Genomic DNA, 41,763 nt, shown 5'->3' on the forward strand with positions numbered 1-41,763 from the left:
GACCAGGTCGCCGAGCACCGGCGGCACCGTCGCCCTGGTCCGCAGGACGGCCGGGTCGATCTCGACCAGCACCTGCGCCGGTCGGTCGGCCGCCACCGCGGCATCGAACAGGGCGAGCGCCTTGTCCGCGGCCAGCGGCGGTAGACCCTGGCGACGCATCCGCTGCCGGTCGGCCTCGCCGAGCCACTGCGCCATGCCCGTATCGATGCCCCACAGACCGTAGGCGAGCGAGGTGGCGGGCAGCCCGGCGCCGTGCCGGTGCGCGGCGAGCGCGTCGAGGAACAAATTGGCCGCCGCGTAGCCGCCCTGGCCCGCGGGCAGGATCGACCCGGCCACCGACGAGATCAGCACGAAGGCCGACAGCGCGGTATCGCGGGTGAGCTCGTGCAGGTGCCACGCGGCGTCGGCCTTGGCGCCGAGGGAGACGTCGATCTGCTCCGGTGTCAGGGTGTCGACGAGGCCGTTGTAGGCCGTGCCCGCCGCGTGGACGATCGCGCCGAGCGGATGGGCGGCGGGGATCGAGGCGAGCAGCTCGGCCACGGCGTCCCGGTCGGCGACATCGCAGGCGGCGATGCGGGCCTGGGCACCGAGCGCCGCCAGCTCGTCGACGAGCCCCGGCGCGGCGTCCGGACCGCGCCTGCCGACCAGCAGCAGGTGCCGCACCCCGTGTTCCACCACCAGGTGCTCGGCGAGCAGACGGCCGATCCCGCCGGTGCCACCGGTGATCAGGACGGTGCGGTCGGGATCCCACGGCGTCGCGCGGTCGGTGGTCGCGACCGCGCGGACGAGCCGCGGTACCCAGGTCCCATCCGCCCGCACAGCCACTTCGGGTTCGCCGGTCAGCGCGGCGGCGACCAGCTGGTCCGTCGGCTGATCCGCGGCGGCCTCGAGCAGCACGATCCGGCCGGGGTTCTCGGCTTGCGCCGCTCGCACCAGCCCCCAGACCGCCGCGGCGGCCGGGTCGTTCGCGCTGTCGGTGACCATCGCCAACGTGCTCGCCGCGTAACGCTGTTCCTCCAGGAAGTCCTGGAGGACGCCGAGCGTCCCGTGCAGCGCGGCCCGCAGCCGGTCGGGCGTCTCGGCACCGTCGACCGCTACCCGGTGGACGACGACCGAGGCCGCCGCCTGCGCGTCCCACTCGACCCAGGACGCCGCGGCCGGGGTGAGCGCCGGCCCGGGCCGCCAGCTCATCTCGTAGCGCGCGTCCCGCGCGGACCGGGCAGGCGCGGACAGCAGTTCGGCCGACATCGGTCGCAGCGCCAGCGACCCGACCGACAGCAGCGGTGCGCCGGCGGCGTCGGCCATCGTCAGAGTGACGGTGCCCTGGTTGAGCCAGCTCAACCGAACCCGCACCCGCCGAGCGCCTTCGGCGTGCACCCGCACCGACGACCACGCGAAGGGCACGAGCGTTGGCCGCTCGGCGGTCTCGTCGACGCCGTCCGGCAGCCCGAAGGACAGCGCGTGCATGGCCGCGTCGAGCAGTGCCGGGTGCACGCCGTAGCCCTGTGCCGAGGTCTGTTCGGGCAGGGCGACCTCGGCGAAGAGGTCCTCGCCGCGCCGCCACAGCGACCGCAGTCCCTGGAAGGCGGGGCCGTAGTTGTACCCGTGGTCGGCGAGTTCGGCGTAGGCGCCGTCCAGCCGCACCTCGGCGGCGTCGGCGGGCGGCCAGTGCGCGAAGTCGGCCCAGGCCGTGGCGTCGGACGCCGCGGCGGGGCGCACGGTGCCCTCCGCATGGTGGGTCCACGGGATCGACGGATCGTCGTCGTCGCCGCGCGAGTAGATGTCGAGCCTGCGATGACCGTTGTCGTCGCCGTCGCCCACGATGACCTGCAGGTGCGCGCCCGCGTGCCCATCGAAGACGAGCGGCGCCAGCAGCGTGAGTTCCGCCAGCTCCGGGCAGTCGACGAGTTCCGCCGCGTAGGTGGCCAATTCGACGAATCCGGTGCCGGGCAGCAGCACTACACCGAGCACGTCGTGGTCGGCCAGCCACGGATGGGTCGCCGTGGACAGGCGGCCGGTGAGCCGCACTCCGCCGCTCTCGGGCTGCGCCACCAGCGCACCCACCATGGGGTGTTCGGTGGCGCGCAGGCCGAGGGTGTTGGCCTCGCCGGTGCCCAGCGGGCTGGTGGCCCAGAACCGGCGGTGCTGGAAGTCGTAGGTGGGCAGCTCCGTTCGGGTGGCCCCGGTTCCGTCGAGATAGCGCACCCAGTCGACGGTCCCGCCCGCGACGTGGAGCCGGGCCAGGCCCGTCACCAGGGTCGTGGGGTCGGTCTTGTCGCGCCGGGTCAGCGGGAGGACGGTGGCGGTGTCCAGGGTCTGCGCCACCATCGGCGTCAGGACGGCGTCGGGTCCGGCCTCGGCGAACCGGGTCACCCCCAGCTCCGCCATCGCGGTGACGGCATCGGCGAAGCGCACCGTGGCCGCGACCTGGCGCACCCAGTACGCCGGATCGGACATCTCGTGCTCGACGCGAGTTCCGGTGACCGTCGACACCAGCGGGAGGCCGGGCCGCTGGAAGGTCAAACCTTCGACCACCGAGGCGAAGTCGGCCAGCATCGGCTCCATCAGTGCCGAATGGAAGGCATGCGACACCCGCAGCCGGTGTGTCCGCCAGCCGTTCTCCGCACACACCGCGACCACGGCCAGGACCGCGTCCTCGACACCGGAGAGCACCACCGAGGACGGACCGTTGACCGCCGCGATCGACACCCCGGCGGTCAACAACGGCAGCACATCGGCTTCCGGTGCACCCACCGCGACCATCGCCCCACCCGCGGGCAACGCCTGCATCAACCGGCCACGCGCGGCGACGAGCACACACGCGTCGGCGAGCGAGAGCACACCCGCCACCTGCGCGGCCGCGATCTCACCGATCGAATGACCGGCCACCACATCGGCGTGCACGCCCCAGGATTCGAGCAGCCGGAACAACGCCACCTCGAACGCGAACAACCCCGCCTGCGCGAACACCGTGTCATCGACCAGTGCGTCGTCGGCCAGGGCCTCGCCCAGCGAAACCGACTGTTCGAGTAGCGGTTCCAAGCGATCGACAATGCCGTCGAAATGCTCGGCGAACACCGGATACACCCGGAGTCCGGCGGCCATGCCCGCCCACTGCGCACCCTGCCCGGAGAACACCAGACCGGTCGATCCCGCGACCACCCGGCCGCTCACCACACCGGGAGCACCCTCGGCTACCGCCCGTGCCCCCGCGAGCAGACCGTCGCGTCCGTCGGCGAGGACCACCGCGCGATGCTCGAACGCTCCGCGCGTGGCGACCAGCGAGAACGCGACGTCGAGCGGATCCTGACCGTGCTCGGCCACATGGTCGGCCAGGCGGGCAGCCTGACCGGCGAGCGCCGCCCGACCGCGGGCGGAGACCACCCACGGTACGACGCCACCGGCCGGAGCGGCCTTCACCGCCGGAGCCGAATCCGCCACCGGCGGGGCCTGTTCCACGATGACATGCGCGTTCGTACCACTGATTCCGAAGGACGACACCCCCGCGCGCCGCGGCCGATCCGCGTCCGGCCAGTCGACGGCCTCGGTCAGCAACCGCACGTTCCCCTGCGACCAATCCACCTTGGTGCTGGGCTGATCCGCGTGCAGGCTGCGCGGCAGCACCCCGTGCCGCATCGCCATGATCATCTTGATCACACCACCCACACCAGCCGCCGCCTGCGCGTGACCGATATTGGATTTCAGCGAGCCCAGCCACAACGGACGATCCTCGGCCCGATCCTGACCGTAGGTCGCCAGCAACGCCTGCGCCTCGATCGGATCACCCAACGTCGTTCCGGTGCCATGGGCTTCGACGACGTCGACCTCGGCCGGCGACACCCCCGCGTTGGCGAGCGCCTGCCGGATCACCCGGCGCTGCGAGGGACCGTTCGGCGCGGTGAACCCGTTGGACGCACCGTCCTGATTCACCGCCGAACCCGCGAGCACCGCCAGCACCTGATGACCCCGGCGACGCGCATCGGAGAGCCGCTCCAGCACGAGCACACCCGCGCCCTCGGACCAGCCGACACCATCGGCGCTGTCCGCGAACGATTTACACCGCCCGTCCGGCGACAATCCACGCTGACGGCTGAACTCCACGAATGTCTCCGGCGTCGCCATGACGGCCACACCACCGGCCAGCGCCAGATCACACTCCCCCGACCGCAGCGACTGGGCCGCGAGGTGCATGGCCACCAGCGACGACGAGCACGCCGTATCCACCGACACCGCGGGGCCTTCCAACCCGAGCGTGTAGGAGATCCGGCCCGAGACCAGGCTGCCGGTGGCATTGCCGCCGTTGCCCTGCGCGTAGTCGTGGTACATGACGCCGGTGAACACGCCGGTCGAACTCCCGCGCAGCACAGCGGGATCGACACCGGCCCGTTCGAGGGCCTCCCAGGTCGTCTCCAGGAGCTGGCGCTGCTGCGGGTCCATCATCGTCGCTTCGTTGGGGCCGATTCCGAAGAAGTCGGCGTCGAAGTCGGCGGCGGTGTGCAGGAAGCCGCCCTCGCGGGTGTAGGACTTGCCCGCCCGACCGGGTTCCGGATCGTAGAGGCCCGCGATGTCCCAGCCACGGTCGGTGGGCAGCGGCGTGATCGCGTCCCCACCGCGACGGACCAGGTCCCAGAGATCCTCGGGCGAGGCGACGCCACCGGGGTAGCGGCACGCCATGCCGACGACGGCGATCGGGTCACCGTCGGCGGACCTACTCGCGGTGACCGCGACATCCTGACCGGTCCCGGCGAACTCGGCGGCCAGGTAGTCGGCCAGTGCCTGCGGGGTCGGGTAGTCGAACACCAGAGTGGCAGGCAGCGGCAGACCTGTCACCGCCTTGAGCGAGTTGCGGAACTCGATCGCGGTGATCGAGTCGAAACCCAGTTCGCTGAACGCCTTGTCGGCCGCGACCGCGTTCAGGTCCTGATGCCCCAGCACCGTCGCGACCTGGCCGCGCACGATCTCCACGAGCACACCCGGACGTTCACCTTCGGGCGTGCCCGCCAACCGGGTGCGCAGCGCGGTCGCGGCGCCGGAGGCCGCCTTGCGGCGGTGCGGAATCAGGCCGGTGAACAGGGCGGGCGTGGCGAATCCGGCACCGCGCAGGGCATCGAGATCCATCCGCGCGAGCACCAGTGTGGCCGTGTCGATCCGGGTGGCGGCGTCGAAGAGGGCCAAGCCCTGTTCCGGTGACAGCGGCAGCAGGCCCGAGCGGGCGATCCGCTGTCGGTCGACGTCACCGAGCTCGCCCGCCATACCGGCGTCCCACATGCCCCACGCCAGCGATGTCGCGGCCAGACCGACGGCGCGGCGGCGCGCGGCCAGCGCGTCGAGCGTGGCATTGGCGGCGGCGTAGTTGCCCTGGCCGGGGTTGCCAAAGGCACCCGCGACCGAACTGAACAGCACGAACGCCTTGAGGGCGAGATCGGTGGTCAGCTCGTGCAGATACACGGCCGCGTCGACCTTCGGCCGCAGGACGGTCGACAGCCGGTCCGGGGTCAGCGAGCCGATGGCACCGTCGTCGAGGACACCCGCGAGGTGGTACACGCCGGACAGTGGCCGCGCCGCGGGGATATCGGCGAGCACGGCCGCCAGCGCCGCGCGATCGGACACGTCACAGGCGGCGAACACGACCTCGGCACCCGAATCCAGCAGCGCCGCATGCAATTCGGCAGCCTCCGGACCGGTCTCGCCCCGCCTGCTCACCAGCAGCAGACGACGGACGCCGTGCGCGGCGACCAGGTGCCGGGCGAACAGACCACCCAGCGCCCCACTCGCACCGGTGACGAGCACGGTCTCGTCCGGACCGAACAGCGTCTCCTCGGCGGACGCGCCCGCCGGAGCGGAGGTGCGGACCAGGCGCGCGGCGTACACGGCACCGTCGCGCACCGCCACCTGCGGTTCACCGGCGACCAGCAGTCCGCCGATCACGGTGTCCAGCAGTGCATCCGGGGCGGCGTCGACCAGAATGATCCGGCCCGGGTTCTCCGCCTGCGCGGATCGCACCAGACCGCCGATCGCGGCACCGGCCAGGTTCGAGAGGGGCTCGCCCGCCACCGAGACCGCGCCGCTGGTCCGGACGATCAGGACCGATTCCGCGTAGGCGGGCTCGGTGATCCAGGACTGGAGCACGCCGAGGACGTCGCGGGTCGCGGCGTGAACGGCGGCCGGGTCATCACCCGCCGGACAGTCCAGGATCACCGCCGGCGGTACCTGCGCACCCAGATCCGGCCACGCGACCGTGGCGATCTCGTTGTCCGGCAGCGAGATCGGTGTCCAGTCGATCCCGAACAGCGCCGAGGCGGTGATGTCGGTCCCGGTGGTGAGCTGCGCGGGGTCGATCGGCCGGGAGGCCAGGTGTCGCACGGTCGCGACCGGCGCGCCGGTCGCGTCGGCGAGGTCGATGGCGACCCCGCTCGCGCCGACCCGGACGAGCCGAACACGCAGGGCGTCGGCCCCGGTCGCGTGGACGGTGACGCCCGACCATTCGAACGGCAGCGCGATGCCCGCGCCGTCGGAAGGCAGATCACCGGCGACCCGCAGCGCGTGCAGGGCGGCGTCGAGCAAGGCCGGGTGCAGGCCGAACCGCTGCGCGTCCACGCGGGCCTGATCGGGCAGCGCGAGCTCGGCGTAGACGGCATCGCTGTCGCGCCAGACCGCGCTCAGCCCACGGAAGACCGGTCCGTAGTGGTAGCCCTGCCCGTCGAGGGTGTCGTAGACGCCGTCGAGGTCGACCACGGTGGCACCAGCGGGCGGCCACTGGGTGAGATCCACCGGCACGGTGTCGCTGTCCGCCGCGAGCACGCCTTCGGCGTTGACGGTCCACGTGGCCGTCGCGCCGTCGGGACGCGAGAAGATCCGCACGGTGCGTCGGCCCGGCTCGTCCTCGGCACCGACGACGACGCGCACCGCGACACCCGCGGCGTCCGGCAGCGCCAGCGGAGCCCGCAGGATCAGCTCCGCCAGGGCCGGGCAGCCGACCTCGGCGCCGGCCTGCAAGGCGAGCTCGACGAACCCGGTGCCGGGGAACAGCACCGTGTCCAGCACGGCGTGGTCGCCCAGCCAGGGCTGAGTCCGCGTCGACAGCCGTCCGCTCAACGCGACGGCGTCGGTCTCCGGCTGCGCGACCACCGCCGATACCAGCGGATGAGCACTGGCGACGAAGCCGAGCGCGCGGGCATCACCACCGGGCGAACTGTCGGTCAGCCAGTAGCGTTGACGCTGGAAGGCATAGGTGGGCAGGTCGACGCGGCGCGCGCCGGTCCCGGCGAACATCGCCGCCCAGTCGACCTCGGCACCGGACACGTACAGCCCGGCCAGTCCGGCCGACAGGGTGACCGCGTCGGCGTGGTCGCGGCGGGCCAGGGCCACCATCGTGGTGGTCTCCGTGGATGTCTCGACGATCTGGCCGATCATCGGCACGAGCACGGCGTCCGGCCCGACCTCGGCGAACCGGGTGACCCCCGCGTCGATCATCGTGGCGACCGCGTCGGCGAAGCGCACCGTGTCACGGACCTGGCCGACCCAGTACGCCGGATCGGACATCTCCTCGCCGACCTGATCGCCGGTCACGGTCGACACCAGCGGCAGGCTCGGGCTCGCGAAAGTCAAACCCTCGACGACCGAGGCGAATTCGGCCAGCATCGGCTCCATCAGCGCCGAATGAAACGCGTGCGAGACTCGCAGACGGTGTGTGCGCCAACCGTTCTCACCGCATGCCTCGACCACCGCGCGCACCGCAGTGTCGAGACCGGAGAGCACAACGGACGACGGGCCGTTCACCGCGGCGATCGACACCCCGTCGATCAGCAACGGCACCACGGCGGCTTCCGGCGCACCCACCGCGACCATCGCCCCACCCGCGGGCAACGCCTGCATCAACCGGCCACGCGCCGCCACCAACGCACACGCGTCAGCGAGCGACAGCACCCCGGCCACCTGCGCGGCCGCGATCTCACCGATCGAATGACCGGCCACCACGTCCGGGCGAACGCCCCAGGATTCGAGCAGCCGGAACAGCGCCACCTCGAACGCGAACAACCCCGCCTGCGCGAACACCGTGTCGTCGACCCGATCGGGATCGGCGAGTGCGTCCGAGAGCGAAACCGGCTGCGCCAGTAGCGGGTCCAGCTGCGCGACGATTCCATCGAATTGCTCGGCGAAGACCGGGTAGACGCGCAATCCGGCGGCCATGCCCGCCCACTGCGCACCCTGGCCGGAGAACACCACACCCGTCGAACCGGACACCACGCGACCGGTCACCACACCCGCGAACGCTTCGCCACGGCCCAGCGCGGCCGCACCGGCCAGCAGACCTTCCCGCTCGGCGGCCAGCAGCACGGCGCGATGGTCGAATCCGACGCGCGAGGTCACCAGCGAGAACCCGATATCCACCGCCGCCGCGTCCCGCCCGGTCACCTGCGATGCCAGGCGGCTCGCCTGCTCCGCGAGCGCCGCGTCGCTGCGCGCCGACAGCACCCACGGCAGCACACCGCCGACGGGCGCGACCGGTTCCGCGGGCACGGGCGCCCCCGGCGCGGCCTCGACGATGACGTGGGCATTGGTCCCGCTGATCCCGAACGACGACACACCCGCGCGCCGCGGCCGATCCACCTGCGGCCACGCGACCGACTCGGTCAGCAACCGCACCTCGCCCTCGGACCAATCCACCTTCGTGGAGGGCTGATCCACGTGCAGGGTCCGGGGCAGCACGCCGTGGCGCATCGCCATGATCATCTTGATCACGCCACCCACACCGGCGGCGGCCTGGGCATGGCCGATGTTCGACTTCAACGAGCCCAGCCACAGCGGACGATCCTCGGCCCGATCCTGGCCGTAGGTCGCCAGTAGCGCCTGGGCCTCGATCGGGTCACCCAACGTCGTTCCGGTGCCATGGGCTTCGACCGCGTCGACCTCGGCCGGGGAGACGCCCGCATTGGCCAGCGCCTGCCGGATCACCCGGCGCTGCGACGGGCCGTTCGGGGCCATCAAGCCGTTGGACGCGCCGTCCTGGTTCACCGCCGAACCCGCGAGCACCGCCAGCACCTGGTGCCCGTTGCGGCGGGCGTCGGACAGCCGCTCCAGCACCAGCACGCCCGCGCCCTCGGACCAGGCCACACCGTCGGCCGCCTCGGCGAACGACTTGCAGCGTCCGTCCGGGGACAACCCGCGCTGACGGCTGAACTCGATCAGCGTCTCCGGCGTCGCCATCACCGCGACACCACCGGCCAGCGCCAGGTCACACTCCCCCGACCGCAGCGACTGCGCCGCCAGATGCATCGCCACCAGCGACGACGAGCACGCCGTATCCACCGACACCGCAGGGCCTTCCAGCCCCAGGGTGTAGGCGATCCGGCCCGACACCAGCGAGCCGGTGACATTGCCGCCGTTGCCCTGCGCGTAGTCGTGGTACATCACGCCGGTGAACACACCGGTCGAACTCCCGCGCAGCTCCGGCGGATTCACCCCGGCGCGTTCCAGCGCCTCCCACGACACCTCCAGCAGCAGACGCTGCTGCGGGTCCATGGCGATGGCCTCGTTCGGACTGATCCCGAAGAACTCGGCGTCGAACTCGGCCGCCGAGTACAGGAACCCGCCGCGGCGGGCGTAGGTCTTGCCGGGCGTGCCGGGAACGGGGTCGTAGATGCCGTCGATGTCCCAGCCACGATCGTCGGGCAGGTCACCGCTGGTGTCGGTACCCGAGGTGACCAGGTCCCACAGGTCCTCGGGCGAGGCGACGCCGCCCGGGTAGCGGCAGCTCATCGCGACCACGGCGATCGGGTCGTCACCGGCCGACCGGCTGGCGGTGACCACGACGTCCCGGCCGGTTCCGGTGAACTCCTCGGCCAGGTACTGGGCGAGGGCCTGCGGGGTCGGGTAGTCGAAGACGAGGGTGGCGGGCAGCGGCAGCCCGGTCACGGCCTTGAGGCCGTTGCGGAACTCGATCGCGGTGATCGAGTCGAAACCGAGTTCGCTGAAAGCCTTGTCGGCCGCGACCGCGTTCATGTTCTGGTGCCCGAGGATCGCGGCGACCTGGCCGCGCACGATCTCGACCAGCACGCCCAGCCGTTCGCTGTCGGGCGTGCTCGCCAACCGGGTACGCAGCGCGGTCGCCGTGCCGGTGACGGCCTTGCGACGCTGCGCGATCAGACCGGAGAACAGCGCGGGCAGGGCGAGACCGTGACCGCGCAGCACCTCCAGATCGAGGCGGGCGACCAGCGGCGCGGCGACCTCGGTACCGGCCACCGCGTCGAACAGGGCCAGACCCTGCTCGTCCGACATCGCCAGCATGCCCGAGCGAGCCATCCGCTGTCGCTCGACCGCACCGAGCTCGGCCGCCATGCCGCCGTCCCACATGCCCCACGCCACCGAGGTACCGGGCAGACCGGTGGCCCGGCGATGGGTGGCGAGCGCGTCCAGGAAGGCGTTCGCGGCGCCGTAGTTGCCCTGACCGGCATTGCCGAACGCACCGGCCACCGAGCTGAACAGGACGAACGCCTTGAGCGGGAGGCCGGCGGTGAGCTCGTGCAGGTGCGCGGCGGCGTCGACCTTGGGGCGCAGGACGGTGTCCATGCGGTCCGGGGTCAGCGCGGCGATCGCACCGTCGTCGAGGACACCGGCGAGATGGAAGACGCCGGACAAGGGCTGTGCCGCGGGGATATCGGCGAGCACGGCGGCCAGTGCCGCGCGGTCGGCGACATCGCAGGCGACGAACTCGACCTCGGCACCCGAATTCTCGAGCGCCGCGCGCAATTCGGCGGCACCCGGGCCGGACTCGCCCCGCCTGCTGAGCAACAGCAGGCGCCGGACACCGTGCCGGGCCACCAGGTGCCGGGCGAACAACCCGCCCAGCGCACCGCCGGCACCGGTGAGCAGCACGGTCTCCTCGGCCCCGAAGAGCTCGGCGTCCGCCGAAGTGTGTGCCGCGGTGGCGATTCGAGTGAGCCGGGCGACGTGGACCACACCCTCACGCAGCGCGACCTGCGGCTCGGCCGTGTCCAGAATCCCGCCCAGGGACGCGTCGGTGTCGGCCGAATCGGCGTCGAGCAGGACGATCCGGCCCGGGTTCTCGGCCTGGGCTGCGCGCACCAGGCCACCGACCGCGGCGCCGGCGAGGTTCGTGATGTCCTCGCCCGCCACCGACACCGCGCCCACGGTCCGGACCACCAGGACCGCGTCGGCGAAGCGCGCCTCGGCGCCCCAGTCCCGCAGCACCGCGAGCACCTGATGCGTGGCGGCGCGCACAGCGGCGGGATCATTGCCGCTCGGGCTGTCGAGCACGACCGCGGCAGGCACCTGCTCGCCGAGGTCGGCCCACGACACCGCACCGATCTCGGCGTCGGACACCGTGATCGGGGACCACACGACCTGGAACAGCGCGGAGGAGACAACGGACGCACCCGTGGTGAGCTGCGCCGGATCGATCGGCCGTGCTGCCAGGTGCCGCACGGTCGCGACGGGCGCGCCGGTCGGGTCGGTCAGATCCAGCGCGACCCCGTGGTCGCCGACCCGGGTGAGGCGGACGCGCAGCGCGTCGGCGCCGCTCGCGTGCGCGGTCACCCCGGACCACTCGAACGGCAGGGCCAGCTCGCCGCCCGCCACGGTGGCATCGCCGGCCAGCCGCAGGGCGTGCAGGGCGGCATCCAGCAGGGCCGGGTGCAGGCCGAAGCGCTGGGCCTCGGCCCTGGCCTCCTCGGGCAGCTCGACCTCGGCGTAGAGCAGATCGTCGGCGCCCCGCCAAGCCGCGCGCAGAGCCTGGAACGTCGGGCCGTAGTGGTAGCCCTCCTCGTCGAGCGCGTCGTAGACGCCCTCGACGGGGAGCGCGGTGGCGTCGGCGGGCGGCCACTGAGCGAACTCCGCCGGGGCGCTGTCGGTGTCGGCCGCCAGGACGCCTTCGGCATTGAGGATCCAGGCCCCCGCGTCGGCGTCGTCGTCGGGGCGGGAGAAGATCCGCACCGCCCGACGGCCCGACGGGTCCTGCGCGTCGACGACGACGCGCACCGCGACTCCGCCGGAGTCCGGCAGCGCCAGCGGCGCCCGCAGCGCCAGTTCCGCCAGAGTCGCGCAGCCGACCTGATCGCCCGCGTGCAGGGCGAGTTCGACGAATCCGGTGCCGGGGAACAGCACCGTGTCCATGACCCGGTGATCGGCGATCCACGGCTGCGATTCGGTCGAGAGGCGGCCGGTGAGGGTCACCGCGTCGGAGTCCGGCTGCGAGACGACGACCGAGGCGAGGGGATGCCCGGTGGCGACGAGACCCAGGGCCTTGGCGCTGGTCCCGGTCGTGCCTTCGGTCAGCCAGTAACGGCGCCGCTGGAAGGCGTAGGTGGGCAGGTCGACTCGGCGGGCACCGGTACCGGCGTAGAGCGCGGCCCAGTCCACCTCGCCGCCGACGACGTACAGCCCGGCGACCGCGCTCAGCACGCCCGCGGCGTCGGCGCTGCCGCGGCGGGCCGTCGCCACGACGGACGCGTCCTCGACGATCTGCGTGATCATCGGCACGAGGACAGCATCGGGCCCGACCTCGGCGAACCGGGTCACCCCCGACGCGGCCATGGTGGCGACGGCGTCGGCGAAGCGCACCGTGTCACGGACCTGGCCGACCCAGTACGCCGGATCGGACATCTCCTCGCCGACCCGATCGCCGGTCACGGTCGACACCAGCGCGATACTCGGCGCGGCGAAGGTCAAACCCTCCACGACCGAGGCGAAGTCGGCCAGCATCGGCTCCATCAGCGCCGAATGGAAGGCATGCGAGACCCGCAGCCGATGGGTACGCCACCCACGCTCGGCACACACTTCGGCCACCGCAGCTACCGCAGTGTCGACACCGGAGAGCACCACCGCCGACGGTCCGTTCACCGCCGCGATCGACACCCCGTCGACCAGCAACGGCAGCACATCGGCTTCCGGTGCCCCCACCGCGACCATCCCGCCACCCGTGGGCAACGCCTGCATCAACCGGCCACGCGCCGCCACCAACGCACTCGCGTCCGCGAGCGACAGCACCCCCGCCACGTGCGCGGCCGCGATCTCACCGATCGAATGACCGGCCACCACATCGACTCGAACACCCCAGGACTCGAGCAGCCGGAACAACGCCACCTCGAAGGCGAACAGACCCGCCTGCGCGAAGACGGTCGCGTCGATCCGCGACTCGTCGTCCATGGCCTCGGTCAGCGGAACCCGCTGTCCGAGAGAAGGTTCCAGCTGGGCGACGATCCCGTCGAACTGCTCGGCGAAGACCGGGAAGGCTCGCAGTCCGGCCGCCATGCCCGCCCACTGCGCACCCTGACCGGAGAACACCACACCCGTCTTGCCCGCCACCGCCCGGCCGGTCACCACACCCGGCAGGATGTCGGCACGACCCAGCGCCTGCGCGCCGGCCAGCAGACCCGCCCGATCGGACGCGAGTACCACGGCCCGATGATCGAACGCGACGCGTGCCGTCACCAGCGACAGGCCGACATCGACCGCGTCCGAATCGTGCTCGGCCACATGGGCGACCAGATTGACCGCCTGATCGCCGAGCGCCGCGCCGGTGCGCGCCGACAGCACCCACGGCAGCACGCCACCGGCCGGGACAGCGGTCTCCACCGGGGCGGCCTGCGCCGCGTCGGGTGCCTGCTCGAGGATGAGGTGCGCGTTGGTGCCGCTGAGCCCGAAGGAGGACACACCGGCACGACGCGGCCGATCCAGCGCGGGCCACGGTGTCGGTTCGGTCAGCAGCCGGAGGTGGCCTTCGGACCAATCGACCTTCGTGCTCGGCCGATCCACGTGCAGCGTCTGCGGCAGTACCCCGTGCCGCATCGCCATGATCATCTTGATCACGCCACCCACACCGGCGGCGGCCTGCGCGTGACCGATGTTGGACTTGAGCGAACCCAACCACAGCGGACGATCCTCGGCGCGATCCTGGCCGTAGGTCGCCAACAGGGCCTGCGCCTCGATCGGATCACCCAACGTCGTTCCGGTGCCATGCGCTTCGACCGCGTCGACCTCGACGGGCGAGACTCCGGCATTGGCCAGGGCCTGCCGGATGACCCGGCGCTGCGACGGGCCGTTGGGCGCGGTCCAGCCGTTCGAGGCACCGTCCTGGTTGACCGCCGACCCGGTGATCACGCCGAGCACCTGGTGCCCGTTGCGCTGCGCGTCCGACAACCGTTCGAGCACCAGTACGCCGGCGCCTTCGGCCCAGGCGACCCCGTCGGCCCCGTCGGCGAACGACCGGCACCGCCCGTCCGGCGACAGCCCGCGCTGACGGCTGAACTCGAGGAACATGTCCGGTGTCGACATCACCGCCACACCACCGGCCAGCGCCAGATCACACTCCCCCGACCGCAGCGACTGCGCGGCCAGATGCAGCGCGACCAGCGACGACGAGCATGCCGTATCGACCGTGACGGCAGGCCCTTCCAGGCCGAACACATACGACACCCGGCCGGAGACCAGGCTGCCGCCCGCGCTGTTACCGGTGCCCGCACCCTGCGCGTAGTCGTGGTACATCACACCGGTGAACACACCGGTGGCGCTGCCCCGCAGGCCCGCCGGGTCCAGCCCGGCCCGCTCGAGCGCCTCCCAGGACACCTCGAGCAGTACGCGCTGCTGCGGGTCCATCGTCAGCGCCTCGTTCGGGCTGATGCCGAAGAATTCGGCGTCGAATTCCCCTGCGGAATAGAGGAATCCGCCCTGCCGGGTGTAGGTCTTCCCGGCCTTGCCCGGTTCGGGGTCGTAGATGTCGTCCAGGTCCCAGCCGCGATCGGTGGGCAGACCTCCGGTGGCGTGGCCGCCCGAGACGACCAGTCGCCACAGGTCTTCCGGCGAGGTGACCGCACCCGGGTAGCGGCAGCCCATCGCGACCACCGCGATCGGCTCGGCATCGACCGTCCTGGTCGCGGTGACCGCGACCTCCGCCACCGTGCCGGAGAGCTGGGAGTCGACGAACTCGGCGACCGCCTGCGGGGTGGGGTGATCGAAGATGAGGGTGGCGGGCAGCCGCAGGCCGGTCGCCGCGTTGAGCTTGTTGCGGAACTCCACCGCGCCGAGTGAGTCGAAACCGAGTTGCTGGAAGGCGTGGTGCGATTCCACCGCCTCGGCCGTGGCATGCCCGAGGACCTCGGCCGCCACCGTCTGGACGAGGGCGAGCAGGGTGCTGTGCCGGTCGGCGTCGGACAGCCCGGCCAGTTTCTGCGCGAAGGCGCGGCCCGCGCCGCTGCGGGCGCTGGTGCGGCGCACGGGAATCGGCGCGATGCCGCGGAGCAGGGCGGGCAGCTGCTCGCCCCGGGACCGCAGCACGGCCGGGTCGACGCGCAGGGCCACCAGCTGGGCGGTCTCGGTCGCGACGGCCGCGTCGAACAGGGCCAGGCCGTCGGCCTCGGACAGCGGCGGGAACCCCTGCCTGCGCATCCGGTCGAAGTCGTCCGCGGACAGCTCCGCGCCCAGCCCGCTGGTGCGTACCCACAGGCCGTAGTCCACCGAGGTCGCGGGGAGCCCGGCGGCGCGGCGGTGGGCTGCCAGCGCGTCGAGGAAGACGTTCGCGGCGGCGTAGTTGGCCTGGCCCGCGGTCAGGACCAGCCCGCCGACGGAGCCCAGCAGGACGAACAGCGACAGCGGCTGATCGCGGGTGAGTTCGTGCAGGTGCCAGGCCGCGTCGACCTTGGGCCGGAACACCCGGTCGAACCGTTCCGGTGTCATCGCCTCGATCACGCCGTGGTCCGCGGTGGCGGCCGAATGCACCACGCCCACCAGCGGCTGTTCGGCGGGAACCGACGCGAGCAGCGCGGCCAGCGCGTCACGGTCGGACACGTCGCACGCGGCGACGGTGACCTGGGCGCCGAGCTCGACCAGTTCGGCACTCAGCTCGGCGACACCGGGCGCGTCCCGGCCGCGCCGCGAGGTCAGCAGCAGGTGGCGGACACCGTGCACGGCCACCAGGTGCCGGGCGATCACCGCGCCGATGCCGCTGGTGCCGCCGGTGACCAGCACCGTGCCGGACTCGATCGGGCGCGCGACCGCACCGGGCGCGTGGCGGGTCATCCTGGGCACGAGCAGGGTGGTGCCGCGCAGGGCAGCTTCCGGTTCGCCGGCCGCGCTCGCCGCCGCGACGGCCGACGGCTCGTAGTCGCCGTCGAGATCGAGCAGCTGGAATCGTCCCGGGTGTTCGGCTTGCGCGGCCCGCAGCAGGCCCCACACCGGCGCCTGGGCAAGGTTCACCTGATCGGTCGCACCGATCGTGACGGCATTGCGGGTGAGCACCACCAGGCGAGCGGAGACCAGGCGCGGGTCCGCCAGCCAGCGCTGCACCGTGTCGAGGGCGGCGGTGATCGCCGCGCGCACGGCCGCGGGCGGCGCGCCGTCGTGGTCGGCGCAGTCGTACAGCACGACCTCGGGAACCGCCGGATCCTCGGCGGCGTCCAGGTCGGCGAGCAAGGCGTCGACATCGGCGAAAGCCGCTGTCGTGTCGGCACTTCCGGTGCCGAGCACAGCCACCCGACCCGGCTCGGTCGCGGGCAGCGGGACGCCGACCCAGTCGATACCGAACAGGGCCTCCGAGATCTGGTCGGCGCCGAGACGTTCGGCGGACACCGGCCGCGAGACCAAGGCGCCCACCGACAGCACCGGCAGGCCGTGCTCGTCGGCGACCTGCATCGAGTGGCTACCGGCGCCCCGCACGATGCGCACCCGCACCGACGCCGCGCCGCTCGCGTACGACACCACCCGGTTCCAGGTGAACGGCAGTTCCGGCGCGGCGACCTCCCCGCGGCGGCGGGCTTCGACGATGCCGACGTGCAGCGCCGAATCGAACAGCGCCGGATGAATCAGGAACCCGTCGGCGTCGCGGCGATCGGGCAGCGTGACCTCGGCGAACAGTTCGTCACCGCGCTGCCACGCCGCCTGCAAGCCCTGGAAGAACGGCCCGTATTCGTAACCCGCTTCGAGCAGTTCGTCGTAGGCGCCGTCGATGACCAGCGGCTGGGCGCCCGCGGGCGGCCAGGCGATGAGGTCGAAATCGACGTCGGACTCCTCCGGGGCCAGAACGCCCTCGGCGTGGATCGACCACGGCCCGCCCGCGATCTGGCGCGAGTGCACACTCAGGCGTCGGTGTCCGGCCGCGTCGGCGTCGGACACCACCACCTGCACCGAGACACTCCCCTGCGCGGGCAGGGTGAGCGGAGTGTGCAGGACGAGTTCGTCCACCACCGGGCAGCCGACCAGACCGCCCACGTAGCAGGCCAATTCGACGTAGCCGGTGCCCGGCAGCAGCATCACGCCGAACACGCTGTGGTCGGCCAGCCAGCGCACCGAGTCCACCGACCAGCGGCCGGTGAAACTCACCGCGCCCGATTCCGGATGGGCCACCACGGCACCGAGCAACGGGTGCTCGGCGATCTCGAGCCCGACCGAGGTGGCGCCGCTGAGGTCGGCGCCCAGCCACGACTCGGCGATCACCCGCTTGGCGTCGAGCCAGAACCGTTCGTGCTGAAAAGCGTAGGTGGGCAGATCGACTCGCCTGCCGCCGTCGACCGGACCGGTCCACGCCACCTCGGCGCCGGACACGAACAGCGCGGCGACCCCGGCCAGCACCGACGACGCGTCGGCCTTACCCTTGCGCGCCATCGGAACCATCACCGTGGCCGCGGCATCGGCGGCCGGATCGTCGAGGGTCTGCGACACCATCGGAGTCAGCACCGCGTCGGGCCCGACCTCGGTGAACCGGGACACGCCGAGCGCCGACATGGTGGCGACCGCGTCCGCGAAGCGCACCGTGCCCCGGACCTGGCCGGGCCAGTACGCCGGGTCCGACATCTCGTCGGTGACTCGCGCGCCGGTCACCGACGACACCAGCGCGATGGTGGGCCGCGAGAACGTCAATCCCTGGACCACCGCGCCGAATTCGGCCAGCATCGGATCCATCAGCGCCGAGTGCGACGCGATCGAGATCCGCAGCCGGTGCGTGCGCCACCCGCGCTCGGCACAGGCGTCCTTGGCGGCGAGGACCGCCTCCTCGACACCGGAGAGCACCACCGACGCCGGACCGTTGACCGCCGCGATCGACACCCCGTCGGTCAGCAAGGGCAGCACGTCGGCTTCCGGCGCCCCCACCGCGACCATCGCCCCACCCGGGGGCACCGCCTGCATCATCCGGGCGCGCGCGGCCACCAGCACGCACGCGTCGTCGAGCGACATGACCCCGGCGACATGCGCGGCGGCCACCTCACCGATCGAGTGACCGGCCACCACATCGGCCCGCAGGCCCCACGATTCGAGCAGCCGGAACAGCGCCACCTCGAACGCGAAGACACCGGCCTGGGTGAACACCGTGCGGTCGAGCAGGGTGTCGTCGTGCAGGGCCGCGCGCAGCGACTCCGGTTGGGCCAGCAGCGGTTCCAGCCGGGTGACGATCGCGTCGAAGTGCTCGGCGAAGACCGGGTAGACCCGGAGTCCGTCGGCCATGCCCGCCCACTGCGAGCCCTGCCCGGTGAACAGCACGCCGGTGGTGCCGGGGACGGCCCGGCCGGTCACCACGCCGGGAACCCGGGTGTCCGCGGCCAGGGCCCGGACACCGGCCAGCAGGGCGGCGCTGTTCTCGCCGAGGACCACGGCGCGGTGGTCGAAGACGCCACGGGTCGAGGTCAGTGAGAAGGCGACATCGCGCGGATCCAGCGCGGGCGCCACGGCCGCCAGGCGGGCCGCCTGATCGGCCAGCGCCGCGCCGCTGCGGGCCGACAGCACCCACGGCAGCACCCCGGGGACCGGGGCCGGTTCGGGCTGCTCCGGCGCAGGCGGAGCCTGTTCCAGGACGAGGTGCACGTTGGTGCCCGCGACACCGAACGAGGACACCCCCGCTCGACGCGGCCGGTCCAGCGCGGGCCAGGGCACGGCCTCGGTCAGCAACCGCACGTGCCCGGCCGTCCAATCGACCTTGGTGCTGGGCTGATCCACGTGCAGCGTCTTGGGCAGCACACCGTGCCGCATGGCCATGACCATCTTGATCACGCCACCCACACCGGCAGCGGCCTGTGAGTGCCCGATGTTGGATTTCAGCGAGCCCAGCCACAGCGGGCGGTCGGCGTCGTGGTCCTGACCGTAGGTCGCCAGCAGCGCCTGTGCCTCGATCGGATCGCCCAACGTCGTTCCGGTGCCGTGCGCTTCGACGACGTCGACCTCGCTCGCCGTGACGCCCGCGTTGGTCAGCGCCTGGCGGATGACCCGCCGCTGCGAGGGACCGTTCGGGGCGGTCAGACCGTTGGAGGCGCCGTCCTGGTTCACCGCCGACCCGGCGATCACCGCGAGCACCTGATGACCGTGGCGCTGAGCGTCCGACAGCCGCTCCAGCACCAGCATGCCCGCGCCCTCGGCCCAACCGACGCCGTCGGCGGCCTCGGCGAACGCCTTGCAGCGCCCGTCCGGGGAGATGCCGCGCTGCCTGCTGAACTCGATCAGCGTCTCGGGGGTGGCCATCACCGCGACGCCACCGGCGAGGGCCAGATCGCACTCGCCCGACCGCAGGGCCTGGGCGGCCGAGTGCATCGCCACCAGCGACGACGAGCACGCGGTGTCCACGGTGACCGACGGCCCTTCCAGGCCGAGGACATAGGAGATCCGCCCCGACGCGACGGCGCCGGCGTTCGCGTTGGCCGGATAGTCGTGATACATCATGCCGACGTAGACGCCGGTGCTGCTCCCGCGCAGCGCGGCGGGATCGAGCCCGGCCCGTTCGAAGGCCTCCCACGAGGTCTCCAGCAGCAGGAACTGCTGCGGGTCCATCGTCGCGGCCTCCTTCGGGCTGATCCCGAAGAACGCCGGGTCGAATTCGCCCGCGGCATGCAGGAACCCGCCCTCGCGGGTGTAGACGCTGTTCGGCCGCTCGCCGGTGTGGTCGTAGAGACGCTCGGCGTCCCAGCCACGGTTCACCGGGAACTCCGAGGCGGCGTCCACCCCGTCGGCGACCAGCCGCCAGAGGTCCTCGGGCGAGGCGACGCCGCCCGGGTAGCGGCAGGCCATGCCGACGATCGCGATCGGCTCGCGCAGGGCGGCGTCGAGCTTGCGGTTGCGGGCGCGCAGCCGCTCGGTCTCCTTGAGCGAGACCCGAAGGGCGTCGGCGAGTTTCTGAATGTTGGTGTCGGGCTTCGTCATCGCCGTCAGTCCTCTGAGGAGTTGTGGTAAGCCAGATCGATCAGGTCATCGATGTCGAGGTCGTCGATCGACTCCTCGGTGATGGGCTGATCGGGCTCGTCGTGGCTGTGCTGACCCTGGGCAAGATGCAGGAGCGCGTCCAGCAGGCCCGCGTCGCGCAGCCGCGCGAGGGGGATGGTCTGCAGGGCCCGGCGGATCTCGGCATCGGGGTGATCGGCGTGCGGTTGCCGGTCGGTCAGCTCGTCGTGGAGGTACTCGGCGAGCGCCGCGGGTGTCGGGTAGTCGAACACCAGCGTCGCGGGCAGTGCCAGACCGGTGGCGGTCTTGAGGGCGTTGCGGAACTCGATCGCGGTGATCGAGTCGAAGCCGAGTTCGTTGAAGGCCCGATCCGCGTCGACGGCGTGGGCGTCGCGGTGGCCCAGGGTCGCGGCGACCTGACCGCGGACGATCTCGACCAGCACGCCGTGTCGCTCGCCGTCCGGGGTCTCGGCCAACCGGGCGCGCAGCCCGGCGCTCGCGTCCACGGCTGCGGTCCGGCGTGGCGCGGTCAGCCCGGCCAGCAGGGCGGGGGCGAAGCCCGCGTCGCGCATGGTGGCCAGGTCGAGCCGGGCCAGGATCGGGGCCGCCGTGTCGAGGCGGGTCGCGGCGTCGAACAGGGCCAGGCCCTGCGCTCGCGACAGCGGCAGCATGCCCGTGCGGGTCATGCGCAGCCGATCGACCTCGCCGAGTTCGCCTGCCATGCCGCCGTCCCACAGCCCCCAGGCCAGGGACTGACCCGGTCGGCCGGTGGCCCTGCGGTGCGCCGCGAGCGCGTCGAGGGTGGCGTTGGCCGCGCCGTAGTTGCCCTGCCCGGTATTGCCGAACGCGCCTGCCGCCGAACTGAACAGCACAAAGGCTTTCAACGGCAGGTCGCTGGTCAGCGCGTGCAGGTGCAGCGCGGCGTCGACCTTGGGGGCGAGGACGGTGTCCATCCGGTCCGCGGTGAGCGAGGCGACGGCGCCGTCGTCGAGGACGCCCGCGAGGTGGAACACCGCGACGAGCGGGTGCTCGGCGGGAATGTCGGCCAGGACGCGGGCGAGCGCGTCGCGGTCGGCGACGTCGCACGCGTCGATGTCGACGTGCGCGCCCGCGCCCTCGAGCTCCGCCCGCAACTCGGCGGTGCCGGGCGCGGATTCGCCCCGGCGACTGAGCAACCGGAGTCGGCGGACCCCGTGCGCATCCACGAGATGCCGGGCGAACATCCGACCCAGTAGGCCACCGGCACCGGTGATCAGCACGGTCTCCTCCGGCGCGACAGCGGGACTCGCGACCGTGCCGCTCGCGGCGGCACCGAGGCGGGCCAGCCGTGCGGCGGTGACCTGCCCGTCGCGCACCGCGACCTGCGGTTCACCCGTGGCCAGGATCCCGCCCAGCAGCCCGTCGAGATCGGCGTCCGCGTCGATCGAGACGACCCGGCCGGGGCTCTCGGACTGCGCCGAGCGCACCAGGCCACCGACCGCCGCGCCGGCGAGATTCGTGATGTCCTCCCCGGCGACGGAGACCGCTCCCTCGGTCCGGACGACGAGCACCGAATCCGCGAACCGTTCGTCGCCGAGCCAGGTGTGCAGCGCCGACAGGACGAGATGGGTCGCGGCGCGGATGTCGGCAGGTTCGTTGCCCGCCGGGCAGTCCAGGACCGCGACCGCCGGCACCTCGACACCGAGGTCGGTCCACGCGACAGCGTCGATCTCGGTGCGCGACACCGCGATCGGCGTCCACTCGACCCGGAACAGCGCGTTACCCACGGTAGCCGCGCCCGCCGTGAGCTGGGCGGGATCCATGGGCCGGGACGCCAGGTGACGCACGGTGGCCACCGGCGCGCCCCACTGGTCGGCCAGCTCGAGCGTGGCGCCGTGGTCGCCGACCCGGGTGAGCCGGACCCGGACGGCGGTCGCTCCGGCCGCGTGCACGGTGACACCCGACCATTCGAACGGCAGCGCGATGCCGTCCGTGGGCAGGTCGGCAGCGGCGAGGAGCGCGTGCAGGGCCGAGTCGAACAGCGCCGGGTGGATGCCGAAGCCGTCGGCGCCGACCGATTCGGGCAGCGCGACCTCCGCGAACACCTCGTCCCCGCGCTGCCATACCGCGCGCAGGCCCTGGAAGAACGGGCCGTATCCGTAGCCCGCGTCCAGCAGGTCGTCGTAGACCGTGTCGAGCGGCAGGGGCTGGGCGCCGGCGGGCGGCCACGCGGTGAGCGCGGTGGTGGGGACCTGCGCGTCGGTCGCGAGAAGGCCCTCGGCGTTCAGGGTCCACGCCGCGTCGCCGTCGTCCGGACGGGAGAAGATCCGCACCGCACGCTGTCCGGCGGGGTCCTGGTCACCGACCACGAGGCGCAGTGCGAGACCACCGGTCTCGGTGAGCACCAGCGGTGCCTGCAGGACCAGCTCGGCCACCGTCGAGCAGCCGACCTGCTCGGCGGCGTGCAGCGCGAGTTCGACCAGCCCGGTGCCGGGAAACACGACGGTGTCGAGCACCCGGTGGTCGGTCAGCCACGGCTGCGCCTGCGCCGACAGGCGACCCGTGAGGGTGACCGCGTCGGAATCGGGGTGCGTGATGACCGCCGACACCAGGGGGTGGCCGGTCGCCAGCAGTCCCATGGATCGGGCGTCGCCCACGGCGGCGCCTTCGGTCATCCAGTAACGGCGACGCTGGAAAGCGTAGGTGGGCAGGTCGATTCGCCGTGCGCCGGACCCGGCGTACAGGGCGGACCAGTCCACCGGCGTGCCGGCGACGTGCAGCCGGGCCAACCCGGTCAGCAGGGTCGACGGATCGGCGTGCTCGCGGGCGCACAGCGCGACCGTCGTCGCGGTGTCGAGAGCTTGCGCGACCATCGGCGTGAGCGCCGCGTCGGGCCCGATCTCGGCGAACCGGGTGACCCCCAGCTCGGCCATCGTGGCGACCGCGGCGGCGAAGCGCACCGTGTCGCGGACCTGCCCGACCCAGTAGGCCGGGTCCGACATCTCGTCGCCGATCCGAGCACCGGTGACGGTGGAGACCACGGGCACGTTCGGCCGGCCGAACGTCAAACCTTCGATTACCGAGGCGAAGTCGGCCAGCATCGGCTCCATCAGCGCCGAATGGAACGCGTGCGAGACCCGCAGCCGGTGGGTCCGCCAACCGTTTTCGGCACAGCGCTGCACCACCGCGGAGACCTCGGCGTCGATGCCGGAGAGCACGATCGAGGACGGGCCGTTGACCGCGGCGATCGACACCCCGTCGATCAGCAACGGCAGCACATCGGCTTCCGGCGCGCCCACCGCGACCATCGCGCCGCCGGTGGGCAGCGCCTGCATCAACCGGCCACGCGCCGCGACCAGCACGCACGCGTCGTCGAGCGACAACACCCCGGCCACGTGCGCGGCCGCGATCTCACCGATCGAATGACCGGCCACCACCTCGGCCCGCACACCCCACGACTCCAGCAGCCGGAACAACGCCACCTCGAAGGCGAACAGGCCCGCCTGGGTGAATACCGTCCGGCCGCTCAGCTCCTCGTCACCCAGGGCGACAGTCAGCGAATCAGGCTGTCCCAGCAGTGGTTCCAGTCGAGCGGCGATGCCGTCGAAGTGCTCGGCGAAGATCGGGTAGCCGCGCAGTCCGGCGGCCATGCCCGCCCACTGCGCACCCTGCCCGGAGAACACGAAGCCTGTCGAACCCGACACCACCCGGCCGCGCACCACCCGCGTGGGCTCGGTGCCGTCGGCCAAGGCCCGCAGCTCCGCAGACCGGTCGGCGCGATCTCCGGCCAGCACGACGGCCCGATGCTCGAAGACGCCGCGCGTCACGGCCAGCGAGTAGCCGACGTCGATCGGGTCGAGATCGTCCATTCGGGCGACGAGCCGAGCGGCCTGATCGGCCAGCGCCGCACCGCTGCGCGCGGACAGCACCCACGGCGTCGGGCCGTCGGGCCGGTCGGTCGGCGTGGTCGAATCCGCCACCGGCGGCACCTGTTCCACGATGACGTGTGCGTTCGTGCCGCTGATGCCGAACGAGGACACCCCCGCGCGCCGCGGCCGATCCAGCGCGGGCCACTCGACCGATTCGGTCAGCAGGCGGACATGTCCTTCGGACCAATCCACCTTGGTACTGGGCTGATCCGCGTGCAGAGTGCGCGGCAGCACCCCGTGCCGCATCGCCATGATCATCTTGATCACGCCACCCACACCGGCCGCCGCCTGCGCATGACCGATGTTCGATTTCAGCGAGCCCAGCCACAACGGACGATCCTCGGCGCGATCCTGGCCGTAGGTGGCCAACAGGGCTTGCGCTTCGATCGGATCACCCAACGTCGTTCCGGTGCCATGGGCTTCGACGACGTCGACCTCGACGGCCGAGACTCCCGCATTGGCTAGCGCCTGGCGGATCACCCGCTGCTGCGAGGGACCGTTGGGCGCGGTGAACCCATTGGACGCACCGTCCTGGTTGACCGCCGAACCCGCGAGCACCGCCAGCACCTGATGGCCGTTGCGGCGAGCGTCGGACAGCCGCTCCAGCACGAGCACGCCCGCGCCCTCGGACCAGCCGACACCATCGGCGTCGTCGGCGAACGACTTGCATCGCCCGTCCGGTGACAGCCCGCGCTGACGGCCGAACTCCAGGAACATGTCCGGGGTCGCCATCACGGCCACACCACCGGCCAAGGCGAGTTCACACTCTCCCGACCGCAGCGACTGCGCCGCCAGATGCAGCGCGACCAGCGACGACGAGCACGCCGTGTCCACCGTGACCGACGGCCCCTCCAGCCCGAACACGTAGGAGACCCGGCCCGAGACCAGGCTGCCCGCGGCGCTGCTGCCGGTACCGGAGCCCTGCGCGTAGTCGTGGTACATCACGCCGGTGAACACCCCGGTCGCGCTGCCCCGCAGCACCGCCGGATCCAGACCGGCGCGCTCGAGCGCCTCCCACGAGACCTCGAGCAGTACCCGCTGCTGCGGGTCCATGACGGTGGCCTCGTTCGGGCTGATCCCGAAGAAGTCCGCGTCGAATTCCGCGGCGTCGTAGAGGAATCCGCCGCGGCGGGTGTAGGTCTTGCCCGGCTTGCCGGGTTCGGGGTCGTAGATGCCGTCGAGGTCCCAGCCGCGATCGAGCGGCATGTCCCCGGTGGTGTCGCCGCCGGAGGTCACCAGCTGCCACAGGTCCTCGGGTGAGGCGACGCCGCCCGGGTAGCGGCAGCTCATGGCCACCACCGCGATCGGCTCGTCGTCGGCGCGGACCCGGCCGACCACGCGTTCCTCGGCCGCCCCCGTGCCGGTGAGCTGGGAATCGAGGAACTCCGCGACGATCCCCGGAGTGGGGTAGTCGAAGATGAGCGTGGCGGGCAGGTGCAGACCGGTCGCCGCGTTGAGCTTGTTGCGGAACTCCACCGCGCCGAGCGAGTCGAAGCCGAGCTGCTGGAACGGCCGATCGGCGACGACGGCCTCGGCCGAGGCGTGCCCGAGGATGTCGGCGGCCACCGACCGGACCAGGTCGAGCAGGGCGCCGCCGCGATCGGCATCGGAGAGCCCGGCGAGCTTGCGCAGGAACGCCTGGCCCGCCGCCGTGCGGGTGGGACGACGTGCCGGGGCCGGTGCGATCGCGCGCAACAGCGCCGGGATCTGTTCGTCCCTGGTGCGCAGCACAGCCGGATCGACGCGCAGGGGTACCAGCTGGGCGGTGTCGGTGGCGATGGCCGCGTCGAACAGCGTCAGCCCCTCCGCCTCGGTCAGCGGCGGGAAGCCCTGCCTGCGCATCCGGTCGAAGTCGGCCTCGGACAGTTCGGCGCCGAGCCCGGTGGCGCGTGCCCACATGCCGTAGTCGAGCGCGATCGCGGGCAGGCCGAGCCGGTGCCGGTGCGCGGCGAGGGCGTCGAGGAAGACGTTGGCCGCCGCGTAGTTCGCCTGCCCGGCGGGCAGGACCAGGCCGCCGGCCGAGGACACCAGGACGAACAGCGACAGCGCGCGCTCGGCGGTGAGTTCGTGCAGATGCCAGGCGGCGTCGGCCTTGGGCCGGAACACCCGCTCGATCCGCTCCGGAGTGAGCGCCTCGATCAGCCCGTTGTCGGCGGTGCCCGCCGCGTGCACCACACCGACCAGCGGATGCTCGGCGGGCACCGAGTCGAGCAGGGCGGCCAGGGCGGCGCGGTCGGCCACATCGCACGCGGCGATGGTGACCTCGGCGCCGAGTTCGACCAGTTCGGAACGCAACTCGGCCGCACCGGCCGCGGTCGCACCGCGCCGCGAGGTCAGCAGCAGGTGCCGAACACCGTGCGCGGTGACCAGGTGCCGCGCGAACACCGCGCCCAAACCGCCGGTGCCACCGGTGATCAGGACCGTGCCGGTATCGAGCGACCGCGTGATCGTGCCGGCGGTCTGGCGGGTCAGGCGCGGGACGAGCAGCGTCGTCGCGCGCAGTGCCGCCTCGGGCTCCCCGGCCGCGACGGCCGCCGCGATCCGGACGGGGTCGGGATCGGCATCCAGGTCGAGGAGCTGGAAGCGGCCGGGGTGTTCGGCCTGCGCGGCGCGCAGCAACCCCCACACCGGCGCCTGCACCGGGTTCACCTCGTCGGCATGGACCGCGTGTGTGGTGAGCACGACCAACCGCGCATCGTCGCAGCGGGGATCGGCGAGCCACCGCTGCACGGTGTCGAGGACACCGGCCAGGGCCGCGCGAGCCGCCTCCGGCACCGCGCCCTCGGGGTCCGGCGCGACGAGCAGCACGAGCTCGGGGATCACCGGCTCTTGCGTCGCGTCGAGATCGGCGAGCAGGGCCGGGAGATCCGGGTACCCGCGTACCTCGCCCGTGCTCGAGGCACCGAGCACCGCGATGCGCTGCGGTGCGACCGTCGCCGTCGGCATGGCGACCGGCACCCAGTCGACGGCGAACAGCGATTCCGAGATCCGGTCCGCACCGAGTCGTTCGGCCGAGACCGGGCGCGAGATCAAGGCGCCCACCGACAGCACCGGCTGTCCCTGGTCGTCGGCGATCTGCAGGGCATACCTGGTGCCGTCCAGCACGATGCGAACGCGCACCGCGGCGGCACCCGCCGCGTGCACGACAACCTGGTTCCAGGTGAACGGCAGTGCCGGGAAGCCCTCGACGCCGCCGCGCAGCCCGTGGATGATCCCCGCGTGCAGCGCCGAGTCGAAGAGCGCGGGATGGATGCCGAAGCCCGCGGCATCGCGCGGATCGGACAGCGACACTTCGGCGAACAGCTCGTCGCCACGCTGCCAGGCGGCCTGCAAGCCCTGGAAGAACGGGCCGTATCCGTAACCGACATCGAGCAATTCGTCGTAGGCGCGGTCGACGTCGATCGGCCGCGCGCCGGCCGGGGGCCAGGCGGTCAGCTCGAAATCGGCGGTCGTGTCCGCCGGTGCCAGCACGCCTTCGGCGTGGCGGGCCCACGGACCGTCGACGCGGTGCCGTGAGTACACACCGAGCCGTCGGCGGCCGGTGTCATCGGCGGCGGCCACGACGACCTGCACCGCGACACTGCCGTCGGCCGGCACCGTCAACGGGGTGTGCAGGACGAGTTCGTCCACCATCGGACAGCCGAGCAGTCCGCCGACATAGCCGGCCAGCTCCACGAAGCCGGTGCCCGGTAGCAGCACGACACCGAGCACGCTGTGATCGGCCAGCCACGGCACGGTCGCCGGGGACCAGCGGCCGGTGAAACTGATTCCGCCCGACTCCGGATGTGCCACCACGGCGCCGAGCAGCGGATGATCCACCGTGTCGAGACCGACGGAGGTGACCCCACCCAGCTCGGCGCCCAGCCACGATGTCGCCAGCGCCTGCTTGGCATCGAGCCAGAACCGCTCGTGCTGGAAGGCGTAGGTGGGCAGGTCGACGCGGCGCGCACCGGTACCGGCGAACACCCCGGCCCAGTCCACGACCCCGCCGGAGACGAACAGACCCGCGACGCCGTTCAGCACCGACGACGCGTCTGCGCGGTCGCGGCGCGCCAGCGCCACCACCGTCGCGGCGGTGTCGTCGACGATCTGGGTGACCATCGGGGTGAGCACGGCATCGGGTCCCACCTCGGCGAACCGCGTGACCCCCAACTCGGCCATGGTGGCGACCGCGTCGGCGAACCGCACCGTCGCCCGGACCTGCTCGACCCAGTAGGCCGGGTCCGACAGCTCGTCCTCGACCCGGCGTCCGGTCACGGTCGACACGAGCTCGATGCTCGGCCGCGAGAACCGCAATTCCCCGACCACCGCGGCGAATTCGGCGAGCATCGGCTCCATCAGCGTCGAGTGGAAGGCGTGCGAGACCCGCAGCCGATGGGTACGCCATCCGCGCTCGGCACACACCTCGGCCACGGCCGCGACGGCATCCCCTGGACCGGACAGCACGACAGCGCCGGGGGCGTTGACCGCGGCGAGGGATACCGACTCGCCCAGCAGGGGCGACACCTCGGCTTCCGGCGCACCCACCGCGACCATCGCCCCGCCCGTGGGCAGCGCCTGCATCAACCGGCCGCGGGCCGCCACCAGGGCGCAGGCGTCGCCGAGGGACAACACGCCCGCCACGTGTGCGGCGGCGATCTCACCGATCGAATGACCGGCCACCACATCCGGGCGAACGCCCCAGGATTCGAGCAGACGGAACAGGGCCACCTCGAAGGCGAACAGGCCCGCCTGCGCGAACACCGTCCGGTCGACCGCCTCGTCGTCCGCGAGCGCGTCCACCAGCGAAAACGACTGTTCCAGCAGCGGATTAACGCCCGTGACGATCTCGTCGAAAGTCCGCGCGAACACCGGATACGCGGCACACAGCTCGGCCGCCATACCCGCCCACTGCGCGCCCTGACCGGAGAACACCAGACCTGTGGCGCCCGCCACCGCCCGGCCGGTCACCACACCGGCGGCGGCCGAACCGGTGGCCAGCGCCGCGATTCCCGCCCGGAGACCAGCCGCGTCCTCGGCCAGGACCACGGCGCGATGCTCGAACACACCGCGCGTGGCGACCAGCGAGAACCCGACATCCTGTGGAGTGAAACCGAATTCATCCACCTGCGCACCCAACCGCGCGGCCTGCGCGGCGAGGGCTTCGTCACCGCGCGCCGACAGCACCCACGGCAGCAGCCCCGCGGCAGCGCCGGGCGACACCGAATCCGCCACCGCCGGAGCCTGTTCCACGATCACGTGCGCGTTGGTGCCGCTGATGCCGAACGAGGACACGCCCGCGCGACGTGGCCGATCGACCTGCGGCCATTCGACCGCCTCGGTCAGCAGTCGCAGGTGTCCCGCGGACCAGTCCACCTTGGTGCTGGGCTGGTCCACGTGCAGCGTCTTGGGCAGCACACCGTGCCGCATGGCCATGATCATCTTGATCACACCACCCACACCGGCAGCTGCCTGCGAGTGCCCGATGTTGGATTTCAGCGAGCCGAGCCACAGTGGACGATCCTCGGGGCGGTCCCGGCCATAGGTGGCCAGCAGGGCCTGCGCCTCGATCGGATCACCCAGCGTCGTCCCGGTGCCGTGCGCTTCGACCACGTCGACCTCGACCGGCGAGACCCCGGCATTGGCCAGCGCCTGCCGGATCACCCGCCGTTGCGACGGACCGTTCGGCGCGGTCAGACCGTTCGACGCGCCGTCCTGGTTCACCGCCGACCCGGCGACCACCGCCAGCACCGGATGACCGTTGCGGCGCGCGTCCGACAGCCGCTCCAGCACGAGGACCCCGACACCCTCGGACCAGGCGACACCGTCGGCGGCATCGGCGAAGGACTTGCTCCGCCCGTCCGGCGCCAGCCCCCGCTGACGGCTGAACTCCACGAACGTCTCCGGCGTGGCCATCACCGCGACACCACCGGCGAGCGCGAGATCGCACTCCCCCGAGCGCAGCGACTGCGCCGCCAGGTGCAGCGCGACCAGCGACGACGAGCACGCGGTGTCGACGGTGACCGACGGCCCTTCCAGGCCGAACACATACGACACCCGGCCGGAGGCGAGGGAACCGGAGTTCGCGTTGACCGGATAGTCGTGATACATCATGCCGGTGAAGACGCCGGTCGCGCTGCCGCGCAGTACCGCCGGATCCACCCCGGCCCGCTCGAAGGCCTCCCACGAGCTCTCCAGCAGCAGGAACTGCTGCGGGTCCATCGCCGCGGCCTCGTTGGGGCTGATGCCGAAGAAGGCGGGGTCGAATTCGCCCGCGCCGTGCAGGAATCCGCCCTCGCGGGTGTAGGTGGTGTTGGGCGTCTCGCCGGTGGGGTCGTAGATCCGCGCGGTGTCCCACCCGCGATTCACCGGGAACTCCGTGACCGCGTCGACGCCGTCGGCGACCAGTCGCCACAGCTGCTCGGGCGTGCTGACGCCGCCCGGGTAGCGGCAGGCCATACCCACGATCGCGATCGGATCGCCGTCGACGGCCCGGTCCGCGACGACCGCGATCTCGGTGGCCGTGCCCAGGAATTCCTCGGCCAGGTGCTCGGCCAGCGCCTGCGGTGTCGGGTAATCGAAGACGACCGTGGCGGGCAGGGCGAGACCGGTGACGGTCTTGAGCCGGTTGCGCAGCTCGACCGCGCTCAGCGAATCGAACCCGAGATCCTGGAAGGCCCGGCCGGGATCGATCGCGGCCACGCTGTCGTGACCGAGCACGGCCGCGATGTGCGTGCGCACGGTGTCGAGCACCAGCTGCCGTTGCCGGTCGATGTCCGCCCCGGCCAACCGAATCCGCAAGTCCGACACCATTGTCGAGGTGGCGGCGCGGCGCGGCGCGGGCGCCAGGTCGCGCAGGAGCGGGGGCAACAGCCCGGCCTCGGCCTGGGCCCTGATCGCGGCGGTGTCGAGGACGGCGATCACCGCATGCGGTGCGCCGTGGGCGATGGCCGCGTCCCATCCGGCCAGCGCCTGCGCGTCCGGCATGGCGGTGAATCCGCTGCGGCTCATCCTGGCCACGTCGGTGTCACCGAGCTGCCCGGACATCCCGCTCGAGCGGGCCCACAGCCCCCACGCCAACGACTGACCCGCCAGCCCGGCGGCCCGGCGATGCGCCACCAGCGCGTCGAGGAAGGTATTGGCGGCGGCGTAGTTGCCCTGCCCGGGTCCGCCGACGGTGCCCGAGGCCGAGGAGAACACCACGAACGCGGACAGGTCCAGGTCCGCGGTCGCCTCGTGCAGATACCAGGCGGCATCCGCCTTCGGCGCCAGAACGGTGTCGATCCGCTCGCCGGTCAACGAGGCGATGACCCCGTCGTCGAGGACACCGGCGGCATGGATCACCCCGGTCAACGGCCACTGCTCGGGCACCTCACCCCGCAGCGCGGCCACGGCGGCGGCATCGGTGACATCACATGCCAGCACCCGCACCTGGACGCCGGACTCGGCCAGCTCGGCACACAGCGCCGCCGCGCCGTCCGCCCGCGGACCCCGACGGCTGACCAGCAGCAGCGACCGCACCCCGTGCTCGGCCACGAGGTGGCGCGCGATCACGCCACCGACACCACCGGTGCCACCGGTGATCAGCACCGTTCCCTCGCCGAAGGCGGTGGTAGCGGCGGTACTCGTAGTGTTCACGCCGGTGCGCCGGGTGAGTCGGGCGGTGTGGGTGACGCCCGCCCGGACGACGACCTGGGGTTCGCCCACGGCCAGGACGGTGGCCGCGAGATGCTCGTCGACGACGGTGTCCGCGTCGACCAGCACGATCCGGCCGGGATCCTCCGACTGCGCGGAGCGCACCAGGCCCCATACAGCGGCACCGGGGAGGTCGAGGAGGTCTTCGCCGGGAAGCGCGATCGCGCCGCGCGTGACGATCAGCAGGGTGCTCGTGGCGAAACGGTCCTGTGCCGGCCACTGCTGGATCACGGTGAGGATCCGGGCGAGTTCGGTGTGGGTGGTCGCCACCGTGTCCGCGCCGGTGCTCCCGGTCCCGCCGGCTCCGGCGTCGACGACAACCACCGGCGGGACCGGCGACGCCGCGTCGAGCCGCTCCCATCGGCCGATGGTCGCGGGTGTCGTGGCGGGTTCGGCCGTGACCGGTGACCAGGTCAGTTCCAGCAGCGGCGCGGCGGGTTTGCCCACGCCGGCGGTCAGCTGGTCGAGCGGCGTCCGCCGGGTGGTCAGCGTTCCCGACAGCACGGGCAGGCCCTGCTCGTCGGTCGCGGTGAAGGCCACCGATGATCCCGTCGAGGCCAGCCGCACGCGCAGCACGGACGCGCCGGCCGCGTGCAGCGAGACCGACTCCCACGAGAAGGGCAGCACCACCTGTCCGGCGGGGATCGCGAACGGCGACCGTGCCGCATCGGCAGCGCTGTCCATTACCCCGGCGAGCAGACCGGCCTGCATGGCCGCGTCCAGCAGCGCGGGATGGATACCGAATCCTTCCGCGCGGGCGCCGGTCTCGGCGTCGACGGCGACCTCGGCGAAGACCTCGGCACCGTGGCGCCACAGCGCGCGCACGCCCTGGAAGGCCGGACCGTACTCGTATCCCCGCGCCAGCAGCTCGGCGTACGCGGACTCGACGTCGACCTCGGTCGCGGCGGGCGGCCAGGTCGGCGCGGCGGTCAGGCTCGGCGCCGGCTCCCCGGCGAGCAGACCGCGCGCGTGCAGCAGCCACTGTCCGTCGCGGTCGTGCTCGCCACGCGAGTAGATCGAGACCGACCGGTGCGGGGCGTCGTCGTCGGCCCCGCCCACCACCACCTGGACCTGCACCCCACCCGCGGCGGGCAGCAGCAGCGGGGCCTGCAAGGTCAGTTCCTCGACCACCGGATATCCGGCCTCGGCACCGGCGCGCAGCGCCAGCTCCACGAATCCGGTACCCGGCAGCAGGACCGAGCCGGCGACCACGTGGTCGGCCAGCCACGGCTGAGTCGCGACCGACAGCCGCCCGGTCAGCAGGACACCGCCGGATTCCGGTTCCGACACCACCGCGCCCAGCAGCGGATGGCGCACGGCACCCAGCCCGGCCCACGCGACGTCGGCGGCACCGGCCGAGGTCTCGAGCCAGTAGCGACGGCGCTGGAAGGCATAGGTGGGCAACGAGACCCGCGCGACCGGCCGCGCGGCGAAGAACGCCGCCCAGTCGACGTCGACGCCGACCGTGTCGACACTCACCGCGCAGCGCACGAACTGTTCGACCTCGGCCTGTCCGCGCCGCGCGCCCGCGACCACCAGTGACCGCGCCTCGATCTCGTCCGGCAGGCACTGCCGGGTCATCGCGGACAGCACCGCGTCCGGGCCGATCTCCACGAACCGGCGCACGCCCGAGGCCACGAGCGTGTCCACGCCGCGGCCGAACCGCACGGCCTCGCGCACCTGCCGGACCCAGTAGGCGGGCTCGAGCACCTCGTCACCGGCGAGCTCGCCGGACAGGTTCGAGACCAGGGGAACCTGCGGACGCCGATAGGTCACGCCCCGGGCGACGGACTCGAATTCGGCCAGCATCGGGTCCATCCGAGCCGAGTGGAACGCGTGCGACACCGTCAGCCGCGAGGTCTTGCGGCCGCGGTCGGCGAACAGCCGCTCGAGCGCGGTCACCGCGTCTTCGTCACCGGAAACCACCACGGCGGTCGGCGAATTCACCGCCGCGACGGACACCGTGTCCACAGAGGCGGTCAACACCTCGGCGACCTCGGCCTCGCTCGTCGCGACGGCCAGCATGGCGCCGCCTTCCGGCAGCCGCCCCATGAGACGGCCACGCGCCGCCACCACCCGGCACGCGTCCGGCAGCGACCACACGCCGGCCAGGTACGCGGCGGTCAGCTCACCGATCGAATGACCGAGCAGCACATCCGGTGTCACCCCGACGGATTCCCACAGGCGGTACTGCGCGACTTCGTAGGCGAACAGGGCGGGCTGGGTGTACTCGGTGCGATGCAGCGAGCCGTCGGCGCAGTCGAACATCAGCTGCCGCAGCGAGACTCCCAGCAGCGGATCGAACTGCGCGCACACCTCGTCCAGCGCGGCCGCGAACACCGGGAACGCCGCATACAGCGCACGTCCCATCCCGTCCTGCTGCGCGCCCTGGCCGGTGCACAGGAACGCGGTCTTGCGCAGCACCGCCTGGCCCGTGGCCACCCCGGGCGCGGGCGAGGACTCCGCCAGGGCGGTCAGTCCGGCGAGCATCCCGTCCCGGTCGGCGGCCACGAACGCACCGCGCCACTCCAGCCGGGCACGCGTGGTCGACAGCGAGTATCCGAGATCGTCGACCCGCAGTGCGGGCTGCTCGGTTACCCATCGCAGCAGCTTGGCGGCCTGATCACGCAGGGCCGGAGCGGATTTCGCGGACAGCAGCAGCGGGGTGACACCGAGCGCCACGGCGGGCGGCGGGTCCTCGTCCGACGGCTCGACGGCGATCTCGACCGGAGCGGGCGCCTCTTCCAGGATGACGTGGGTGTTGGTGCCGCTGGCGCCGAACGAGGACACACCCGCACGCCGCACCCGCACGCCGGCGGGCCACGGCTCCGCCTCGGTGAGCAGCCGGACCGTCGCGGGCGACCATTCCACCTGCGGGGTGGGCGCGTCGACATGCAGTGTCGGGGGCAGCATCTCGTGCCGCATCGCCTGCACCATCTTGATCACGCCGCCGACGCCCGCCGCGGCGGAGGTGTGGCCGATGTTCGACTTGAGCGAACCGATGCGCAACGGTTCGCCGGTGCGATCGCGGCCGTAGGCGGCGATCAGGGCCTGCGCCTCGATCGGGTCGCCGAGGGTGGTGCCGGTGCCGTGCGCTTCGACGGCGTCGATGTCGGCGGGCGTCAGCCCGGCGTTGGCCAGGGCCTGGGCGATCACCATCTCCTGCGAGGGACCGTTCGGCGCGGTCAGCCTGCTGCTGGCGCCGTCCTGATTGACCGCCGTACCGCGCACGACCGCGAGGATCGGGTGGCCGTGGCGGCGGGCGTCGGAGAGCCGCTCGACCACGAGCATGCCCAGGCCCTCGGAGAACCCGGTGCCGTTCGCCCCGGCCGCGAACGCCTTGCAGCGCGCGTCCGGTGACAGCGCCCGCTGGCGGCCGAAGGCGATGAGCAGGGTGGGATCCGACATCACGGTCACGCCACCGACCAGCGCGAGCGATGTATCGCCCTGCCGCAGCGCCTGGCACGCGAGGTGCAGGGCGACCAGTGAGGACGAGCAGGCGGTGTCCACCGACAGCGCCGGACCCTTGAGGCCGAAGGTGAACGACACCCGCCCGGACAGCACGCTGGCCGAAACACCGGGATAGGCATGACCTTCCGCCTCGGCCGTCAGGCCGGGCGAACCCACGCGCGGACCGTAGTCCTGATGGATCACACCGGCGAACACGCCGGTGTCGCTGCCGCGCAACGACACCGGGTCGATGCCCGCGTCCTCGAGCGCCTCCCACGCGGCTTCGAGGAACAGCCGCTGCTGCGGGTCCATCGCTTCGGCCGCGCGCGGGCCGATCCCGAAGAAGGCGGCGTCGAAGTCGCCCGCCGCGTCCAGGAACCCGCCCTCGCGGGTGTAGATGCTGCCCGCCGCGTCGGGGTCGGGGTCGAACAGGCGCTCGAGGTCCCAGCCGCGATCGGCCGGGAACGGGCCGACCGCGTCGGTGCCGGTCGCGACGAGGTCCCACAGCTGGTCCGGGGTCTCGACACCGCCGGGATACCGGCAGCTCATGCCCACGATCGCGATCGGTTCGGCGGCCCGTTCCTCGAGCTGGTCGATGTGCTTCTTGGCGGCGCGGAGGTCTCCGGTGAGCTTGCGCAGATACCGGCTGAGTCGTTCCTCGTTGCTGGTGCCGGGGTTGCTCATGCTGGGCCAAACTCCTCGTCGATCAAATCCAAGAGCTCACTGCCGGACGGCAGGTCGAGATCGTCGTACTCGGTGTCCGGCCAGCGGCCGGACAGGTAGGTGCGCAGGCGGTTGTTGACACCGCGCAGACCGGCGACGGTCTCGTCGTCGTCGCCCGCGGTAGCCAGGATCCGGTCGAGCAGCGACTCGAGCCGGGCGATGTCGTCGGGCGCCGCCGTTGGCGCGGCCGGTGCGGTCACCGTGGTCCGTGCCAGCAGGTAGTCGGCGAGGTCTGCGGCGGTCGGGTAGTCGAACGCCAGGGTCGACGGCAGCGACAGACCCGTCAGGTTCGCCAGCCGGTTGCGGAACTCGACGGCGCCGAGCGAGTCGAATCCGAGTTCGTCGAACCCGCGATCGGGGGCGATCTCGTCGGCCGAGGCGTAGCCGAGCACGGCGGCGACGGTCTCGCGCACCAGATCCAGGACGAGTCCGCGGCGCTTGGCCTCCGCCACCCCGTGCAGGCGCTCCCCGAGCGTGGGTTCGGTGCTCGTGGTCGCTGCGGCGCGGTCCCTGGTGCGGACGAAGCCGCGCAGGGCGCCGGGCACCGGGCCGGTGTGCGCTTCGATGCGGAGCTTGTCGGTGTCCAGGTGGACCAGGGCCTGCACCGGTTCGGCGCTGGTCAGCGCCTCGTCGAACAGGCGCAGGCCGTCGGTGCGGTCCAGCGGGGCCAGGCCGAGGCGTTCCATCCGGCTCAGGGCGAGCCGGTCCAGGGTGCCGGTCATGCCGAGGTCCGGCTGCCACGGCCCCCACGCCAGCGACAGCGCGGGCAGCCCCTCGGCCCGGCGCCGGATGGCGAGAGCGTCCAGGAAGCTGTTCGCCGCGGCGTAGTTGGCCTGCCCCGCCGAGCCGAGCACGCCGGCGATCGAGGAGAACAGGACGAACGCGGACAGCTCCAGGTCCCGGGTGAGTTCGTGCAGGTGCCAGGCCGCGTCGGCCTTCGGCGCGAACACCCGGTCGACCTGATCGGCGGTCAGGGCGTGGAACGTGCTGTCCGCCAACAGGCCCGCGGTGTGGACGACGCCGGTGAGCGGATGCTCGGCGGGCAGGTCGTGGAGCAGCTTCGCCAGCGCGTCGCGGTCGGTGACATCGCACGCGGCGATGCGCACCTCGGCGCCCAGCCCGGCCAGTGTCCGCGCGAGTTCTGCCGCGCCCTCGGCATTTTCACCGCGCCGCGACACCAGCAGCAGCCGCCGCACACCGTGTTCGGTGACCAGGTGCCGGGCCAGCAACGCACCCAATCCTCCGGTGCCGCCGGTGATCAGCACGGTGCCCGGACCGAAGGAGACCGGCGCGGTGGCCGGTGCGGTCACCGGTTCCAGTCGCGGCGCCAGGACGCGATCGCCGCGCACCGCGATCTGCGGTTCGCCGGTCGCGACCGCGGCCAGGATCGCGTCGGCCGAGACCGGTGCCGCGTCGGCGTCGACCAGGACGATCCGCCCCGGGTACTCGGTCTGCGCGCTGCGGATCAGGCCCGTGACCGCGGCCGCCGCGATCTCGGGCGTCTCCTCGGGCAGCCCGGCCGCCCGCCGGGTGACGACCACCAGCCGTGATCGGGCGAACCGGTCGTCGGCCAGCCAGCCGCGCACCGTGTCCAGCGCGGCCCGTACCCGGTCCCCCGTCAGCGCGTCCTGCGGCGCAGCCGCCGCTTCGGACCAGACGACGAGGTCGGGCACCGCTGCCGCCGCGGCGAGTGCCGCCAGATCCGGGTAGCGCTCGTCGACACCGAGGATCGGTGCGACACCGAGCACGGCGGCGCTGCCGGGCGGTGCGAGGCCGTCCGGCGTCGCGGCCGCGGTCCAGCGCACTCCGTATCGGCCTGCCCGGCCACCGGCCAGGTTGGCGCGGAACTGCTGGACGTCGTAGGAACGCATGACCACTTCGTCGATGGAGACGACCGGGTTGCCGTCCTGGTCGACGGCGACGACGGTGATGGTCTCGCTGTCGCGCTGGATGGCCATCACCCGCAGCGACGTCACCGTCGCGGTGGTGTGGAAGCGGGTCGCGCCCCAGCGGAACAGCAGTTTGCCCTCGGCGGGGTTGTTCGCTTCCGCGGACCAGATCAGGCAGACCAGTCCGGCGTGCATCACCATGTCGAACAGTGCCGGATGCAGCCGGAACCGGTCGACCGGGACCTCCGGGCTCAGGGTGACCTCGGAGAAGATGGTGTCCCCGGTGCGCCACGCGCCGTCGATCCCGTAGAACGACGGCCCGTATTCCAGGCCGGCCACCCGGCCCACCTGGGCCGGAATCCAGGCGGGATCGACGGGTGTGGCCCCGACCGGCGGCCACGGTTCGGCGCGCAGCATCGCCATCAGCCCGATGTCGGTGAGCTGATGACCGCTCAGCACGCCGCTGGCATTGCGCGTCCATGCGGTGTCGGCCGCGTCGGCGAGGCGGTAGTGGAAGGTGAACGACCGGCGGCCCGCCGAATCCGGTTCCCGCACCAGGACCTGGAGCTCCACGGCGCCCTCTGGCGGCGGCAGGATCGGCGCCTCGAGGGTCAGTTCCTCGACCGCGCCGCACCCGATGCGAGCCCCGGCGACCAGCAGCATCTCCATGAGCGCGGCACTCGGCACGAGCACGACGCCGTAGGTCATGTGGTCGGCGATCCAGGGATGGGTGCGCAGCGACAAGCGGCCGGTGAACAGCCACTCGTCGCGATCGGCCACCCGCACCACGTCGGTGAGCAGCGGGTGGTCCGCCGACCCCGTGCCGGAATCGCCCGGCGCTGGGTCGAGCCAGAATCGCCGATGCTCGAAGGCATAGGTGGGCAGGGTGACTCGGGCTGCGTGGCCCGCGGTGAACAGTGCGTTCCACTCCACCTTCGCGCCGGCGGTGTGGGCCTGGGCGAGCATGGTCAGGAACTGCTCGACCTCGTCGTGCTCGCGCCGGGCCGCCGCGGCCACCACCGCGCGCTGCTCGAGCTCGGCGGGCAGGCTCTGGCGGGTCATCGCCGCGAGGACGGCGTCGGGGCCGATCTCGAGGAATCGGCGCACCCCCGAGGTCACCAGGGTCTCGACGCCCGGCGCGAACCGCACCGCGCCGCGCACCTGCGCGGCCCAGTACGCGGGAGCCAGGATCTCATCGCCGGCGAGCGCGCCGGAGACGTTGGACACCAGCGGAATCCGCGGCGAGTGGTAGGTGACACCCGCCGCGACCGTCGCGAATTCGGCCAGCATCGNCGCCGGAGACGTTGGACACCAGCGGAATCCGCGGCGAGTGGTAGGTGACACCCGCCGCGACCGTCGCGAATTCGGCCAGCATCGGTTCCATCCGCGCCGAATGGAACGCGTGCGAGACCCGCAGCCCGCTGGTCTTGCGCCCCTGCTCGGTGAACAGCCGATCGAGGGCGTCGACGACGTCTTCGTCGCCGGAGATCACCACAGCGGCAGGCCCGTTGACCGCGGCGATCGACACCCGATCACCGAATTCCGCGATGGCCGTGACGACTTCGGCTTCGGTCGCGGCGACGGCCAGCATCACCCCGCCCTCGGGCAGCGCGTCCATCAGCGCGCCGCGGGCCGCGACGAGCGCGCAGGCGTCGTCGAGCGACCACACCCCCGCGACGTGCGCCGCGGCCAATTCCCCGATCGAGTGTCCGATCACCAGGTCCGGGACGAGCCCGAACGACGCCACCAGCCGGTACAGCGCCACTTCGAAGGCGAACAGCGCGGGCTGGGTCAGCCGGGTCCGGTCCAGGACCCCGCTCGCCGCGGCGACGCCCTGATCGTCGACCAGGCCTCCGGTGAACATCGCCTGCTTCAGCGAGCACCCCAGCAGCGGGTCGAACCGGGCGCACACCTCGTCGAGGGCGGTCGCGAAGACCGGGAACGCCTCGGCCAGACCCGCGCCCATGCCGACCCGCTGCGCGCCCTGACCGGTGAACAGGAACGCGGTCTTCCCGGCGCCGACCGTGCCGGACAGCACGCCGGTCGCGGCGGTACCGGCGGCCAGCTTGCCCAGACGGTCCAGCAGGTCGTCGCGGTCACGGCCGAGGACCGCCGCGCGGTACTCGTGCTGCGCGCGGCCCGTCGCGAGCGAGTACGCGACGTCGACCGGATCGGTGTCGGGATGCTCGAGCAGCCAGGTCCGCAGGCGCGCCGCCTGGGCCGCCAGCGCGGTCCGGCTCTTGGCCGACACCAGCAGCGGCACCGTGCGCGGACCATCGGCGGCGCGCGCGACGACGCTCGACCGGGTGGCGGGCGCTTCCTCGAGGATGGCGTGGGCGTTGGTCCCGCTGACACCGAACGACGACACACCGGCCCGGCGCACCGGCCCGCCCGCACGCCACGGTTCCGGCGCGGTCAGCAGGCGCACCGACCCCGCCGACCAATCCACATGCGGGGAGGGCACGTCCGCGTGCAGGGTGGCGGGCAGCGTTTCGTGCCGCAGCGCCTGCACCATCTTGATGACGCCGCCGACACCGGCCGCCGCGACCGTGTGCCCGATATTCGATTTGATGGAGCCGATGCGCAGCGGTTCGCGCTCGCCGCGGTCCTGGCCGTAGGCGGCGATCAGCGCGTTGGCCTCGATCGGGTCCCCCAGCGGGGTGCCGGTGCCGTGCGCTTCCACCGCGTCCACGTCGGCGGGGGTGAGTCCGGCACTGGCCAGCGCTTGGGCGATCACCCGCTCCTGGGAGGGGCCGTTCGGCGCGGTCAGCCCGTTGCTGGCGCCGTCCTGGTTGACGGCCGTGCCGCGCACCAGGGCGAGGACATCGTGGCCGAGGCGCCGGGCGTCGGAGAGCCGTTCCAGCACCAGCACGCCGACGCCTTCGGAGAACGCGACGCCGTCGGCCGCGTCGGAGAACGCCTTGCACCGCCCGTCCGGCGAGAGGCCGCGTTGCCGGGCGAAATCGACGTAGAGGTAGGGGGTCGCCGCGACGGTCACGCCGCTGGCCAGCGCCAGCGAGCTCTCGCCCTGGCGCAGCGCCTGGCAGGCCAGATGCAGGGAGACCAGCGACGACGAGCACGCGGTGTCCACGGTGACCGCGGGCCCTTCGAGTCCGAGGACGTAGGCCACGCGCCCGGAGATCACACTGCTGGTGGTGCCGGTGAGCCGGTAGCCCTCCAGGTCGCCGACCACCCGGTCGACGTAGCCCGAGGCTCCCGCGCCGGCGAACACGCCGGTATCGCTGCCGCGCAGGGAGATCGGGTCGATCCCCGCATCCTCGAGCGCCTCCCAGGAGACCTCGAGCAGCAGTCGCTGCTGCGGGTCCATCGCGGACGCCTCGCGCGGGCTGATCCCGAAGAAGCCGGGATCGAAATCGCCCGCGTCGTAAAGGAATCCGCCGCGATTGGTATAGACGGTCCCGGGCTTGTCGGGGTCGGCGTCGAGCAGGCGCGGCAGATCCCAGCTGCGATCGGCGGGGAATTCGCCGGTGGCGTCGATGCCGGACGCGACGAGATCCCAGAGCTGCTGCGGTGATTCGACGCCGCCGGGGAAGCGGCAGGCCATGCCGACGATCGCGATCGGCTCGTCGGCCCGTACCCGGCGCACGGTCTTGGCGGTGGGACCGCCGGTCGCCGGGGTGACGCGAGACCGCACCAGCTCGGCCACCGCCGTCGGGGTCGGGTGGTCGAACACCAGGGTCGACGGCAGTTGCAGGCCGGTGGCCTTGCCGAGCCGGTTGCGGAACTCCACGCCGCCGAGGGAGTCGAAGCCGATCTCGTCGAAGCGCTGGTCCGGCCGGATATCGCCGCCCGACTCGTGGCCGAGTACCGCGGCGGCCTGGGTCAGCACGACATCGAGGATCAGTTCGCCGCGACGCGCCTCGGGGACCTCGGCCAGCTGGGCAGCCAGGGCGCCGACCGGCGCGGCCGCCGCGTGCGCCGGGCGGGTCGAGCGTCGCACGTAGCCG

At 72.5% G+C, this 41,763-nt stretch carries 4 protein-coding genes; all 4 read right to left on the bottom strand.

Annotation, left to right across the window (positions count from 1 at the left end; all coding sequences use genetic code 11):
* The coding region (locus V8688_RS17350; RefSeq protein WP_342801231.1) for an SDR family NAD(P)-dependent oxidoreductase at nt 1-20,133 on the bottom strand (20,133 nt) is incomplete at its 3' end.
* Nucleotides 20,134-20,138: 5 nt separating this feature from the next.
* Nucleotides 20,139-35,867 (bottom strand): type I polyketide synthase, encoded by a 15,729-nt coding sequence (locus tag V8688_RS17355; RefSeq protein ID WP_342801232.1) that lies wholly within the window; start codon nt 35,865-35,867, stop codon nt 20,139-20,141.
* Nucleotides 35,864-39,085, bottom strand: coding sequence for a type I polyketide synthase (locus V8688_RS17360; protein ID WP_342801233.1), 3,222 nt, complete (start codon nt 39,083-39,085; stop codon nt 35,864-35,866). Before V8688_RS17360 ends, V8688_RS17355 begins: the two co-directional genes overlap by 4 nt.
* Nucleotides 38,988-41,763, bottom strand: a 2,776-nt coding sequence (locus tag V8688_RS17365) for a beta-ketoacyl synthase N-terminal-like domain-containing protein (protein WP_342801234.1), incomplete at its 5' end; no start/stop codon positions are given. The genes V8688_RS17365 and V8688_RS17360, both read right to left, overlap by 98 nt.

Origin of the sequence: Nocardia sp. No.11 (assembly GCF_038752175.1) — a bacterium.
GTDB lineage: Bacteria > Actinomycetota > Actinomycetes > Mycobacteriales > Mycobacteriaceae > Nocardia > Nocardia canadensis.

Bases quoted from the DNA above. Each gene is read 5' to 3' on its own strand.
- V8688_RS17360 (WP_342801233.1), bottom strand. From the start codon at position 39,085: ATGCTGGCCGAATTCGCGACGGTCGCGGCGGGTGTCACCTACCACTCG.
- V8688_RS17355 (WP_342801232.1), bottom strand. From the start codon at position 35,867: ATGAGCAACCCCGGCACCAGCAACGAGGAACGACTCAGCCGGTATCTG.